Origin of the sequence: Streptomyces mangrovi, from assembly GCF_900114215.1 — a bacterium.
GTDB classification, from domain to species: domain Bacteria; phylum Actinomycetota; class Actinomycetes; order Streptomycetales; family Streptomycetaceae; genus Streptomyces; species Streptomyces barkulensis.
This window is the reverse complement of record NZ_FOSG01000005.1, coordinates 111,321-168,991: the sequence shown is the minus strand read 5'-3', so window position 1 is coordinate 168,991 and position 57,671 is coordinate 111,321. Positions and strand designations below refer to the sequence as shown.

Genomic DNA, 57,671 nt, shown 5'->3' with positions numbered 1-57,671 from the left:
CGCATCCCTCCGGCGCGCGTCCGCCGCGCATCCCCGCCGACCTGGTGCCCAGGCATGTGGCGGTCGTGATGGACGGCAACGGGCGCTGGGCCAAGCAGCGCGGGCTGCCGCGCACCGAGGGGCACAAGGTCGGCGAGGGCGTCGTGATGGACGTGCTCAAGGGCTGTCTGGAGATGGGCGTGAAGAACCTCTCCCTGTACGCCTTCTCCACCGAGAACTGGAAGCGGTCCCCCGAGGAGGTCCGCTTCCTGATGAATTTCAACCGCGACGTCATCCGCCGCCGCCGCGACGAGATGGACGCGCTCGGCATCCGCATCCGCTGGGTCGGCCGGATGCCCAAGCTGTGGAAGTCGGTCGTCCAGGAGCTCCAGGTGGCGCAGGAGCAGACGAAGGACAACGACGCCATGACGCTGTACTTCTGCGTCAACTACGGCGGCCGGGCCGAGATCGCCGACGCGGCGGCGGCCATCGCGGCGGACGTGCGGGCCGGGCGGCTGGACCCGTCGAAGGTGAACGAGAAGACGGTCGCGAAGTACCTGTACTACCCGGACATGCCGGACGTGGACCTCTTCGTGCGGCCCTCGGGCGAGCAGCGCACCTCCAACTACCTGATATGGCAGAGCGCGTACGCCGAGATGGTCTTCCAGGACGTGCTGTGGCCGGACTTCGACCGCCGCAACCTGTGGGACGCGTGCCTGGAGTACGCCCGCCGCGACCGCCGCTTCGGCGGCGCGGAGCCCGTCGCGCCCGCCGCGTCGCAGGCCGCGCCCGCGCGGTCGGAGGGGACCGTACCGCCGCAGGCCTGACGCCGCCGGTCCGGACGTGCGGAGCCCGGACGCGCGGCGCGGCCCTGACGCTCCCGGCGGGAGCGTCAGGGCCGCGCCGGGGTCCTCAGGCCTTGGAGCTCCGGGCGGCGGCGCACTCGCCGCAGGTGCCGAAGATCTCGATGGTGTGGGCCACGTCCACGAAACCGTGCTCCGCGGCGATGGAGTCCGCCCACTTCTCCACCGCGGGTCCCTCCACCTCCACGGCCTTGCCGCAGTTGCGGCAGACCAGGTGGTGGTGGTGGTCGTCGGTGCTGCACCGGCGGTAGACGGCCTCGCCCTCGTCGGTGCGCAGCACGTCCACCTCGCCGGCGTCGGCGAGCGACTGGAGCGTGCGGTAGACGGTGGTCAGACCGACGGAGTCGCCTCGGTGCTTGAGCATGTCGTGCAGCTCCTGGGCGCTGCGGAACTCGTCGACCTCGCCGAGCGCCGCCGCCACAGCGGCGCGCTGCCGGGTCGACCGGCCGCGTACGGGGGGACCTGCGGTCGCCACCATTGCCTCCTAGAGTCGGCGCTACCTCGCGTAGCTGATCGGCCATTGTGCCAGGTGTGCCGTGCGCCGCCGGGCGCACTCCGCACCGGCGGTGTCATCGGCCGCGCCGGCCGCCGACGACCATCGGTCACCGCACGACCGTAACGCCTTCGGCCGCCTGCCGGCCCTCCCCCTCCCGGTCTCCCGCCCGCTCGTCCGGTCCGGTCCCCTCCTCGTCCCGCGCCCGCGCCCTCAGCCGTGCGCGGTTCAGCAGCGGGGCCGCCGCGGACAGGAGGGCGAACAGCGCGATGGCCAGCAGCACGATGGTGGCGCCGGGCGGCACGTCGGCGTAGTACGAGGTGGCGGTGCCGGACACGGACACCAGCACACCCATGCCCACCGCCAGCCCCATGGTGGTCGCGAAGCCGCGCGTGACCTGCTGGGCCGCGGCCACCGGGATCACCATCAGGGCGCTCACCAGCAGCAGGCCCACCACCCGCATGGCCACGGTCACGGTGACGGCGGCGGTGACGGCCAGCAGCAGGTTGAGCAGCCGCACCGGGAGCCCGCTGACCCGGGCGAACTCCTCGTCCTGGCAGACGGCGAAGAGCTGCCGCCGCAGTCCGAAGGAGACCGCCAGGGCGAGGACCGACAGCACCACGATGGCGGTGACGTCCTCGGGCGAGACGGTCATGACCGACCCGAAGAGCGGGGAGAGGAGATCGGCCGTGGTGCCGCCCGGCGCCAGGTTGATGATCAGGACGCCGCCCGCCATGCCGCCGTAGAACAGCATGGCCAGGGCCACGTCGCCGCGCGTTCTGCCGTACCAGCGGATCAGCTCCATCGCGACCGAGCCGAGCGAGGCGACCACCACGGCCGTCCACACCGGGCTGGTGCTCAGCAGGAAGCCCAGCGCCACACCGGTGAGGGCCACGTGCCCGATCCCGTCGCCCATGATCGCCTGGCGGCGCTGGACGAGGTAGATGCCGATGGCGGGGGCCGCGACGCCGACCAGCAGCGCGGCGAGCAGCGCGCGCTGCATGAAGGCGGGCTGGAGGATCTCGATCATGTCAGCAGTCCGGTCCGGGTCGGTTCGGCCAGGGAGTCGGCGTGCGGGTGGCACGCCTGGTCGTGGAGGTGCGCGGTGCCCTCCACGCGCTCCACGCGGCCGTCGTGCAGGACGACCGTGCGGTCGATCAGCGGGGCCAGCGGGCCGAGTTCGTGCAGCACCAGCAGGACGGAGGCGCCCTCGCCGGTCTGCTCGCGCAGCGCCTCGGCCAGGACGCCCTGGCTGAGCAGGTCCACGCCGGCCAGCGGCTCGTCCATGACCAGCAGCTCGGGCTCGCCGGCCAGCGCGCGGGCTATCAGCACGCGCTGGTGCTGGCCGCCGGAGAGCGCGTTCACCGAGTCCCGCGACCGGTCGGCCAGCCCGACCAGCTCCAGGGCCCGCCGTACCGCCGCCCGGTCGCCGCGGCCCAGCGGCCCCAGCCGCCTGCGGGCCAGCCGCCCGGAGGCGACGACCTCGCGCACGGTCGCGGGCACGCCGGCCGCCGCGGTCGAGCGCTGCGGTACGTAGCCCACGCGGTGCCAGTCGCGGAAGCGGCGCAGCGGGGTGCCGAACAGCTCCAGCGCGCCGCCCGAGGTCTGCACCTGGCCCACGGCGGCCCGCACCGTCGTGGACTTGCCCGAGCCGTTCGCGCCGAGCAGGGCGACGACCTCGCCCCGCCCCACGGCCAGGTCGATGCCGCGCAGCACCGGCCGCGCCCCGAGCGAGGCGGTCACGCCCCGCAGGGACAGCACCGGGGGCGCCGCCGGTGCCGTCGCGTCTGCCGCGGCCCGCGCCGCGGCGGTGTGCTCGTCCGTCATGACCGTCCTCCTCACCGGGCGCCGAGCGCCTTCCGCAGGGCCTGGAGATTGGCCCGCATGACCTCGAAGTAGTCGTCGCCCGGGGAGGCGTCGGTGATTCCCTCGACGGGGTCGAGGACGTCGGTGCGCAGCCCGAGGTCGTCGGCGAGGGTCTTCGCGGTGCGCTCGCCGGCCGCCGCCTCGAAGAAGACCGTGTCGACGTCGTCCTCCTCGGCCACCCGGTGCAGCTGCCTCATCCTCGCGCCGCTGGGCTCGGACTCGGGGTCGAGACCGGCGACGGACTCCTCGTGGAGGCCGTAGCGGTCGGCGAGGTAACCGAAGGCCGCGTGGGCGGTGATGAAGGTGTCGGTCCTGCGGTTCTCCAGACCCTCGCGGAAGTCCGCGTCCAGGTCCCTGAGCTTCTCGGCCAGGGCGTCGGCGTTCTTCCGGTAGTCGTCGGCGTGGTCCGGGTCCGCCTCCGCCAGGGCGTCGCCGACGCCCTCGGCCACCTCGGCGTACTTCACCGGGTCGAGCCAGACGTGCGGGTCGGCGGCTCCCTCGCCGCCGTGGTCGTGGCCCTCGTGGCCCTCCTCGGCGGGCTCCTCCCCGTGGCCCTCTTCTCCGTGGCCCTCCTCGTGACCGGAGCCGTGTTCCACCGGCTCGGTGTAGGAGGTGGCCTCGGCGACGTTCTCCACTCCGGACTGCTCGATCGCCTTGTCCACGGCCGGCTGGAATCCCCTGAGGTAGACCACGAGGTCCGCCTCGCCCAGCTCGGCGGTCTGCCGCGGGCTCAGTTCCAGATCGTGCGGCTCGACGCCGGGCTCGACCAGGGAGCTGACCGAGACGTGCTCCCCGCCTATCTCCTCGGCGAGGAACTGCATCGGGTAGAACGAGGCGACGACGTCCACCCCGTCGCCCGCTCCCCCTCCCGTCCCTTCCGTCCCTCCCGAGCCGCAGGCGGTCAGGCCGAGCATGCCCAGGGCGGCGGCTCCGGCCAGTGCGGTGCGGGAGGCGGCGCGGCGGCGGGGGCGGGGTATGAGAGGGCGGCGTCGAGCGTTCATGACACTCATTTTCACCCTAGTTGGAAATGATTGTCAAATGAGATGGAGATCCCGGCAATCGACGGCGACCGGGTTTCCCGCCTCCGGCGTCCGAACCCCGAACCGATTTGATCCCGCCCCCGTCATCGCCGGTAACCTGAGGCATTCCGTCGTCTGTACCGAAGAGAGCACCGTGGCCGCCGACAAGATCGACACCATCGTCAGCCTCAGCAAGCGCCGTGGCTTCGTCTATCCCTGCAGCGAGATCTACGGGGGGCAGAGGGCCGCCTGGGACTACGGTCCGCTGGGCGTGGAGCTGAAGGAGAACATCAAGCGCCAGTGGTGGCGCCACATGGTCACCTCGCGCGACGACGTCGTCGGAATCGACTCGTCGGTCATCCTCGCCTCCGAGGTCTGGGTCGCCTCCGGCCACGTGGCCACCTTCAGCGACCCGCTGACCGAGTGCACCTCGTGCCACAAGCGGTTCCGCGCCGACCACCTCGAGGAGGCGTACGAGGCCAAGCACGGCCGCCTCCCCGCCGCCGGCCTGTCGGACGTCAACTGCCCCCACTGCGGCGTCAAGGGCCAGTTCACCGAGCCCAAGCAGTTCTCCGGCCTGCTGTCCACGCACCTCGGCCCGACCCAGGACTCCGGCTCGGTCGCCTACCTGCGTCCCGAGACCGCGCAGGGCATCTTCACCAACTTCGCCCAGGTGCAGCAGACCTCGCGCCGCAAGCCGCCGTTCGGCATCGCGCAGATGGGCAAGTCCTTCCGGAACGAGATCACTCCGGGCAACTTCATCTTCCGCACCCGCGAGTTCGAGCAGATGGAGATGGAGTTCTTCGTCAAGCCGGGCGAGGACGAGAAGTGGCACGAGTACTGGATGGAGCAGCGCTGGAACTGGTACACCGGGCTGGGCCTGCGCGAGGAGAACATGCGCTGGTACGAGCACCCGGCGGAGAAACTCTCCCACTACTCCAAGCGCACCGCCGACATCGAGTACCGCTTCCAGTTCGGCGGCGGCGAGTGGGGTGAGCTGGAGGGCGTGGCCAACCGCACCGACTACGACCTGACCTCGCACTCCAAGGCCTCCGGCCAGGACCTGTCGTACTTCGACCAGGAGGCCGGCGAGCGCTGGACGCCGTACGTCATCGAGCCCGCGGCCGGTGTCGGCCGCACGATGCTGGCCTTCATGCTGGACGCCTACACCGAGGACGAGGCGCCCAATGCCAAGGGCAAGATGGAGAAGCGCGTCGTGATGCGCCTCGACCCGCGCCTGTCGCCGGTCAAGGTCGCCGTCCTGCCGCTGTCGCGCAACCCGCAGCTCTCCCCCAAGGCCAAGGGCCTGGCGGACACGCTGCGCAAGCACTGGAACATCGAGTTCGACGACGCCGGCGCCATCGGCCGCCGCTACCGCCGCCAGGACGAGATCGGCACGCCGTTCTGCGTCACCGTCGACTTCGACACCCTCGACGACAACGCCGTGACGGTGCGCGAGCGCGACACCATGAAGCAGGAGCGCGTCTCGCTCGACCAGATCGAGTCCTACCTCGCGGCCCGGCTGATCGGCTGCTGAACCCGCCGTGCGCGCGGCGCACGCGGTTTGTGTACGGAGGCCTCCGGACCCGGTGCGGGTGCGGGGGTCTCCGGCCGTTTCCGGGGCCCGCACCGGGGCCGGAAAGCGGGGCGGCCCTGCCGCCGCCCCGCTCGCTTCCCGCTTGCCGGGATCCGGAAACCGGCCGCCGCCGAACACTGCCCCACTCGGCTCTGGCGCCGCCGCGCGCCGCCTTCCAGAATCGGCCGGGCACACACGGGTGGGATCCGGAGGGCGAAAAAAGGGGGGACGAATGCTGACGACGGGCACGGTGACCACGGGCACGGTCAGCGGTTACGGACAGGACGGGCGCATCCACGAGGTGAGGATCACCCGTGAGCTGTGCCTGCGCCGTGGTACGGGGGGCCGCGGCACGGGGGAGGGACGCCATCTGGTCTGCGGTACCTGCGACCGCCGCTTCACGGCCCGCGGCCTCGCACGTGCCGAGGCCGCGCACCATCTGGCCGAGCACGGCGCGCGGTCCGGCGGCGGGCAGCGGCTGAGCCCCGCGCCCTGGATCCTCGGGCTGATCGGGCTGGCCGGCTTCCTCGCGGTCTTCACCCCCGCCTTCCTGGGGCACTGACCCCGCCGGGGGACGGGGGCGGCGCGGGGAAGCGGTCCGGATGGGGGACGGATGGGGGACAATGGATGATCGCCCCCACCACCGAGCGACGACGAGGATGCCCGCCCCCATGTCACAGCAGCTCTCCATCGGCCCGCACACGGTCCGGCCGCCCGTGGTCCTCGCGCCGATGGCCGGGATCACCAACGCGCCGTTCCGGACGCTGTGCCGCGAGTACAGCGGTGGCCGGGGGCTGTTCGTCAGCGAGATGATCACCACCCGGGCACTGGTCGAGCGGGACGCCAAGACCATGCGGCTCGTCCACTTCGCCGAGACCGAGAAGCCGCGCTCCATCCAGCTCTACGGCGTGGACCCGGCGACCGTCGGCAAGGCCGTCCGCATGATCGCCGACGAGGACATGGCCGACCACATCGACCTCAACTTCGGCTGCCCGGTGCCCAAGGTGACCCGCAAGGGCGGCGGCTCGGCGCTGCCGTACAAGCGGAACCTGCTGCGGGCCATCCTGCGCGAGGCCGTCACCGGCGCCGGCGGGCTGCCGGTGACCATGAAGATGCGCAAGGGCATCGACGACGACCACCTCACCTATCTGGACGCCGGGCGCATCGCCGTGGAGGAGGGCGTCACCGCCGTCGCCCTGCACGGCCGCACCGCCGCCCAGCACTACGGCGGCACCGCCGACTGGGACGCCATCGCAGCCCTGAAGGAGGCCGTGCCCGAGATCCCGGTACTGGGCAACGGCGACATCTGGTCGGCCGACGACGCGGTGCGGATGATGCGCGAGACCGGCTGCGACGGCGTCGTGGTCGGACGCGGCTGCCTGGGCCGGCCGTGGCTCTTCGGCGATCTGGTGGCCGCCTGCGAGGGCCGGCCGGAGCGGGCCGAGCCCACCTTGGGCGAGGTCGCCGCGGTGATGCTGCGACACGCCCGGTTGCTGGGGGAGTGGCTGGAGGACGAGTCACGCGGGGTGATCGACTTCCGCAAGCACGTCGCCTGGTACACCAAGGGCTTCCCGGTCGGCTCCGAGCTGCGCCGGAAGCTGGCCGTCGCGTCCTCGCTCGCCGAGCTGGAGGACCTGCTGGGCGAACTCGACCCGGACCGGCCGTGGCCCAAGGGCGCGGACGGCCCGCGCGGGCGCACCTCCGGACGCAACCGGGTGGCCCTGCCCGACGGCTGGCTGGACGACCCGTACGACCGCACGGGCGCCGCGGCCGAGGCCGAGCTGGACACCTCCGGCGGCTGAACGGCCCTCAGGACGCCCCGGGACGGCTCAGGACGCCCGGGGCCCCCGGGACGCACCGGGGGGAGCCCGCTCAGCCCGTCGTGCCGCTGCGCACCAGCGCCCCGACGCGCATCCCGGTGCGCACCGCCGCGCGGTCCGCGGACCGGTCGGCGCTGCGGGAGAGCAGGTCCAGGGCGAGGGCCGCCGTCCAGCTGAACTCCCGGGCGCCCCGGCCCGCTCCGGTGTGCGGGTCGACGTACTCGGCGAAGCCGGAGGCGGCGGCCGACGCCAGCACAGCGGCGCGCAGCGAGTCGGCCCGGTTGGTGTGCCCGTACTGCCTCAGGCCCCGCTCCACCAGCCAGTTGACGTTGAACCAGGCCGGTCCCCGCCAGTAGCGGCACGAGTCGAAGGCGTGTCCCTTCAGGTCGTAGCTGGGCACCAGGCGGACGGTGTCGCCCAGCCCGAAGTGCTCGCCGCCGACGGTGCGCAGCAGTGTGCGGACGATGCGCTGCGGCAGGCCGGGGACGATCAGCGGCACCAGCCCGGCGGCGCTGCGCTCCCGGATCGGCTCGCCGCGGTGCCCGGCGCGTACGTCGCGGCACAGGAACATGCCGCTGTGCTCGTCCCACAGGCGTTTCACCAGGGCGTCGGTCAGCCGCGCGGCCCGCCCGCGGTGCCCGCCGGGGTCGTCCTTCGGGCCTTCCGCCCCGACCTCGGCGGCGATCTGCGCCAGGGCGTGCTCGGAGGCGATCAGCAGGGCGTTGACGCCGGGGTCCTCCACCGCGAACGAGTGGGGGGCGTCGGCGTCCCGGTAGCCGTGGTCGCGGTAGTCGGCGGCCAGCCGCACGTACCGGCCGTAGTCCAGGTCGGTGGGGCGGTCGGCGGCCGAGCCGTGGTCGAGGTCGCAGCGGCGGAAGGAGCAGAGGTCGGCCGGCTCCACCCGGGACAGGGGGGCGTCCCAGGCCGGGCTGTTGTCCATGCCCGGCTCCCACGGGTGGACGGCCGACACCAGTCCGTGCCCGCCCAGGTCGCGGTGGGCGGTCAGATAGCGGTGCCAGGCGACCAGCCGGGGGTAGAGGCGTCTGAGGAAGCCGCGCCGCCGCGAGGTCGCCGGGTCGGCGCGGTGCACCAGCCAGACGGCGAGCGCGTGGACGGGCGGCTGCACGATTCCCGAGGTCTCCACGTGCCCGGGCGCCCCGGCTCCGGCTCCGGCGGCCGAGGAGCGCCAGAAGTCCGGGCTGGGGAAGTACGCGCCGAGCGGGACGGACGGATTGAAGACGATGTGCGGGACGCGGCCGTCGCCCCACTGGGCGGCCATCAGCGTCTCCAGCTCGCGCTGGGCGCGCGGCGCCGACAGATGGCGCAGACCGATCGCGACGAACGCCGAGTCCCAGCTCCACTGGTGCGGGTACAGGCTGCGGGAGGGAACGGTCGAGGCGCCCGTCCAGTTGCGCAGCAGCACCTGGCGCGCGGCCTGACGCAGCTCGGCCGCGGTGACGCCGACGGGCGGCCGCTGGGCGGGGATGAACGGCCGGGCTGTGGTGAGGGGGATCGGGACGGGCTTCATCGGACCGCCGCACCCGTGCCGGAGCGGTCGGTGGAGCATGCCGCGCACGGCCGTGGTCCCCCGGCCCCGGGGACGGGCGTGCATATGGGGGTGTCGGTGGACTGGGCGACGCGCTCCACGAGAACTCCGGTGTCTGTACGACTCCTAGGTTACGCCTCCATAAGCCTAGGGTTCTGTCTTGCGAAAAGGCAGAAGTGATGCTGTGAGACCCGACACAGGAGGGTGCGGGAGGAAGCGCGGGGGTGCGCACGGCCGGCGGGTGGACGGGGGCTGAGCAGGGCGTTCGGCAGGGGCGGGACGGCGGCGTCCGGAAGGGGCGGAGAAGATGGCCGTATGACCGGGAACCAATCCAGCGCGGGACATCTGCTGCGACTGGTCCGCAGCGGGCAGGCGACCACCCGCGGCGAACTCCAGCGCGCCACCGGACTGTCCCGATCCACCGTCGGCCACCGCCTCGACCAGCTCTTCGGGGCGGGCTGGATCCGCGACGGCGCCACCGTGCCCGTGGGCGGCCCGGCGGGCGGGCGCCCGTCGAACCGCCTGGAGTTCGACGGCTCGCACGCCGTGGTCCTCGCCGTGGACGTGGAGACCCGGCACGGGCTGGCCGCCGCGCTGGACCTCAACGGCCGGGTGCTGGCCGAGCACACCGGGCCGCTGAACATCGAGGACGGTCCGGAGAACGTGATCGACCGGGTGGCGAGGTGGTTCCCGCCGCTGCTGGAGCGGGCCGGTGCGGCGCCGGGGGACGTCTGCGGCATCGGGGTGTCGGTGCCGGGGCCGGTGGAGTGGGAGTCGGGGCAGGTGGTGCAGCCGCCGATCATGCCGGGCTGGGACCGCTACCCGGTCCCGGAGCGGATGCGGCGGGCGTATCTGCGGCACACCGGCGCGGAGGGCGAGGGCCCCGTGGTGCTGGTGGAGAACGACGCCAACCTCATGGCGTACGCCGAGCAGCGCACCGGCTGGCGTGACTGCGGCGCCTTCCTGCTGGTCAAGGTCTCCACCGGCATCGGCGCGGGGCTGGTGGTGGACGGCGAGATGTACCGCGGCATCGACGGCGGCGCGGGGGACATCGGCCACATCAGACTGCACGACCGGCCCGACGCGCTGTGCATGTGCGGCTCGTACGGCTGCCTGGCGGCGGTCGCCAGCGGCCGGGCGCTGGCGGCGCGGCTGACCGGCTCCGGCGTTCCGGCCGCCTCCGGAACCGGGGTGCGCGAACTGCTGGCGGCCGGGCAGCCCGACGCGGTGCGGCTGGCCCGGGAGGCGGGGCGCCGGGTGGGGGAGGTGCTGGTCACCGTCGTCACCGTGCTCAATCCCGGAGTGCTGATGATCGCGGGCGATCTGGCCGGCGCCCCGTTCGTCACCGGGGTGCGCGAGCTGCTCTACCAGCGGGCGATGCCCCGCAGCACCGCCCATCTGACCGTGGTCACCTCCCGGCTGGGGGAGCGGGCGGGTCTGGTGGGGGCGGGGGCGATGGTCGTGGAGTACCTGTACGCACCGGAGCGGGCCGATGCCCGGCTGGCCGCCATGGGGTTGTGAGGCGGGGCGCCGGAGGGGCCGGGCGGGGGCACGTCCATCGGGTGCTCATTCGAGCGGCGTAGCTCCCTTATGTGTCCAATGGCTGAGATGGCGGGCCCGTCAAGAGGGTGATGCTCGCCACTCTGATAAGGGTGGCGCTCATGTGAGCGTTCGAAACGGGCCTGCACTTCTCCAAGGAGTGGCACTCGGTGCCACCCCTCTTTCGTTCACCCGTCCGCCGTCGCGCTCGCTCAGGGTGACCAAAACGGGGCGCTCCCGCCACTCACCGCATCGATGACTTCGAGTGGTGAATGAACCAATCCGAACCACTTGAATCAGCCTTTACTTTCGATCCATCGGCGGATGAGCGGTTACGCCCCCATGGACTGCTGGTGGCCGTACTCGAAATCCTTCGATCTGGGTACGCTCCCCGCCGTCAGGGCAGCCTTCCCCCGGCCTCCGCCGAGGGGATCCAGCGAGGAGCGCGATTCTCTTGCCGGAAAACCAAGAGCCTCATGTAACCCAGAAGTTCGTCTACGACTTCACCGAGGGCAACAAGGACCTCAAGGACCTCCTCGGCGGCAAGGGAGCCAACCTCGCCGAGATGACCAACCTCGGTCTCCCGGTCCCTCCCGGGTTCACCATCACCACCGAGGCCTGCAAGGTCTACCTCGACTCCGGCTCCGAGCCGCCGGCCCTCCGCGACGAGGTGAGCGCCCACCTCGACGCCCTCGAGGAGAAAATGGGCAAGAAGCTGGGCCAGGCGGACGACCCCCTGCTGGTGTCCGTCCGCTCCGGCGCCAAGTTCTCCATGCCGGGGATGATGGACACCGTCCTGAACATCGGCCTGTCCGACGCCTCCGTGGCCGGACTCGCCGCCCAGTCCGGGGATGAACGTTTCGCCTGGGACTCCTACCGGCGCCTGATCCAGATGTTCGGCAAGACCGTCCTCGGCGTCGACGGCGATCTGTTCGAGGAGGCGCTGGAGGAGGCCAAGCGGGCCCGGAACGCCTCCACCGACGTCGACCTGGACGCCGGTGACCTCAAGGGCCTGGTCGAGCAGTTCAAGGACATCGTCTCGGAGCAGACCGGCCGCGACTTCCCGCAGGACCCGCGCGAGCAGATGGACCTCGCCATCCGCGCGGTCTTCGACTCCTGGAACGGCGAGCGCGCCAAGCTCTACCGCCGCCAGGAGCGCATACCCCACGACCTGGGCACGGCCGTCAACGTCTGCTCGATGGTCTTCGGCAACCTCGGCCCCGACTCCGGCACCGGCGTCGCCTTCACCCGCGACCCCGCCAGTGGCCAGCAGGGCGTCTACGGCGACTACCTCGCCAACGCCCAGGGCGAGGACGTCGTCGCCGGCATCCGCAACACCGTGCCGCTGGCCGAGCTGGAGACGATCGACAAGAAGTCCTACGACCAGCTCATGCAGATCATGGAGACCCTGGAGAACCACTACAGGGATCTGTGCGACATCGAGTTCACCATCGAGCGCGGCAAGCTGTGGATGCTCCAGACCCGGGTGGGCAAGCGCACCGCCGCCGCCGCCTTCCGCATCGCCACCCAGCTTGCCGACCAGGGCCTGATCGACGAGACCGAGGCGCTGCGCCGCGTCAACGGCGCCCAGCTCGCCCAGCTGATGTTCCCGCGCTTCGACGAGAGCCGGACCGGCGACGGCGCGGTCGAGCGGCTCGGCCGGGGCATCGCCGCCTCGCCCGGCGCCGCCGTCGGCGCGGCCGTCTTCGACTCCGCCACCGCCGTGGCCCGCGCCCGCGCCGGGGAGAAGGTCATCCTGGTGCGCCGCGAGACCAACCCCGACGACCTCGACGGCATGATCGCCGCCGAGGGCATCCTCACCTCCCGCGGCGGCAAGACCTCGCACGCCGCCGTCGTCGCCCGCGGCATGGGCAAGACCTGCGTGTGCGGCGCCGAGGAGCTCCAGGTAGACCTCAAGCGGCGCCGTATGACCGCCCCCGGCGGCCTGGTCGTCGAAGAGGGCGACGTCATCTCCATCGACGGCTCCACCGGCAGCGTCCACCGCGGCGAGGTGCCCGTCGTGCCCTCCCCGGTCGTGGAGTACTTCGAGGGCCGCACCCGGCCCGACGAGCAGGCCGGCGAACTGGTCCGCGCCGTGCACCGGATCATGACCCTGGCCGACGGCGAGCGCCGCCTGCGGGTGCGGGCCAACGCCGACAACGCCGAGGACGCCGCCCGCGCACGCCGCTTCGGCGCCCAGGGCATCGGCCTGTGCCGCACCGAGCACATGTTCCTCGGCGAGCGCCGCGAACTGGTCGAGCGCCTGGTCTTGGCCGAGACCGACGAGGAGTGCGAGGCCGCGCTGGCCGCGCTGCTGCCGCTGCAGAGGGGCGACTTCACCGAGCTGTTCGAAGCCATGGACGGCCTGCCGGTGACGGTACGGCTGCTGGACCCGCCGCTGCACGAGTTCCTGCCCGACCTCACCGAACTGTCGGTGCGGGTCGCGCTCGCCGAGGCCCGCGGCGAGACCGACGAGGGCGACCAGCGGCTGCTGCGGGCCGTCCGCCGGCTGCACGAGCAGAACCCGATGCTGGGCCTGCGCGGTGTGCGTCTGGGCCTGGTCATCCCCGGCCTGTTCACCATGCAGGTGCGGGCCATCGCCGAGGCCGCCGCCGACCGGGCCGCCGCCGGCGGCGACCCCCGTGCGGAGATCATGATCCCGCTGGTGGGCACCGTCCAGGAGCTGGAGTGCGTCCGTGAGGAGGCCGAGAAGGTCATCGCCGAGGTCCAGCAGGCCCGCGGCGTGGACCTGAAGCTGCTGATCGGCACCATGATCGAGCTGCCGCGCGCGGCGGTGACGGCCGGCCAGATCGCCGAGTGCGCCGACTTCTTCTCCTTCGGCACCAACGACCTCACCCAGACCACCTGGGGCTTCAGTCGGGACGACGTGGAGGCGAGCTTCTTCACCGCCTACCTGGAGAAGGGCATCTTCGGGGTCTCGCCGTTCGAGACCATCGACAGGGACGGCGTCGGCGCGCTGGTGCGAGGCGCGGTCGAGGCCGGCCGGGCCGCCCGACCCGACCTCAAGCTGGGCGTGTGCGGAGAGCACGGCGGCGACCCGGAGTCGGTCCACTTCTTCCACGGGATCGGCCTGGACTACGTCTCCTGCTCCCCGTTCCGCATCCCCGTCGCCCGCCTGGAGGCAGGCCGCGCGGCGGCCATGGAGAGCGGGGAGGGCAGCGACAGCCGCTGACCCGCGGATGAGGACCACCTGACACCGGGACCGTCCCGCCGGCCGACCCTCACCGGCGGGAACGGCGGTCCCGGCGCACAAAGGGAAGGGCGGCGCCTGTGCGGAGGCGCCGCCCTTCCGTGTCCGTGCCCCGGCCGGCCGCCGGGTCCGGGCGGACACGGTGGACGTACCGGGGGCAAAGTCATCAACTCCTGAACGCTCACCGGCTTTTCAAGATTGTTTCTGTCGAACATCTTGACGCTCGGTCAGGGGAAACTTACGTTGCCGGGATCTGAGAGCGCTCTCAGAGACCTCCACGCACACCCCCCACAGGAGCCGTTCATGAGATTCCGCAGACGTCCCGCCGCGCTGCTGGCGGCGGTGGCGGCCACGGCGGCCGTCGCCACCGGCCTCGGCGCCGTCGGGGCGGACACCGCCCAGGCAGCCACCGTCCCCGTCGGACAGGGCGGCTACAGCGACACCCGCCCCGCCGGGGCCGCCGGGCCGGAGAACAACGCCGGGGCGCCGGTGAAGCCCAAGGTCACCGCGGCCGTGGCGGACAAGCCGGTGCCCACCAACGACTGGTGGTCCTCCCTGGCCTTCCAGCGCTACCCCGACAACCCGTACTCCGAGAACATGTACGGCCACCCCCTCACCTACCGGGCCGTCTCCGGAGGTCTGGAGGTCGGCCACCCCGCCTCGCACGCCGTCGTGGGCGAGGGCCGCCAGTACGAGTTCACGCACAAGCGCGACCTGACCCTCGGCATCGCGGGCCTGAACTCCCCCGACGCCAGGGCGGACGGTTGGAGCGACTGGACCGTCAGCCCCCACTGGTCCGACGGCTCCCGCACCCTGCGCGCCACCATCGGCCACGGCCTGCCGTACGTGTACGCCCAGGGCAGCGGCGGCGCGGCGCGGATCTCCGCCGCGAGCACCCCGGACGTCTTCGCCGACGACGGCAACGTCCTGGGCATCACCATCGGCGGCCGGCACTACGCGCTGTTCGCCCCCACCGGCAGCGACTGGACCGTCTCGGGCACCGACGTCCGCGCGGACCTGGGCGGCAGGGACTACTTCTCGCTGGCCGTCCTGCCCAGCCGGGATGCGCTGGCCACCTTCCGCAAGTACGCCTTCAGCTTCGTCACCGGCTCCAAGGTGGCCTGGGACTACGACGAGGCCGCCGGCCGGATCAAGGCCACCTACACCCTGACCACAACGGCGAAGGAGGGCGGCGAGCGCGGCACCCTCCAGGCCCTCTACCGCCACCAGTGGCTGCACACCTCCGACGCCCTGACCGGCTGGACCTACGCCTCGCCCCGCGGTGAGATGAAGGTCCGCGAGGGCGCCTCCTTCACCACCTCCCAGAAGGTCACCGGAGTCCTGCCCGGCCTGCCCGTGCCGGACGCCGTGGACAAGGCCAGGCTGAAGGGGTACATCGAACAGGTCGCGAACGCCGCCGACCCGTTCGACGGCGCCACCGACACCTACTGGACGGGCAAGCAGCTGGGCAAGCTCGCCCAGCTGGTGCCGCTCGCCGACCAGATCGGCGAGACGGGCCTGCGCGACAAGCTGCTCGGCCTGATCAAGGGCCGGCTCCAGGAGTGGTTCACCGTCGGCGGGGCCTCGGAGTTCTCCTACGACCGTGACTGGCGCACCCTCATCGGCTATCCCGCCTCCTACGGCAGCGACAAGGAGCTCAACGACCACCACTTCCACTACTCGTACTACGTGATGGCCGCGGCGATCGTGGCCCAGTACGACCGGGCCTGGGCGGCGGACTCCGCCTGGGGCGGGATGGTGAAGACCCTGGTGAGGGACGCCGCCAACCCCAGCCGCACCGACGAGCTGTTCCCCTTCCTGCGCGGTTTCGACGTCTACGCCGGCCACAGCTGGGCCGCCGGGCACGCCGGCTTCGCCGCGGGCAACAACCAGGAGTCCTCCTCGGAGTCGGTCAACCTCAGTGCGGCCCTGGTCCTGTGGGGCTCGGCCACCGGTGACGACTCCCTGCGGGACCTGGGCGTCTACCTGCTGACCACCGAGTCCGAGGCCATCGCCCAGTACTGGTTCGACGCCGACCAGGAGGTCTACCCCGAGAACTTCGACCACGACGTGGTCGGCATGGTCTGGGGCAGCGGCGGCGCCTACTCCACCTGGTGGACGGCCAACCCCGAGGAGATCCACGGGATCAACGTCCTCCCCGTCACCGGTGGTTCGCTGCACCTGGCCCGGAACAAGGACGCCATCCGGCGCAGCATCGCCGAGATGGAGAGGGCCAACGGCGGTCCGGCCGTGGAGTGGCGCGACATCTTCTGGGAGTTCCGGGCACTGGCCGACCCCGCCGAGGGCAAGGCCGCCTGGGACGCGCAGCACAGCGGCTACGAGCCGGAGGCGGGCGAGAGCAGGGCCCACACCTACCACTGGGTCACCACCCTGGACGCGATCGGCGCCCCCGACACCTCCGTCACCGCCGACAGCCCGACCGCCGCGGTCTTCACCAAGGACGGCGCCCGCACCTACGTCGCCCACAACCACTCCGGCTCGGCGGTGACCGTGACGTTCTCCGACGGCGGGAAGCTGACAGTCCCGGCCCGCTCCACGGCCACCGGCACCGGCACGGCGGACCCCACGGACCCGGGCGACCCCGGCGACCCGCAGGATCCGCCCGCCACCGGTGACACCTTCCACCTGCGCTCCGGCGGGGCGCTGAGCACCACCGAGGCCGCCACCGCGTCGGCCGACACCATCGCCTCGGCGGGCGGCGCCAACCACGACGGCACCCCCCACAGGCCGCTGGTGTACGAGATCGGGAACGTCGACGGCTCCTACGAGTCCGGCGGCGCCACCGGCTTCCGTCTGAAGGTGGACGCGGGCACGGCCGTCGGGCTCGGCCAGCAGGCGCGGGTGTCGTACGACCTGACCGGCGACGGCACCTTCGACCGGGTGGAGACCTACCGCTACTTCGCCACCGACCCGGTGGACGGCTGGGAGGAGTACGACGCCTCCCGCGCCGGTCTGAAGTCGGCCTCGGGCACCCTGGGCGACCTGCGGGGCGGAACGATCCGCGTCGAGGTCTGGGGCGCGATCGGCGACGGCGAGGCGAAGCTCCGGGTCGGATCCGGCTCGGTGCTGACCGTCCCCTTCGGCTGACCGTCCCCTTCGGTCGGCCGGCCCCGCCGGGGAACGGACCCCGCCGTGCGCGCACCCCGCCACCCCCGGTGCGCGCACGGCGGCCCGGGTGGCGTGGCGTACGGTCGGAGGGTGGCCCCGGCCGGTGAACTCCTGGGGTCGGCAAGATAGTTGACCGCTGACCGCCTGATCGGAGACCACCCCGTGCGTACTCGCCGTACCCGAGCCGCCGTGCTCGCCGTACCCGTCGTGTTACTGCTGTCCGCCTGCTCCGGGAGTGCGGACCGGGAGGCGGGCGGAGTCCCCTCTCCCTCCCCGTCCGCGGCCTTGGAGACGGCCGCCGGGCCCGCCTCCGAGGAACTGCGCGGCATCGCCTCGGCCTCGGCGGAGGCCGAGGAGTCCGCCGCCTTCTCGTCGCAGAGGCCGAGCCCGGGCCCCGGAGCGGTCCGAGACTCCTTCGCCCGGCTCCAGGCCACTTTGAACGACTCCTGCGGCACCCCGGGGAACTGCGAGTACCTGCTCAACCGGGTCGTCGACGAACTCGGACGTCTCGACGCGGCGATGAAGGCCGACGGCAAGGGCCCGGGCCACTTCCCCGAGCCGATCGAGTGGATCGCGGCGATGCGGGAGCGGATCGGGGAGGACCGCTCCTACGAGCACCTCAAGTCCCACCAGGACCTGATCTTCGGCACCCGCGACCGGATCAACGTCTGGATGCAGGACCACCCCGACGACTACCGCTGACCCCCGCCGCCGGGACCACCGAAGACGCCGGGCACGGCGGGGCGCCGCGCCCCGCCGCACCCGCGCCCGCTCTCAGGAGCGGAACGGGCCGCGCACCTCGTAGGTGATGCCGCCCGAACTGCTGCCGCTGGTGCCGCGCTGGCTGGAGAAGTACAGCCGGGAGCCGTCGGGGGAGAAGGCCGGGCCGGTGATCTCCGAGGAGGACTGGCCGCCGATCCGCAGGAACGGCGCGACCACGTCGTCCGGGGTGATCACGCAGATCTCCATGTTGCCGCCGTCCTCGGCGACGAAGAGGTCGCCGGAGGAGGCGGCGGTGACGTTGTCCACGCCCGTCAGCGGGGCGGTGCCGGAGACCAGGGAGTCGTCGTAGACCAGCTCGATCGTGTCGCTCGCCGCGTCGAGCCGCCACACCCGGCCGTCGCCCTTGGTGGTGAACCAGCAGGTGCCGTCGGCGTAGTGGCAGCCCTCGCCGCCGTTGAAGTGCTTGGCGGCCGAGACCTGGTGGCGGGTGGCGGTGGAGGCGGCCGACGGGTCGGGGACGCGGGCCCAGCCGATGGAGCCGGAGGTGCCGGAGCCGCCCGTCATCACCTCCAGCGTCCCCGAGGACAGGTCGCCCCAGGTGGTGGGGCGGAAGCGGTACAGGCAGCCGTCGGATACGTCCTCGGTCAGGTAGATCACCTTGCGCACCGGGTCGGCGGCGGCGGCCTCGTGCTTGAAGCGGCCCATGGGGTCGCGGCGCACGGCGGGCTTCACGCCCCACGGGTCGGTCTCGAAGACGTAGCCCCGGTCGACCTCCTCGCACGACAGCCAGGTGTTCCACGGGGTCTTGCCGCCCGCGCAGTTCTGCCGGGTGCCCGACAGGATGCGGTGGGCGCCGGTGATGTTCCCGGAGGAGTCGAAGCGCACGGCGCTCGCGCCGCCGCCGGGGGTGATCTCGGAGTTGGAGACGTAGATCCAGCCCCCGCCGTCCGCGTAGCAGGCACCGCCGTCGGGGGCGTTGTGCCAGGTGTAGGAGGTGCCGGGCACCCTCCGCCCGGAGCGGGCGATCACCCGGCTGGTGAAGCCCCGGGGCAGCCGGATGCCGTTGGCGTCGGCCGACTGCAGGGCCCCGTAGGGGCCGGCGCCCGGCTGGGCGGGCGCGGCGTGGGAGGCACCGCGCCACAGGGAGCCGCCGAAGGCGGCCACCGATCCGGTGAGTACGGCTCCGCGCAGGAAGTTACGACGTTCCATGGTCACTCCACCGAAGTCGTCTGGCCCCGCGGCCGGTCGGGCGCGGGGTCGAACGACGTGGAACGGTAGGGAGCCCGATTTGACAGGGCATGAACAAGCGGTCGCGCGGGGCGGCCGGTTGCCCCAACACCGGTCGCCGCACCGGACGCGTGGCTCAGCGCGCGGGGAAGTCGTAGCGCACGCCGGTGAGCCGTTCGGAGGTCTCCCACAGCCGTGCGGAGGCGGTGTCGTCGCGGGTGCGGCGGGCGCGCGGCGACGGACCGGGCGTGCCGCGCACGCCCAGCACACGCGGGCCGGTGAAGGAGTCCGGGAGCACGCCGGGGGCGGTGGCGGCGTACAGGGTGGGGGCCGCGCCCAGCTCCGGGGAGGAGGCGACCAGCCGGTTGAGCAGGTGCGCCCCGCGCTCCATGGTGCGGTTGCCGGCCAGCCGCGGCCCCTTGCCCTGGAGCTCGGTCGCCGAGTAACCGGGGTGGGCGGCGGCGGCCACCAGGCGGTGCTCGACGGTGCGGCGGGCCAGTTCGTGGGTGAACAGCAGGTTCGCGCTCTTGGAACGGGCGTAGGCCGTCCACGGGTTGTACCGCGCACCGCTCGCCGGGTCGTGCGGATCGACGTCCGACATCAGGTGCATCAGGCTGGAGACGGTGACCACCCGGGCGGCGGGGGCGGCCAGCAGCCGCTCCAGCAGCAGTCCGGTCAGCGCGAAGTGGCCCAGGTGGTTCACGCCGAACTGGGTCTCGAAGCCGTCGGCGGTCCTGGAGAACGGGATCGCCATCAGCCCCGCGTTGTTGACCAGCAGGTCCAGCCGGTCGAGGGGGAGCGCTTCGGCGAAGGCGCGCACCGAGGCCAGATCGGCCAGGTCCAGCACCCGCACCTCGGCGCCCGCCCCGGGCGCCTCGGCCCGCAGCCGCTCCAGGGACTCCTCTCCGCGCTCCCGGTCGCGGCAGGCGAGCACCACCCGAGCGCCGTGCCGGGCCAGTTCGCGCGCGGTCACGTAGCCCAGACCGCTGTTGGCGCCGGTCACCACGGCCGTGCGCTCGTCCAGGCGGGGGATGTCCCGTACCGTCCAGCCCATCGGTGTCACAGCTCCTCGCCTCGGCGCCCGTCCGCTCCCACGGTGACGGCGCGATCGTCTCCTTCGCGCGGCACAGCGTAGGCCGGACGGGAGGCCGAGGCGAGGAGGGCGGCGCCCGCCGGGGGGCGGGGCGGGCGCCGGCTCGAAGGGCCCCGGAGCGAGTGCCCCGGCTCAGAGGCCGGATCAGGGCTGCAGGACGCGGACCTCCGCCCCGCAGGTCATCCGGCGGTCGAAGCCGACGGTGCGCTCCGGCCCGGTCAGGGTCAGCGGCACGGTGTGGCGCGTATCGGCGCTGGAGGCGGCCAGCCGCAGCTCCACCGTCCCGGGCTCGACGATCCGCTGCCCGGGCCGCACGGTGTACGAGGCCAGGTCGGCGTGGAAGTCGAAGACGACCTCGGCCGCCTGCCCCGGCTCCAGCGTCACCCGGGTGTAGCCGACCAGCTGGACGACCGGCCGGGCCACCCGCGCCACGGGGTCGTGCAGATAGAGCTGGACGACCTCGGTGCCGGCCCGCTCGCCGGTGTTGCGCACGGTGACGCGGACCTCGGCGGAGCCGTCGGTCGGCAGCGCGTCGGCGCCCGCGCCCGCGGCCTCCCACTCGAAGGAGGTGTACGACAGGCCGTGCCCGAAGGGGTACAGCGGCGTCGGGTCGATGTTGCTGGCGTCGCCCTTGAGACCCAGTGGCGGCACGAGGTAGGTCCACGGCTGGCCGCCGGTGCCGCGCGGCACGCTGACCGGGAGCCGGCCGGAGGGGTTGACCCGCCCGGTGAGGACCCCGGCGACCGCCGGTCCGCCCTCCTCGCCGGGGAAGAACGCCTGCACGACGGCGGCCAGGCGGCCCTCCCACCGGCCGAGCGCGTACGGGCGGCCGGTGAGCAGCACCAGCACCACGGGCTTGTCGGTGCTCTCCAGCAGGGCGTCCAGGAACGCCGCCTGGCCGTCGGGGAGGGTCAGGTCGGCGGCGTCGCAGCCCTCGCCGGAGGTGCCGCGGCCGAAGAGGCCCGAGCGGTCGCCGAGCGCCGCGATAACGATGTCGGCGTCGGCGGGGGAGTCGGTCAGGACCGCTCCGGGCAGTTCGGCGCCCAGGGAGTCCAGCAGCGTGGGTATCTCCACGCCGACGGGCAGTTCGGGGTGCTCGACGCCCACGTGCCGGGGGAAGGTGTAGCAGCCCAGCATGGCGGCCTGCTCCTGCGCGTACGGGCCGACCACGGCGATGCGGGCGGTGGGGTGCAGGGGGAGGGCGCCGCCGGAGTTGTCCAGCAGGACGACGGACTCCTCGGCCACGCGCCGGGCCAGCGCCCGCATCGCGGGCGGGTCCAGGTCCACGGTGTCCGCCGAGGCGGCGGGCGGGGCGGCCGACCAGTCGGGGTCGAGCAGGCCCAGCTCGCATTTCTGCCGCAGCACCCGCAGCGCCGCGCGGTCCACCAGCTCCTCGGGCACCTCGCCGGAGCGCACCGCCTTCAGCAGCGGCTCGCCGTAGCAGCGCAGGCCCGGCAGCTCCACGTCCACGCCCGCGGCCAGCGCCAGGGCGGCGGCGCGGGCGGGGGAGTCGGCGACGCGGTGGGCCATCTCCAGGAAGGAGACGCCGAAGTAGTCGGAGACCACCGTGCCGTCAAAGCCCCACTCCTCGCGCAGCAGATCGGTGAGGAGTTCGGTGTGGGCGGCGGCCGGGACGCCGTCGAGGTCGTTGTAGGCGTGCATGACCGAGCGGGCCCCGCCCTCGCGCAGGGCCATCTCGAACGGCGGCAGGATCACGTCGGCCAGCTCGCGCGGGCCGATCGAGACGGGGCCGTGGTTGCGGGCGCCGCGGGAGGCGGAGTAGCCCGCGAAGTGCTTGAGGGTGGAGACGATGCCGGTGGACTCCAGCCCCGCCACATAGGCGGTGGCCACCGTCGCGACCAGGTAGGGGTCCTCGCCGATGGACTCCTCGGTGCGGCCCCAGCGCGGGTCGCGCACCACGTCCAGGACCGGCGAGAGCCCCTGGTGGATGCCGACCGAGCGCATGGAGTCGCCGATGGCCGCGGCCATCTCGCGCACCAGTGCCGGGTCGAAGGTGGCTCCCCAGGCCAGCGGGGTGGGGAAGACGGTGGCCTGCCAGGCGGTGAAGCCGGTCAGGCACTCCTCGTGGGCGAGGGCGGGGATGTCGAAGCGGTTGGCCGCGGCGACCTTCGTCTGGAAGGCCGCCAGGGCCCGCGCGCCCTCGGCCGGCTCCACGGGGGCGGTGCCGAAGGGGCGGGTGAGCTGGCCCAGGCCGTGGGGCAGCAGGGCGTCCAGGTCGACGGTTTCGGAGACCTCGTGCTGGAGCGGGGCGACGTCCTCGCCGTCGGACTCGGAACCCGGCCAGACGCTGGACAGCTGTGCGAGCTTCTCCTCCAGGGTCATCCGGGACAGCAGATCGGCGGCGCGCTCCTCGACGGGTCGGGAGGTGTCCTGCCAGGGGTGGTGATGCATGAGGCTCCTTGTCAGGCGTCAGCGTGTCTCGCGCGTCCCCGTGGGACTCAGCGCCCGCCGGCGCCCATGAGGCCGTTGATGAGCTGACGGCGCGCGAAGAGGTAAACGACGAAGATCGGCACGATCGACAGCACGACCGCGGCGAGCAGCGCGGGGATGTCCACCCGGAACTGGCCGACGTAGTCGTAGAGGCCGAGGGTGAGGACCCGGCTCTCGCGCGACTGGGTGAGGATCAGCGGGAAGAGGAAGTTGTTCCATGCCTGCAGCGCCGCGTAGACGCCGACGGTGGAGATCCCGCCCCGGGACAGGGGCACGACGAGCTGGAACAGGACGCGGGTCTGGCTCGCCCCCTCCAGGGCCATCGACTCGTACATCTCCTCCTCGATGTCGCGCATCGTGGAGGACAGGATCAGCACGCACACCGGCAGGCAGAACGCCGAGACGGGCAGGATGATCGCCAGCAGGCTGTCGTACAGCCGCATCTCGGTGATCAGCAGGTAGATGGGGATGATCACCGCCTGGGCGGGGATGGCCAGGCCCAGCAGGAAGAACTGGAAGATCCGCTGCGAGGTCCGGCTGAGGGTGCGCACCACGGTGTAGCCGATGCCCACCGAGAGCACGATGACGATCGCCGCGGTGGCGACCGTGACGACCGCGGTGTTGAGCAGGTAGGTGAGGAAGTCGCTCTCCAGCACCGTGCGGTAGTTGTCGAGCGTGAGGTCGCCCGGCAGGCTGAGCGCGCCCTCGTCGAAGTAGGAGTCGCGGTCCCGCAGCGTGGTGAGGACCAGGACGTACAGCGGCAGGCCGACGACGACCAGCCAGAGAACGGAGGCGACGCCCGCGGGCATGTTCCACTTGCGGAGGCGGCGCAGCCTGCCGAGCAGGCCCCGGTCGTTGCGCTTCTGGGGCGCTTCGGCCCGTTCGGCGGCGGGGGAGGGCCGGTGTTCCGGCCGGACGGCGGTCTTCACATCCCCTCCCGGGTGCTGCGCATCTTGCTGAAGCCGGTCACCCGGACCATCAGCAGGGAGATGGCGGTGGCGACGATCACCAAGGTGGTGGCGATGGCGCTGGCGTAGCCCATGTCGTACGCCTGGAAGCCGGTCTCGTACATCAGGTAGGGCACGATCGTGGTGTCCGTTCCCGGCCCGCCCTCGGTCAGGATGAGGACGGTGTCGAAGAAGGTCAGCGCGCCGACGACCATCAGCACCGAGGAGGTGATGATGGTGTTGCGCAGCTGCGGCAGGGTGATGGAGAAGAACTGCCGCACGGTGCTCGCCCCGTCGATGGAGGCGGCCTCGTAGAAGGACTTGGGGATCTGCCGGGCGCCGCCCTGGTAGAGCAGGGTGTGGAACGGGATGAACTGCCAGGCGGCGACGAAGGCGACGGCGGCGAAGGCGCCGTCGCCGGTGCCGAGCAGATTGCCGTCCTCGATCCCCAGCCACGGGCCGATGTCGGAGATCAGGCCGAAGTTGGGGTCCAGCAGCGACTTCCACAGCAGCGCCAGCGCCACCGAGGAGGCCAGCAGCGGAAGGAAGAAGATCGCGCTGAGGACGGCCCGGTTCTTCTGCCGGCCGGCCGACCACACGCCCAGCAGCAGGGCGACGGGCGTCTGGATCAGCCAGCTCACGCCGGTGAGCAGGACGCTCAGCCAGATGGCCTGCCGCATGGTGGGGTCGTTGAACAGCCGTTCCCAGTTGCCCGTGCCGCTGATCGAGGGGAAGTCGCCGAGGCCGTCCCAGTCGGTGAAGGACAGGTAGCCGACCAGCACCATCGGGCCGACGGCGAACAGGACGAAGAACAGCACGCCGGGGACCGCCCAGGCAATGCCCGGGCGGCCCACGCGCGGCGACGCGGTTGGTGCTTGCTTCACTTCAGGGCCTTCATGGCGTCGACGAACTCTTCGGGGCTGAGCTGCTTGTTGAAGAGCTTCTGGATGTTGGTGAGCATCGGCGAGGCCTGCTGCGCCGGCAGCGCCTGGTCCCAGGAGAGGGTGAAGTTCGGGGCGTCGCGCACCAGGTCGTACTGGAAGAGGGCGTAGTCGGGGGCGGGGTGCCCGGTGAGCATGTCCTCGGAACCGGAGTTGGTGGGCACGTCTCCGTTGTCCACCAGGGCCTCGGCGTACCAGTCCTCGGCGGCGGTCTTGACGAACTCCAGGGCCGCCTCGCGCTCGGCGCCCTTCAGCTTGGAGTTGACCGACCAGAAGTTGGTGGGGTTGCCCACGACGTTCTTGGGGTCGCCCTCACCGTCGGGGAGGGCGGGGAAGGTGGTCCAGCCCAGGCCCTTGTCGGCGAACTCCTTCTGGTTGGCCTGCTGGTTGGAGTACTCCCAGCTGCCCATCAGGTGCATGGCGGCCTTGCCCTTGGCGAAGAGCGTGGAGGCGCCGTCGGCGGTGTAGTTGACCGAGGCGTAGTTCTTGCCGAACGCCCCGCGGTCCACCAGGTCGCGGATGGTCTCGGCGGTCTTCAGCACGGCCGGGTCGCCCCAGGCCGAGGAGTCGCCGTCCTGGATGCGCTGGAAGACCTCGGCGCCGCCGGTGCGGTCCAGCAGGTACTCGACCCACATCAGCTCGGTCCAGGCGTCGGTGCCGGCGAGCGCGAAGGGGGTGACGCCCTCCTTCTTGAAGGTGTCGACCAGCTCCAGCAGGTCGTCCCAGGACTCGGGCGGCTGGGCGCCGGCCTTCTCGAAGACGTCCTTGTTGTAGAAGAGGACCACCGGCTGCATGCCCCGCATCGGGACGCCGTAGATCTTGTCGTTCACCTTGCCCGCGTTGAGGATCGAGGGCAGGAAAGCGTCCTTGAGCTTGTCGTCCTTCTGTATCTCGGACGTGAGGTCGACCAGCATGTCCTTCTCGACGAAGCTGCTGATGCTGCCGCCGCCCCAGTTGAAGAAGACGTCCGGTGCGTTGGGCGTGCCCATCGCACTGCGCATCTTGTCCTGGTAGCCCTCGCCGGGCACCTCGACGAGCTCGGCCTTGACGTCGGAGGTCTTGTTGAACCGCTCGACCGCCTCGCGCTGTACCTTGGTCGAGGCGTCCTGGTAGACCCACACCTTCAGGGTCCCGCCGGCCTTCTCCTCGCCCGGCCCGCCGCTGCCGCAGGCGGTGAGCACGGAGGCGGCCAGCACCGCCGCCGTCAGCTTGGCGGCGTGGCGCCGCCCGAATCCCCTGCGGCCTCTCGTGGCCGAACCCTGCACTGCTGTTCGCATCGCGTACCTTCCGGAAGGAATCCGAAAATTATCGGTAGTGGTGGTGGGAAAGTACGTACGCGCTCCAGCGGTGTCAACAGGTCTGACAAAAAAGAGGACCTGAGGCCCGGCAGCGTGATGCGCCCGTTATATGGAGTTGTCCGGTCCGCTGCCCGCGTCAGCCGGGCAGCGGCGCCGTGCTGGCGCGAATGACCAGCTCAGTGGCGAGTTCCACGCGCGGGGAGTCGATCTCCTCGCCCCTGGCCTGGCGCAGTACGGTGCGGGCCGCGACCTTGCCCATCTCCACCAGCGGCTGACGCACCGTCGTCAGCGGCGGAGCGGACCAGCGGACTTCCGGAAGGTCGTCGAACCCGACGATGCTGACGTCCTCCGGCACCCGCATCCCGCGCCGCCGCAGCGCCTCGATCGCGCCCAGCGCCATCTGGTCGCTGGCGGCGAACAGGGCGGTGGGCGGCTCGTCCAGGTCCATCAGCCGGTTGCAGCCGGTGAAGCCGGCCTCGTGGTAGAAGTCGCCCGGCACCATCAGCCGGTCGTCCACTCCGACGCCGGCGGCCTCCAGCGCGGCGCGGTAGCCGTCCAGTCGGGCGCGGCTGCACAGCAGTCTGGGCGGCCCGGCGATGAAGCCGATGCGGCGGTGGCCCAGCTCCAGCAGGTGCTCGGTGGCGGACATGCCGCCGGCCCAGTTGGTGGCGCCCACCGTCGGCGCGTCCAGGGCGGGGGAGCCGGAGGGGTCCACCACCACCAGCGGCACGCCCAGGCGGTGCAGCTCCTCGTGGAGGACCGGTTCCAGGACCGAGGTCACCAGGATCACGCCACCGGAGGCGCGGGCCCGCAGATTGCGCATCCACTGCCGGGCCGAGCCCGCGCGGTCGTGGATAGCCGAGACCACCGTGCCGAAGCCGACCTCGTGCGTGGTCTCCTCCACGCCGCGGATGATCTCCACCGCCCAGGGGCTGTCGAGGTCGTTGAAGACCAGGTCGATCAGGGCCGGCCGGTCGCCGGAGGAGGCCGTGCGGCGGCGGTAGCCGTACTGTCGCAGCAGTTCCTCGACCCTGGCCCGGGTCGCGGGCGCGACGTCCGAGCGGCCGTTGACCACCCGCGAGACGGTGGGGACCGAGACCCCCGCCTCCTGGGCGATCGCCGTGATCGTGACCTTCTGCTCCACCTTGGGTGCCATCCTCTGCTCCGCGACTTTGCCGGCCGCGGCGACCGTGCCGTCCGTCATGCCGTCTCCCAATGCTCTCTCCTCCACACGCGCACACCGTTGACGGGCGTTCCCATCGGCTCTACCGTTCCCGGCGCACCCTCGAAACCTTCCAACAGTCTTCCGGAAAGAGTTCCGGGGAGTCGAGAGAGGGACACCCCAGCATGAGGCAACACCGTGTAAGCACCGTACGCCGCTTAGCGCGGGCGACCGTAGCCGCCTCCGCCGCGGCCGCGGCCCTGACCTTCGGGTTCAGCGCCCCGAGCCAGGCGGCCGACCCCTCCCTGCGCGAGGTCGCCGAATCCACCGGCCGCTTCATCGGCACGGCCGTCAACGACGGCCTGCTGGGCAACGGGACCTACAGCGACATCGTCAGCACCGAGTTCGACAGCGTCACCGCCGAGAACGCCATGAAGTGGGACGCGGTCGAACCCCAGCGCGGCCAGTTCAACTGGGCCGGGGGCGACCGCCTGGTCCAGTTCGCCCAGGCCAACGACCAGCTCGTCTACGGCCACACCCTGGTCTGGCACAGCCAGATGCCGGGCTGGCTGCAGAACGGGTCGTTCTCGAACAACGAGCTGCGCCAGATCATGACCGACCACGTCACCACCCAGGTCAGCCGCTACAAGGGCCAGGTCCAGCGCTGGGACGTGGTCAACGAGGCGTTCAACGAGGACGGCTCGCTGCGGCAGAGCAAGTTCTACCAGCAGCTCGGCGTGTCCTACATCGCCGACTCCTTCCGGGCCGCCCGCGCCGCGGACCCGGACGCCAAGCTGTTCATCAACGACTACAACACCGAGCTCGACAACGCCAAGAGCGACGGCCTGTACCGGCTGGTCAGCGACCTGCTGGCGCAGGGCGTGCCGATCGACGGCGTCGGCTTCCAGAACCACCTCATCGTCGGCAACGTCAACGGTCCGGCCATCCGGCAGAACCTCCAGCGCTTCGCCGACCTGGGCCTGGAGGTCGCGGTCACCGAGCTGGACATCCGGATGCGGATGCCGTCCGACAGCTCCAAGCTCCAGCAGCAGGCCCGCGACTACCGCGCGGTGGCCGACGCCTGCCTGGCGGTCTCCCGCTGCTCCGGCATCACCGTCTGGGGCGTCAGCGACCGGGACTCCTGGGTGCCCGACGTCTTCCCGGGAGAGGGCGCCGCCTGCCCCTGGGACGAGAACTACCGGCCCAAGCCGGCCTACGACGCGCTGCGCGACGCCTTCGTCGCGGCGGGCGGCGACCCCGGTGACCCGGACGACCCGGGCGACCCCGATGACCCGGGCGACCCCGAGCCGGGCGACTGCTCCGCCGTCTTCACCGTCTCCAACCGCTGGGACACCGGCTCGGTCGTCTCCGTGACCGTCCGCACCGGACAGGCCCTCAGCGGCTGGCGCGCACAGTTCGACCTGCCGGCCGGTGTGAGCCTGGCCAACGGCTGGAACGGAGCCTTCTCGCAGAGCGGCAGCACCGTCACCGTCACCAACGCCGCCTACAACGGCACGGTCCCGGCCGGTGGGACGATCTCCTTCGGCTTCCAGACCGGCGGGGGCGCCGCCCAGGACGGCACCCGCGTCAGCCTCGGCGGACAGGAGTGCGCCGAGGGCTGACACCGGCTCCCGTCCGGTACGCCGAACCGCCGGGGCAGGGCGGCCGGCGTGCCGGACGGGGCAGAGCCGGGCCCCGGTCGCGGCCCGCCCCACACGGGCCGCGGCCGGGGTCCTTCCGCTGCTCCCCGGTGTTCTCCGCCGTTCCCCCGCGCTCCTCAGCGGGTGCGGACGGCGTACACCGGCACCGACACCGCGTCGTCGTCCAGGCACCGGCCCGTGACCAGGTCGAAGCGCTGCTTGAGCAGCGGGGAGGCCACGAACGCCCGGCCGCCGGCCGAGCCCAGCAGTCCGCGCGAGAGCACACAGGCGCCGGTGAACGGGTCGCGGTTGGCGACGGCGTACGTCCGGCCCGCCCGGTCCCGGAACACGGCGATCTGCCGGCCGTCGGGCAGCAGCGCCGCCACCCCCCGCCCCGGCACCAGGTCGGACAGGCCGCACACCGCGGCCCAGCCGCTCTCGGCGCGCACCTCCACCCGCGCCCCGGCCGTCACCGCGGTCGCCGTACCGGTCGTCGCTTCGGTCGTAGCTGGGGCCGTGGCCGCAGTCGTCGCTGTGGTCATCGGGTCGCGCTCCCTTCGAGGGCTTCGAGCCTGCGGACGGGGATGTCGGGGCCGGACAGGAGCGCCAGATCGGGCCGGACCTGTTCGCGCTCGGCGACGAACCGCACCGAGGGGTCCGGCGCGTCAGGGGCGTTGACGAAGGACACGAAGCGCCGCAGCCGCTCGGGGTCCTCCAGCGTCGCGGCCCACTCGTCGCGGTAGTTCGCCACATGGCCGGCCATCAGGGCCTCCAGCTCGGCGCACAGCCCCAGCGAGTCGTGCACGACCACGTCGCGCACATGGTCCAGGCCGCCCTCGATCCGCTCCAGCCAGGCGGCGGTGCGCTCCAGACGGTCGGCGGTGCGGATGTAGAACATCAGGAAGCGGTCGATCAGCCGGACCAGCTCGGCGTCCGACAGGTCCTTGGCCAGCAGGTCGGCGTGGCGCGGGGTCGCGCCGCCGTTGCCGCCCACGTACAGGTTCCAGCCGCTCGCCGTGGCGATCACGCCGAAGTCCTTGCCCCGGGCCTCGGCGCACTCGCGCTGGCAGCCGGAGACCGCCCCCTTCAGCTTGTGCGGGGCGCGCAGGCCCCGGTAGCGCAGCTCCAGGTCGATGGCCATGCGCACCGAGTCCTGCACCCCGTAGCGGCACCAGGTCTGCCCCACGCACGACTTCACCGTGCGCAGCGCCTTGCCGTAGGCGTGGCCGGACTCGAAACCGGCCTCCACCAGCCGCGCCCAGATCGCCGGGAGCTGGTCGACGCGGGCGCCGAACAGGTCGATCCGCTGACCGCCGGTGATCTTGGTGTAGAGGCCGAAGTCGCGGGCCACCTCGCCGATCACGATCAGCTTCTCGGGGGTGATCTCACCGCCGGGGATACGCGGCACGACCGAGTAGGAGCCGTTGCGCTGGAGGTTGGCCAGATGGTGGTCGTTGGTGTCCTGCAGGGCCGCCTGCTCGCCGTCCAGGACGTAGCCGCTGGCCCCCAGCGCCGGTGCGAGCGAGGCGATGATCGAGGCGACGGCCGGCTTGCAGACCTCGCAGCCCTCCCCGCCCCGGGCCTCCTCGCGGCCGTGGCCGTCCAGCAGTTCGGCGAAGGTGGACAGCCGCCGGGTGCGGACGATCTCGTACAGCTCGCCGCGGGTGTGGGCGAAGCAGCCGCACAGGCCCTTGTCGACGGTGACGCCGCTCGCCTCCAGTTCGTCGTCGACGAGCTTGGTGAGCACCTTTACACAGCTTCCGCAGCCGGTGCCCGCCTTCGTGCACTTCTTCACCTCGGGCACGGTGGAGCACGCGTGGTCGGTGACGGCCGCGCGGACGGCGCCCTTGGTGACGTTGTGGCAGCTGCACACCACCGCGTCGTCCGGCAGCGCGGACGGCCCCAGCGCCGCCGGCGCCCCGGCCCCGGCCGGCAGGACGAGCTGCTCGGGCGCCACCGGCGGGACGCTGCCGGTCAGCGGGCGCAGCGTGCCGTACGCCTCGGCGTCGCCGACCAGCACACCGCCCAGCAGGGTGCCGTCGGAGGCGACCACCAGCTTCCGGTAGACCCCGGCCCGGGAGTCGGAGTAGACGACGTCCAGACAGCCCTCGGTCCTCCCCAGCGCGTCGCCGAAGGAGGCCACGTCCACGCCCAGCAGCTTGAGCTTGGTGGAGGTGTCGGCGCCGGTGAAGGACGCCCCCGCGTCCCCCGCGTCCCCCGTGGCGTCCATCTCGCCGGCGATCGCGCCGGCCGCCACCCGCGCCATCTCGTAGCCCGGCGCCACCAGGCCGTACACCATGCCGTCCGCGGTCCTGGCGCACTCGCCGACGGCGTACACCGCGGCGTCCGCGGTGCGACAGCGCTCGTCCACGACGATCCCGCCGCGCTCGCCGACCTGAAGGCCGCAGCCGCGGGCCAGCTCGTCGCGGGGGCGCACCCCCGCCGAGAAGACCACCAGATCGGTGGCGATCGCCGAGCCGTCCGACAGCGTCATCCCCGTGACGGCCCCGTCCGGGCCGGCGGTGATCTCCTTGCCGCCCACGCCGGTGTGGACGGTCAGACCCATCCCCTCGACGGTGCGGCGCAGGGCGGCGCCGCCGCCCTCGTCGACCTGGAGGGCCATCAGACGCGGGTTGAACTCCACGATGTGGGTCTCAAGGCCCAGCCCGCTGAGCGCACCGGCCGCCTCCAGGCCCAGCAGGCCGCCGCCGACGACCGTGCCCACCCGGCTTCGGCCCGCGTACTCCTCGACGGCGAGCAGATCCTCCACCGTGCGGTAGACGAAGCAGCCGGTGCTGTCGCTTCCCGGTACGGGCGGCACGAAGGGGTAGGAGCCGGTGGCCAGCACCAGCGTGTCGTAGCCGATCTCCAGCCCGGCGCGCGAGGTCACGGTGCGCGCCTCGCGGTCGATCGCGACCGCCGGGTCGCCCAGGCGCAGCTCGATGCCGTGCCGCTCCATGAAGCCCTCGTCCACCAGGGACAGCTCCTCGGGCGTGCGGCCGGAGAAGTACGAGGTGAGCTGCACGCGGTCGTAGGCGGGCCGCGGCTCCTCGCACAGCACGACCACCCGGGCCCGCCCGGTCACCTCCCGGTTCGCGAGCTCCTCCAGGAACCGCTGGCCGACCATCCCGTGCCCGACGAGCACGATCGTGGGGCGTGGCGTCCGTGGCATGTCTACAGGCCTCCATCGTTGGTGAGCAGGTGGAGCAGCGGGGCGGAGGGCAGCGGCTCGCCGCCCTCCCAGGCGCGGGCGAGGGCGCCGACGGTGCCGAGATCGCCCAGGAGGATGCCGCCCACCAGCCGGTCGCCGCGGACGACGACCTTGCGGTAGACGCTGCGGGTGGCGTCGGCGAGGCGGACGACGTCGTCGCCCGCGCGGGGCACGGTCTCGCCGAAGGCGGCGAGGTCCAGCGCGCTCCCGGGCCCGGAGGGGGACGGGGCCAGCGTCAGCCGGGTCAGCGCCCGGGTGCCGGTGTACGCGGGGGACCGCGCACCGGCCGCCGTGCCCTCCGCCGCGCCGCCCGCGGCGCTGTTGGGGGCGCGGTCCGCCAGTAGGACGCGGGCCAGCGCGTCGGCCTGCTCCTGGGCGGCGCCGGCCAGCCCGTAGACCCTCCCGCCGTGCTCGGCGCAGTCGCCGACGGCGTGGATCCGGGGATCGCCGGTGCGCAGTTCGTCGTCCACGACGATCCCCTCGCGGACCTCCAGCCCGGCCGCCCGGGCCAGCCCGGTCCGCGGGCGCACTCCGCAGGCGAGGACGACCAGTTCGGCCTCCAGCCGGTAGCCGTCGGCCAGTTCCACGCCGCGGGCCACGGCCCCTCCGCCGCTCCCCGCGGTCAGCAGGCCGCGGACGCGGCACTCGTTGTGGACCTCGACGCCCAGCTCCTCCAGATGCCCGCGCAGCAGCGCCGAGGCGCGGGCGTCCAGATGACGCTCCATGAGGTGCTCGCCCTGGTGGGCCAGGACGGTGCGCACCCCGCGCCCGGCCAGCGCGCGGGCGGCCGAGACCCCGAGCAGGCCGCCGCCGACGACGACGGCCCGCACCCCGGGCCGTACCGCCGCCTCCAGCGCCCGGCAGTCGGCCAGGGTGCGGAAGGGGTGCACGCCGCGGGGCGGCTCGTGCCCGCCGCCGGGGAAGAGTCCGCGCAGCGGCGGCAGCACCGGGTTGGAGCCGGTGGCCAGCACCAGGGTGTCGTACGGCAGCGAGGAGCCGTCGTCGCACCGCACCAGCCGCTCGGCCCGGTCCAGCCGCACCGCCCGCACACCGCGCAGCCAGCGGGCGGCGGGCGGGGCGGGCAGGGCGATCACCTCCGGCGCGTACCGCCCGGCCAGCACCCCGGCCAGCAGCACCCGGTTGTACGGCGCGTGGGGCTCCTCGCCGACGACCGTCAGATCCACGGCCGCACCACCGGCACCACCGGCTTTGTCGGTACCGAGGGCGCCGGCGGCGGAGAGCTGCCCGGCGAGCCGGGCGGCGGCCATCCCGCCGCCGATCACCACCACACGCTTCTTCGAGGTCATGCGGAAAGCGTGCGGCGTGGCTGTTTCCCGTCCGCGTCCGCGCTGTTTCCCGGCGGCAACACCGCCCTCAACGCCCCTGGTCCCCGGCTGTGAGCCCTGTCGGGGAGGGGCCCGCGAGGGTCCCGGGAGGGCCCCTGCCGGACGGGGCCCTCAGTGCGCCAGGCGGACGGGCAGCGCCGCAAGGCTCCTGGTCCACGGCGACGACGCCCAGGCCAGACGCTCCTCGGGCACCGCCAGCCGCAGGCCCGGCAGCCGCCGCAGCAGCACCTCCACGGCCGTCCGCGCGATCAGCCGGGCCTGCGGCTGGGCCGGACAGGCGTGCGGTCCCGCGCCGAACGCCACATGCGCGCGGTTGCCCGTCACCGGGCGCCCGCACGCGGGCAGCACCCGCGGGTCGCGGCCCGCGGCGGCCAGCCCCAGCACGAGCATGTCCCCGGACCGCACCTCCTGCCGGCCCAGCCGGACGTCGCGCAGGGCGTAGCGGCCGGGGAGGTTCTGAGTGGGCGGGAACCGCCACAGCACCAGATCCAGCGCCTCGTCCAGGGTCAGGTGCCCGCCGTCCAGCGAGGAGCGCAGGGCCGGATCGGTCAGCAGCAGGCGCAGCGTGGTGGCGATCCAGTTCTTCGTCGTCTGGTGGGCTGCCACCACCGTCACCACCAGGTTGTGCAGCACCTCCTCCTCGCGCAGCGAGGCGGGGTGCGTCAGCAGCCAGGAGGTGACGTCGGGGCCCGGCGCGCGCCGCTTCTCCCGTACCAGGGCCAGCAGGACGCGCTCCAGCCGGTGGCCGGCGTGGACGGAGTCGGCGTTGGCGGCGGCCGTGCCGGCGACGGCCTCCGCCAGCTTGCGGCTGACCAGCTCGTCCGCTCCCAGCAGCCGGGTGACGACCCGCGCCGGCAGGCGGTGCGCGTAGTGCGGTACGAGATCGGCCTCGCGCCGCCCGGCGAAGGCGTCGATCAGCCGGTCGGCGGTGTCCCGTACCAGGTGGCCCAGCTCACCGCCGTCGACCCGGCCCAGCGAGTCGGCGACGGCCGACCGCATCCGCCGGTGCCGCCGCCCGTCGGCGAACATCAGGGCCGGACGCCAGCCGACGAACGCCAGCAGCGGGGAGTCGGCCGGCACCCGTCCGTCGCGCAGCAGGCGCCAGTGCCGCGGATCGTGGCTGAAGTCCTGTTCGCGGCGCGCCACCCGCAGCAGCTCCTCGTAGCCCATGACCAGCCAGGCGCGCACCCCCGGCGCCAGGGCGACGGGCGCGACCGGCCCGTGCTCCGCGCGCAGCCGCTCGTACAGGGCGGGCAGACCGTCGCCGTCGAGGCCCGGACCGTACAGCGGGGTGTGGCGAGTGCGGCCGGGGTGCCCCGGCCTGCCGGGGGCGCCGGGGCGGTCCGGTGGTGTCTCGGCCCGGGGGTGGCGGGGAGCAGCGGTCATGTGGTGGCTCCGTGGGTGGGGGGAGGGGCGGGGGAGCTGTCCGTACCACTGGAGACAATGCGCCGACGGCCGATACGGTCAACCGCCTTGTCTGAAAAGAGACTTGGAATAACACTCAAGAGTGAGCGGATGGCGCGGATCAGTCCGCCAGAGCCCGCTCAAGACCCCGCTCGCGCGGGCCGAGGAAGTGCGGATCGGGGGTGAACGTCGCCTCCAGCCCGGCCTTCGCCGCGCCCGCCACCTCCCGCAGCGCGCCGTAGTACCAGGTGGCGTCGTGCGGTTCGGCGACACCGACGCCGTGCGCGTCGATCCCGGCGGCCCGGCACAGGGCCAGCGCGCGACGTATGTGGAAGCCCTGGCTCACCAGCAGCGCGCGCTCCACGCCGAAGATCCGCCGGGCGCGGGCGCAGGAGTCCCAGGTGTCGAAGCCCGCGTGGTCGCCGACGACGTCCTCGGCGGGGACGCCGCGGCGCACCAGGTAGTCCCGCATGGCGCCCGTCTCGTCGTAGTCGCGGCGGCTGTTGTCGCCGGTGACCAGCACCGCGCGCACCCGGCCCCGGCCGTACAGCTCGGCGGCGGCGTCCAGCCGGTGTGCCAGGTACGGGGACGGCTCCCCGTCCCACAGCCCGGCGCCGAACACGACCACGACCGGGGCGGCGGGCACGTCGCCGAGGGTGCGGACGCGGTCGCCGGCGGAGACCGCGACCCAGGTCGCGGGCAGCAGCCCCAGCACGCACAGCAGCACCGCGCTCTGGAGGACCTGTCTTCTGCCGGGTCTTCTCCCGGACTTCGCGATCTTCCCCATCCCCTTGGCCTTCACTTTGGCCTTTGTCGAGCTGATCGTCACACTGACGGAGACGGTCCGAGCCGTGCCGCGGTTGCCGCGGCTACCGTGGGCGTGCGGGACCGCCAAGACGGCGAGGACCGCCAAGACGGCGAGGAAGAAGGGGAGCGGCGGCCATGGCGGAGACGGGCATCCTGACGGTGCTGACCACCACCGACAGCCCGGAGAAGGCCGAGGCGCTGGCGCGCGGCGCGGTGGAGGCCCGCGTCGCCGCGTGCGCCCAGATCTCCGGCCCGGTGACCTCGGTCTACCGGTGGGAGGGCGAGGTGCGCGCCGAGCCCGAGTGGCAGGTGCTGCTGAAGACGGCGGCGGCCCGCTACGACGCCCTGGAGGCCCATCTGCGCGCGGCGCACGACTACGACACCCCCGAGATCATCGCCACCCCGGTCGTCCGCGGCGGCGCCGACTACCTGGCCTGGGTCGCCGAGGAGACGCGCGGCTCCTGAGTCGTGCGGCGGCCTTACAGGGCCAGATGGCGGCGCAGGGCGGCGTCGAGACCGGCCAGGACGTGCGACGGCAGTACACCGACCCGGTGCAGCAGCCGCTCCACGGCTACGGAGCGCACCTGTTCGCACTGGGCCTTGGAGTCTTTGCGCAGGCCGCAGTCCGCAGCCTTGAGGAGCATCTGGAACGGGTAGACGCGTGAGGTGTTGGACGTCACGGGCACCACGGTCAGCACACCCCGGCCGGCGCGGTCCACCGAACGGTTGGCCGCGTCGTTGGAGACGATGACGGCGGGGCGTGCCTTGTTCGCCTCGCTGCCGCGAGCCGGGTCCAGATCGACCAGATAGATGTCACCGCGCCGCATCGCCGAGCCCGTCCGCAGCGGTCGCGTCCCACAGTTCCGCGTCCTCGTCCTCGTCCCACTCCTGCCAGGCGGCGGTGTAGTCCTGTTCGAGTTCCGAGGCGCGCAGCAATTCGATCGCGGCGTGTATCACGGCCGATCGCGACTCGACCTCGGCCCTGGCGGCGTATGCATCGACGAAGGCGATGTCTTCCTGGGGGAGGCTCACACTTACCTTCATACTCCAGATGGTACAGCGGTGGCTCTATTGGTGCTACTCGGCTTCCTACCCCGAACCCCCCGCGCGCTCCACGCGGACCGCGCAGACCTTGAACTCCGGCATGCGCGAGACCGGGTCCAGGGCCGGATTGGTCAGGGTGTTGGCACGCCCCTCGCCCGGCCAGTGGAACGGCATGAACACCGTGTCCGGGCGGATGCCCGGGGTGATCCGGGCCGGCGCCACCGCCCGCCCCCGGCGCGAGACCACCGCCACCGGCTCCCCCTCGGCCACCCCGATCCGCTCGGCCAGCCGCGGGTGCAGCTCGACGAACGGCCCCGGGGCGGCGTCGTTCAACTCCGCCACCCGCCGGGTCTGGGCGCCCGACTGGTACTGGGCCGGAACCCGGCCCGTGGTCAGCAGCAGCGGGTGGTCGGCGTCCGGTTCCTCGGCCGAGGGGCGGTGGACGACGGGTGCGAAGCGGGCCCGCCCGTCGCCGGTGGCGAAACGGTCCAGGAACAGGCGCGGGGTGCCGGGGTGCGGGGCGGTGGAGCCGTCCACCGCCGGTCCGCCCGCGGTGCCGGCCTCGTCCGCCCCGCCGGCCTCCGGCGCCCCGGGGCACGGCCAGAAGACCCCGTCCTCCTCGGCGATACGGCGGTAGGTGATCCCCGAGTAGTCCGCCGGGCCCCCGGCCGAGGCCCGCCGCAACTCCTCGAAGACCTCCTCCGGATCGGCGGGAAAGCCCTTCTCCCAGCCCAGCCGCGCCGCCAGCGCGTTCAGCACCTCCAGATCGGTGCGCACCCCGGGCGGGGCGTCCAGGGCCCTGCGGCGCAGCAGAACCCGGCCCTCCAGGCTGGTGGTCGTCCCCGTCTCCTCCGCCCACTGCGCCACCGGCAGCACCACGTCCGCCAGCGCGGCCGTCTCCGACAGCACCACGTCGCACACCGCCAGGAAGTCCAGCGACCGCAGCCGCTCCTCCACATGGGCGGCGCGCGGAGCGGAGACGACCGGGTTGGAGCCGGTCAGCAGCAGGGCGCGCACATCGCGGCCGAGCGCGTCCAGCAGTTCGTACGCGCTGCGTCCCGGCCCCGGCAGCACACCGGGGTCCACACCCCACACCCGCGCCACGTGCTCGCGCGCCGCCGGGTCGTCCAGCCTGCGGTAGCCGGGCAGCTGGTCGGCCTTCTGGCCGTGCTCGCGCCCGCCCTGGCCGTTGCCCTGCCCGGTCAGACAGCCGTAGCCGGACAGCGGGCGGCCCGCCCGGCCGGTGGCCAGGCACAGGTTGATCCAGGCGCCGACGGTGTCGGTGCCCTTGGACTGCTGCTCGGGCCCGCGCGCGGTGAGCACCATCGACGACTGCGCGTCGCAGAACAGCGCCACCGCCTCGCGCAGCGCGGGCACCGGCACCCCGGTGATCCGCTCCACCAGCTCCGGCCAGTGCGCCATCGCCGCCGCGCGCGCCTCCTCCCAGCCGCTGGTGCGAGCCGCCACGAAGTCGGTGTCCACCCGCCCCTCGGCCACCACCAGATGCAGCATGCCCAGGGCGAGGGCCAGGTCCGTGCCGGGCCGGGGGGCCAGGTGCAGATCGGCGTGCTCGGCGGTACGGGTGCGGCGGGGGTCGATCACGATCAGCTTCCCGCCCCGTTCGCGCAGCTCGGTGAAGTAGCGCAGGGCGGGCGGCATGGTGTCGGCGGGGTTGGCGCCCACCAGGATCACGCAGCCGGTGCGCGCGACGTCCGCCAGCGGGAAGGGCAGCCCCCGGTCCAGCCCGAACGCCCTGTTCAGGGCGGCGGCCGCCGAGGACATGCAGAACCGGCCGTTGTAGTCGATCTGGGAGGTGCCCAGCACCAGCCGGGCGAACTTGCCCAGCGCGTACGCCTTCTCGTTCGTCAGCCCGCCCCCGCCGAACACCCCCACCGCGTCCGGCCCGTGCGCGGCCCGCGCCGTCGACAGCCCCGCCACGACGCGGTCCAGCGCCTCGTCCCAGCCGGCCGGCTCCAGCGGTCCGCCGGCGCGGCGCCGCACCAGCGGCCCGGTCAGCCGCACCCGGGAGGAGAGCACGGCCGGGGCGGTGCGGCCCTTGCCGCACAGCGCGCCCCGGTTGACGTCGAACGCGGTGCGCTCGATCACCTCGACCCCCTCCTCGCCCGCGGCGGGGCGCAGCCCCATACCGCACTGCAGGGCGCAGTACGGGCAGTGGGTGTCCACGGCCGCCGCGGGAGCCTGGGGGACCTGTCCGGTGGGCTGGGCAGTCGTCGCGCTCATGCCGCCCAGCGTGAGTCGCGCGTGTTACGCCGCGCGCCCCCGCGGGTTACAGACCCGGTACGCCGGCCTCAGCCCGCCCGGTCCGGCGCCGTGAGCCGTGCGCAACCGGACGTCACGACGCCGCAACGGCGGGGCAACCGGGGCCCGCCACACTCGCCCCATGACCTCCCCCTTCCGCGCCCGTTCCCGCTCCGCGCCCCCGCTGGTCGCGGTCGCCCACGGCTCCCGCGACCCCGGGGCGCTGCGCACCGTCACCGCACTGCTCGGCCTCGTGCGCTCCCTGCGGCCCGGCCTGCGGGTGGAACTCGGGCACGTCGAGCTGAACGAGCCGCTGCTGCCGGACACCCTCGACGCGCTCCCGGCCGGCCAGGCGGTCCTCGTCCCCCTGCTTCTGGGCCGCGGCCACCACGTCAAGCACGACCTGCCCGAGGCCGCTGCCGCCGCCGGGCACCTGTCCGTGCGGGCCGCCGCACCGCTGGGCCCGCACCCGCTGCTGGCCGAGGCGCTGGCCGGACGGCTGGCCGAGACGGGCTGGAGCGCCGCCGGCGCGTCTCGCACCGGCGGTGTGGTGCTGGCGGCGGCCGGGTCGCGCGATGCGGACTCGGCCCGGGACGCCGAACGGACGGCGGCCCTGCTCTCCGCCCGCCTCGGCGGGGTCCCGGTGCTGCCCGCCTACGCCTCGGCCGCCGGGCCGACCGTGCCCGCGGCCGTGGCCGCCCTGCGCGCCGCCGGGCGCCACGATGCCGCACTGGCCTCGTACTTCACCGCGCCGGGCCTCTTCGCCGCCCGGTGCGCGCGGGACGCCCCCGGCCTGCCGGCCGCCTCCCCGCTGGGCGCGCACCCGGCGCTGGCCCGCCTCGTCCTGCACCGCTACGACGAGGCGCTCGCCCGGGCGCGTACGGCGGCCCGCGCGCCCGCCCTCCGCCCGGTGCGGGGCGCCCTGGCCCGCGCCCGCTGACCGCCCGGGCGGCCCGTGCCCGCCCGTACCGGCCCCGGTTGTCGCCCGGGGCGGCTAGCGTCGGTGTATGCGCGGCAGGTATGGCGATGCGTACGCCATGGACGACAGTACGGACGGCATGGACGGCACGGTGGACGGCGGCACGGACGGCACGGACGGCACGGTGGGCAGAGCGGCGGAGCACGTCGCCGGCTACGACGGCGCGGCGCTGGAACGCTGGGTGCCCGAGCCCGACAAACGGCCCGGACGCACCGCCTTCCAGCGCGACCGGGCGCGGGTGCTGCACTCCGCCGCGCTGCGGCGGCTCGCGGGCAAGACCCAGGTCGTCACCCCCGACGCGGCCGCCGGCGCGTGGGACGCCACCCCCCGCACCCGCCTGACGCACTCCCTGGAGTGCGCCCAGGTCGGCCGGGAGCTGGGCGCCGCGCTCGGCTGCGACCCGGATCTGGTGGAGACCGCCTGCCTCGCCCACGACCTGGGCCACCCGCCCTTCGGGCACAACGGCGAGCGCGTACTGGACGAGATCGCCGAGCCCTGCGGCGGCTTCGAGGGCAACGCGCAGTCGCTGCGGCTGCTGTCGCGGCTGGAGCCCAAGCGGTTCGCCGGACCGGCCGGCGGAGGCGACGGTCCGCCGGCCTGCGTCGGCCTCAACCTCACCCGCGCCGCGCTGGACGCCGCCACCAAGTACCCCTGGCCGTGCGGCGGCCACCCCGGCGACCCCGCGTCGCGGAAGTTCGGCGTCTACGAGGACGACCTGCCGGTCTTCGAATGGTTCCGGCGCGGTGTCCCCGAACACGCCCGGTGCTTCGAGGCGCAGGTCATGGACTGGTCCGACGACGTGGCCTACTCCGTCCACGACGTCGAGGACGGCCTCCACGCCGGCCACCTCGACCCCAACCTGCTGCTGGCCGAACCCGAGCGCCGGGAGGTCTTCGCCGTCGCCGCCGCCCGCTACGCGCCGCCCGGCACCGAGGAGGCCGAACTCGCCGAGGCCCTGGACCGGTTGCTGGGCCAGGAGTGGTGGCCGCACGGCTACGACGGCACGGCCGTGGCCCAGGCCCGGCTGAAGGACGCCACCAGCCAGCTCATCGGCCGGTTCTGCCTGGCCGCCGAGGGCGCGACCCGGGCGGCGTACGGTTCGGGCCGCCTGACCCGCTACGGCGCCCGCCTGGTGGTCCCGCGCGCCGCCCGACTGGAGTGCGACGTGCTCAAGGCCGTCGCCGACCGGTACGTCATGCAGCGCCCCGACCAGGAGCGGCTGCGCGGCGAACAGCGCGACATCCTGGCCGGGCTGGCCCAGACGCTGGTCGCCCGCGCCCCGGACGGCCTGGACCCGCAGTTCCGCGCGCTGTTCTCACAGGCCGGCGACGACCGGGCCCGGCTGCGCGTGATCGTCGACCAGATCGCCTCCCTCACCGACGCCTCCGCCCGCCGCCTCCACGCCCGCCTCACGGGCCCGGCGGCGTGAGAGCACGGGGCGGCGGCGTGACGGAACGGGCCGGCCGCCGCCCGGCGTCAAGGGTGCGAGCACCGATCACACATGAGTATGAACGGGCCGGCTTCGCGTTCCGGCGATCCGGCTCCCCTCTGTATGGTCAGCGGTATGGCAACGAAGAAGTACACCGTGACTCTGCCGGAGGAGCTGGCCGAGGCCATCCGGGCCGAGGTCGGACCCGGCGGCTTCAGCCGCTACGTCAAGCACGCCATAGAGCGTCAGCGCGAGCAGGACCGGCTGGGCGAACTCGTCGACTGGCTGGAGGAGGAGTACGGTCCGGTCACCGAGGCGGAGATGGCCGAGGCCGAGGCCGAGCGCCGGGAGATCGAGCGCATGCACGCCGAGCTCGCCCGTGCCCGGCGGGCGGAGGCGGAGACGCCCGCGTCCGAGCAGCACCGGGAGGCCGCGTGACCGGGGGCGGGACGGTCTACCTGCTCGACAGCGAGGGTCTGTCCCGGACGGTGCGGGGAACCCCGGACATGAAGCGGCGTCTCAAGGCAGCCAGGGCGTCCGGCACCCGCGTCATGACCACCTCGATGACCCTCATCGAGGCGTACGACCCGACGCGCTACCTCCCCGCCTGGCAGTGGGCGCTGTCCCGCCTCCACGTGGAGCCGGTGACCGAGGAGGTCGCCCGGGACGCGACCGGCCTCCTGAAGGAGACCGGGCTGCACGGCCACAAGTACGCCATCGACGCGGCCCTGGCGGCCGTCGCCCTGCGGCAGCCCGGCGCCGTCACCGTCTTCACCTCCGACGAGGACGACATGCGCAAGCTGTGCGGCGACCGCGTGGTGGTCGCAAGGCTCTGAACGCCCGCCCGGGGCGTGGTAGGAAGACCGGATGAGCCGCTTGCCCGTCCACGGCCCCGAGGGGCCCATCCGCGCCGTGACGGCCCCGCAGGGGCCGCCCGCCGCCGTACGGGCCGTGCTCTTCGACTTCTCCGGCACGCTGTTCCAGATCGGGACGTACGCGGACCGCATACGGGCGGCGCTGGCGCGCCCGGTGGACGAGGCGGAGATGGCGGCCCTGCTGGACGGGCTCGAAGCCGGTCTGTCGGACCCGGCGGTGGCCGGGGCCCAGCGTGCCCGGGACGTGTCCGCCGAGGCTCACCGGCACGCCTTCACCACCTGGTACGACTCCGTCCCGGGGCTGGCGCCGGTGGCCGGGAAGCTCTACGAGCAGCTGCGGACCCCCGGGCACTGGGTGCCGTACGCGGACAGCGCGGCCGTACTGGCCCGGCTGGCCGGCGCGGGCGTGGCCCTGGGCGTGGTCAGTGACGTCGGGTGGGATCTGCGTCCCACCTTCGCCCATCACCGGCTGGACGGCTGGTTCTCCTCCTGGACGCACTCCTTCGAGCACGGCACGGAGAAGCCCGATCCCCGGCTGTTCCTGCATGCCTGCCGGGAGTTGGGCGCCGGTCCGGCCGAGACCCTGATGGTGGGGGACCACCCGGTCAAGGACGGCGGGGCGGCCGGCGCGGGACTGCGCTCCTACGTGCTGCCGGCCGGAGCCGCCCCGGGGCAGGTCCGGGGGCTGGACGCCGTTCTCCGGCTGGCCGGAATCGGCGACGGGTAGGCCCCCGCTCGTACGGCGGGCCTCACCGGGGGCGGACGACGGCCCCTGTCCGGCCGTCGTCCGCCCCGTCCGCCCCGATGGTGAGGAGAGGCGCGGTTCAGCAGGCGCCCAGGTCCCGCCAGACGCCGGAGACGCCCGGTTCCTCGCCGCGCGTCCACCAGGCGGCCCGCCAGGCGTGGTCGCGGTGGGTGACGGTCCGGCCGCCGGTGTAGGCGGTGGAGCGGTCCCAGGCGGGGGAGGAGGCGCACTCGGCCGGCGGGGTGGGGGTCCCGCCGTCATCGCCGCCGCCGTCTCCGCCACCGCTGCCGACCTGGATGTCCACGCAGTTGTAGAACGCGTTGGCGGTGTCCGCGACGTTCCACACGGCGAGGATCTTGTGCTTGCCGGAGGGCAGTCCGCTCAGGGTGTGCGAGATGTTCGACGGCGGGCGGGTGCCGCCCTGGTCGAACCGCTTGAACAGGACGCCGTCGACGTAGTAGTCCCAGGTGCTGGTGCTGTGCGCGGCGGTCAGCCGCCACTGGAAGGTGACGGTGCTGGAGACCTGGGTCACCGGCCAGTTGCGGCTGTCGTCGTCCAGGAAGGTCCACCGGGTGCCGCCGCTGCACAGGCGCGAGCCCTTGGGGGCCTCGACGCTCTGCGGCTCGTACTGCAGGCCGTCGCAGCCGGTGACCCGGCCGGTGGCGCAGTGGTCCTGGCGGCTGGGCGGGGAGGTGATCCAGCCGTGGGCGCCCGCCGAACTTGCTGAGGTCATGACAATCGTGAGGGGCAGTGCCAGCGCGAAGGCGAAGAGGGAGGCCAGCAGCCTCGCGGGACTCCTCCGTGCCGTCCGTGCCGTCCGTGTCCTCCGTGTCGTCCGTGGGATGTGTCCGGTCTGTCGCATGTGGGGGCTCCTCCTCCTTCCGCGCGCGGCCTCCTCGGCCGGCGTGCGGAGCGGTACGGGGGGTGGCGACCTGCCGTGCGCAGGGCCTCGCCGGTGACGATAGATTGGTTCAGACCAATCGTTAAGGGTGACTTCCGGTCCGTTCCCGGCCGGCGCGGCCCGGTGCACGCGGTGCAACGGGGGTCGTCCGTCCGGGTGGAGGGGTCCGGGGAGTGGGTGAAGAGGGTGGAAAAGGGTCGTTCTGTCCGCTGACCGAATCTGGTCTGCACCAATGCCCCCCGTCTCTTCCCCGCCGCGCCGCGCCGCACCACGGCGGGGAAGGGACGGGATGCCCTCAGGCCAGGGCGCGGCCGGTGGTGCTGTCCACGTGGCCGGGGATCTCCCCCTCGTGGCGGTCCCCGGTCGAGGCCGTCCCGGTGGGCTCGAACATCAGGATCGACCCGCCGGCCGACGACGGTTTGTGCTCCGTGCCGCGCGGCACCACGAACACATCGCCCTTGTGCAGTTCGACGGTCCTCTCGCCGCCGTCGGCGTCGCGCAGGGCGATGTCGAAGCGGCCGTCGAGGACGAGGAAGAACTCGTCGGTGTCCTCGTGCACGTGCCAGACGTGCTCGCCCTCGGTGTGGGCGATCCGCACGTCGTAGTCGTTCACCCGGGCCACGATCCGCGGGCTGTAGACGTCGGTGAAGGAGGCCAGGGCCTCGGTCAGGTTCACGGGGTCAGGTACGGGCGTCTCGGTCATGGAGGCGATTCTCGGTGATCTCCGCGCGCCGCTCCCGGTGTTTCGCGGGAGTGTACGGAGAACACGGGGACCGGTTCGGAGGTTTCCCGCAGTTCCGCCGAACCGGCCCGCGGACCGGGGCCCGTCACTAGCCTGCCTGGATGTTCACGGATATGACGGACAGTCTGTGGGACGGGGAGCCCCAGCCACTGCGCGACTGGCTGACGGGCAGAGAGGTGGACGTCGACGGGCTCAAGAGCCTGCCGAACTGGAACGCCGAATCACCCGACGGTGAGCCCGCCGGGGAACCGGAGGGAGAGCCGGAGGGGGAACCGGGCGGCGAGGGGGCCGCCGCCCGCCGCCCGCCGGAGGACCCGCGGTCCACCCTCAGGCGGCCCGGGGACCGCTGGCGCAGGGCGTACGAGAGGACGTCGGCGGCCCTGGGGAAGCTCGGGGACGAGCCGTACGGTGTCCCGCTGCTGCTGAGCTATCTGCTCCACGAGGTCGCGGAGGCGTGGGAGAGCTCCTACCACTTCGGTCTGCTGTGGGACGTCCTCGACGCCGTCCGCGACTGCTTCCCCGATCACCCGACGGCTCTGGACCCCCGCGCCAGGAGACCGGGCCTCCCGGCGGACTGGAGACCCACGCTGCCCGCCGGCTGGGCGCCCGGCCTCCCCGCCGACCGGACGGCTGCCGGCGCGGTGCTCCATTTGATGGACTCCCTGGACGCCATGATCCGGGCCGAGAACGCGATGGTCAGCGGACTGCCGCAGGTGCAGGCGCCGGCGGCGGAGGCGGCCGCGCGCCATGCCGGGCGGGCCGCCGAGCTGGCGGACGGGCTCCCGGCGGAGTACGGGTGGCTGCGGGGGTACGTGCTGCGGGTGGCGGGCCGGAACGATGTCTACTGCACCGCCGCGGCCCGCGCGGTGCGCGCGGCGGAGGCGTTCCTGCGGACCGGCGCCGGGCTGGACGGGGCGATCCGGGAGCTGGCCGAGGCGGAGGGCGATCCGCGTATCGACCCGCGGTACCGCAGCGAGGTGCGGGCGCACCGGTTCAGCCTCACCGCGCTCCGGGAGAGCGCCCGGCGCGAGTGGCTCAGGCTCGACCAGGGATCGGTGGTCTTCCTGTACCCCTTCGCCCTGCGCGGGATCAGGCCCGGACAGGTCGCCGACCGGGTCGCGCGGGAGGCCGGAGGGTGGACCCTGGCGGGGACGGGGGCGGTCCGGGTGGAGGAGACCCTGGAGCTGGACGACGTGTGGGACGGCGCGGACTCGCTGGGCCGCGGCTACGAGGGGGCGTGCGTCCATCTGCCGGACGTACTGGTCCACGGCCTCGACGGCACGGCGGTGCCGGAGGGCGTCGCGCCGACCCGGCTGAGCGCCGAGATCAGGATCTCCAGGCTCGGCAACCACTACATCCGCTTCGAGGCGGAGTGCGAGGACCTCTCCCCGGCCGGTCTGCACGCGCTGATGTTCCGGGCCGCTCCCGAGCACGGGGCCGGGCGGGTGGTCTTCGAGGAGGCACCGGAGGCCCCCTTGGAGCAGTGGCCGCGCCTGTCCGACCTGGCGGTGCAGCTCGCGCTGGACACCGCCGCCCGGCTGAGCCCGGACGACGGCTCCGCGGAGGTGAGATCCGCCGCGCGGCCCGGCATGTTCCACGTGGTGGTCACGGTCGAGCGGGCGTCCGCGACCGCCGGTCCCTGGGCGCCGCCGTCCACCGTGCGGCGGGAGCTGACCGGCGCCGGGGAGGTCATGTCGACGGCCGGGGCACAGGTACTCGCCAACCCGGTCCCCAACGCGCTGGGCGCGGTGGCCGAGTGGAGCCGGTACGCGGTGGACGGTCCCTACTCGTCCCTCTCGTCGGCCGTCGCGGACATCACCGGCAACCCGGCGCTGTGCACCTGCAACACCACCGTGCTGGTGCGGCTCGGGACGGCCGACTTCGTCGTCCAGGGGGACAAGGCCGTGGCCGAGTTCGCCGCTTCCGTCGAAGGGCTTTTCGCGGGATGGTTCGACGAACTGGCCGACCACTACAGGAGGGTGGAGAGGCTGCGGGAGGAGGTGGTCGGGGCCGGGGACGGCCGGTCCCCGGGCAGCGCCGAGGTCCTGCAGGAACTGTCGCGGAGGATGGACGAGGAGAAGATCCTCCTGGACGAGTTCACCGTCCAGGTCAGGTCCACCCTGTCCCTCATACGGTCCCCGTCCCTGCTCTCCTCCCCGGTCATCGCCCGCTTCCTGGCCCTGCTCCTGAGGAGTTCGGGCTACCCGGAGCGGGTGGAGGAGCTCATGAACCGCATCCAGGAGGTCGCGCACGAGCAGCTGGACGTGGTGGTGGATAAGATCACCGCACAGCGCAGAGCCCAGGAGGACCGGGACGAGGCCCGGCAGGAACGCCGCCGCAGGGCCAGGATGGACACCATGCTGGCGGTCGTCGCCGCGATCGGTGTCTCGGGGCTCGGTCAGATCGTCCAGTCCGGCTACGGAGTGGAGGGACTGTGGTCGCTGCTGATCATCGCGGCGGTCGTGGCGGTGTCGGCCCTCTTCGGATGGGGGTTCCGCCGGACCGGAGGAGAGGCCTAGGCGTGGACGGACGGAGGCAGTGATGCGGGTGGTCGACGTGGCGGACGGCGATCCGCTGCTGGAGACGCTCTACGAGGACCTGCTCGTCCCGTCCTTCCCCCCGGACGAACTGGAGACCCTGGAATGGGTCCGCGACGGCCTGGCCGGGGGCAGCGTCGCGGTCAGCGCCGTACTGGACGACGCCGGCGTTCCCGAGGCGGTGGCCGTCGGCGAGTGGGACGCGGCCGGCCGGGTGCTGCTGCTGTCCTACCTGACCGTACGGCCCCGGGCCCGCTCCGGCGGGCTCGGCGGCCTGCTGATGGGCGTGGTCGCGGGAGCCTGGCAGGAGCGTTTCCGGCCGCTGCTGACGCTCGCCGAGGTGGAGCATCCGCTGGCGCACAAGGCGGACGGCGAGCGCGGCGACCCGGCCGCCCGGCTGCGCTTCTACGCCCGGCACGGCGCCCGGGCCCTGGACATCCCCTACTTCCAGCCCGCGCTGCGCCCCGGCGCGGAGCGGGTCCACGGAATGCTGCTGCTGGTGCTCGCCCGGGCCTCCGGCACGGGAGGGGAACGGCCGGACACGGTCGACCCCGGGCCGGTCCGCTCCTTCCTGGAGGACTACCTGCTCTCGGGCGAGGAACACCGGGCCGACGGTCCGGTGCTGCGGATGCGTGACGCACTGGCCCGTCCCGGCGGTGTCCGGCTGCTGCCGCTGGACGACGTCCGCGCGCTGCCGCTGTCCGTCCCGGACGGGGCCGTCCGCCCGTAGGCGGGCGGGGCTTTCAGGAGGCCGGCTCCGGGGCCGGCTCCGGGGCCAGGTCCGCCACGACGGCGGCGTGGTCGGACGGCCAGACGCCGCCGACCGGGCCGTCGCCCGCCCGCCGTACGGCCGTGACGCGGCCGATCCCGCCCGGGCCGGGCGGTCCGACGCGGATGTAGTCGACGCGTGCGCTGGGCCGGAAGGTGGCCGCGACATAGGGGTTGGCCGCGTCCCGGGTCGCGGCCGGGGCGGCCGGATCGGCGTACTCCCAGACGTCCGGCAGCACCTGGCCCTCGACGGCGGGGGCCGTACGCGAGCCGCCCAGCAGCCGGATCTCGTCGGAGTCGGGCGGTGCGTTGAAGTCCCCGGTGACCACGGGCGGGAAGTCGGTTCCGCCGCGGCGCGCCGCGACGAACTCCGCCAGGGCCGCGACCTGCCGGCAGCGCAGGGCCGAGGCGTGGGCGGCGGAGGTCAGGTGCGTGGTGAAGAACGGCACCGGGCGGCCGGGCGCGTCCAGCAGCGCGTACAGCGCCACCCGCTCGTCGCCGCCCCCGGCCGGGGGCAGGGCGGCCCGGGCCCGGGCCGTTATGGGCCAGCGGCTGAGCACGGCGTTGCCGACGCCGACCTCCGGGTCGTCCAGCCGCTCGCGCCACTGCCCGGGAACCTCCCAGGCGGCCCAGGCCCAGTGCATGCCCAGCTCGCGGGCGAGCCGTCCGGCGAGGTTCTCCCCGCCGCGGGACCACACCTCCTGCAGGCCGACCGCGTCGGGCCGCAGTTCGCGCAACGTGGAGAGGATCGCCCCGTACCGCTCCCGCCACGGTCCGAACCGCCACCACACGTTCCACGTCATCACGCGCATCCGCCGCCCCGCTCCCTGCGTCGCCCCCGGTGGGCCATGGGTGTACCCCGTCCACAGCCCCGCTACCCGCCCGATGTGACGCGCAGCGGTCCGCGGGGCGAACGGTTCGGGTACGGCCCGGCGCGCCGCGCACGCCCCGGCCGGTCCGCGCCCCCGGCGCCAGCCGGCGTCAGTCGGCGGACTCCAGGAAGTCCGCTATCGCCGGGGCGAAGGTCGGGTCGCGCACGGCCGTCAGATGGTCGCCGTGCAGGGTCCGGAGCCGGGCGCGGGGGAGCGCGTCGGCGAGCACCCCGGGGCGTGCGGCCAGCGGATCGTCCGCACCCGCGAGCACCAGGGTCGGCACGGTGACGTCCGCCAGCGCGGTCGGGCCCTGGTGCATGGCCCTGCCCTGCGCGGCCAGGGCGCGGCGGTCGGCGCCCACCTCGTCCGCCCAGATCCGCAGGCCCGCCATCCGCAGCGGCACGTCGGCCGGGTCCTCCGCCAGCAGCGCCGCCACCACCAGTTCGGGGGGCAGTTCGCGGGTGTCCACCCCGCCCAGCTCGACCACCCCGGCCCCCACCCCGCCGACGACCAGCCGGGTGACGCGCTCGTCCTGGGCGGCGGCCAGCAGCGCGGTGACCGCGCCCATCGAGTAGCCCACCAGGTGCGCCCGCTCCTCGCCGAGGACGTCCAGCAGGTCCAGCAGATCGCGTGCCATGGCCCTCTCGCCGTAGCGGCGGGCGTCGTGCGGCTTGTCGGAGCGGCCGTGGCCGCGCGCGTCGATGCCGACCACCCGCCGTCCCCGCCGGGTCAGCACCTCGACGACGCCGGGCCGGACCCAGTTGGTGTGGGTGTCGGCGATGAAGCCGTGGTGCAGCACCACGACCGGCATTCCGCTGTCCTTGCCGGGCGCCGGGTCCCAGCGGTGGTAGCGGATGGTCACGTCGTCGAAGGAGGTGAACTCTCGTGTCATGGGCCGACCGTAGGACGGCCGGTCACGCCCCGGCGGTCGCCGGGAGAGCCGTTGTGCGAGCGCACACGCCGCCGGGCCGGCCGCTGGGCTGTGGTCGCGACCTGGCCTTATTGTCATGGACACTGTGTGGTCTCGGTGCTGTCGTGGGAGGACACCCGGGCCACCCGGGAGTCCCTTCCGAGGAGGGATGCGCGGATGCACGGTGCGAACACCGCACGGAAGGCCGTGGCGGAACTGATCGGCGGCGCACGCGCGGGACGGGGCGGCGCGCTGCTGGTACGGGCCGAACCGGGGCTCGGCGCCGGCGCCCTGCTGGACCACGCGGCGGCCTCCTTCGAACGGGCCGGCCCGGACGGCACCGTACTGCGCGCGCGGGGCGTGGCCGCCGAGACCGCCGTCCCCTACAGCGGACTGCACGCCCTGCTGCGGCCGGTGGCCGGCCGGGCGGCACCGGACGACCCGCGCACCGCCGCCCTCGCCCGCGCCCTGGCGCTGGGCGCCGCGCCCGCCGACGAGGGGCCGGTACTGGCCGGTCTGCCGGCGCTGCTGCACGACCTGGCCGCCGAGGGGCCGCTGCTGCTGTGCGTCGACGACGCGCACCACCTCGACGCGCCCAGCCGCCGGGCCCTGGGCTTCGCGGCCCGGCGGCTGGGCCCGCCGCTGCCCGTCGCGATGCTGGTCGCGGCGCACCGCGACGGTGCCGAGGACCCGCTGCTGGCCGGGCTGCCCGTACTCGCGCTGGAGCCGCTGGGCGCCGCGGCCGCCGGCGCGTTCCTGGACGAGCTGCTGCCGGCCGACGCCGACCCGGCCGTACGCGAGGCCCTGCTGCACAGCGGCGGCGGCAACCCCGGCCTCCTCACCGATCTGGCCGCCTCCCTCACCCCCGCCCAGCTCACCGGCGCCGAACCGCTGCCCCATCCGCTTCCCGCCACCGGGCCCCGGCTGCGCTCGGCCGCCGCCGAACTGGCGGAACTGCCCGAACGGACCCGCACCCTGCTGCTGCTGACCGCGGCCGCGTACGAGCTGGGCGGCACGGCGGACTGCTCCACCCTGGCACGCGCCGCGGCCCTGGCCGGACTCGGCCCGGACGAGGCGGACCCGGCCCGAAGCCGCGGCGTCCTGCGGTGCGAGGGCGACCGGCTGCGCTTCGCCAACTCGCTGCTGCGCCACGCCGCCTACTGGGGCGAGCCGCCCGAGCGGCGGCGCACCGCCCACCGGCTGCTCGCCCGCGCCCTGGAAGGCCCCCGCGCCCTGGAAGGCCCCCGCGCCGGGGACGGCCCCCGCCCCGGGGACGGCCGGAGCGGTGAGGACGTGAACGCGGGAGCACCGCACGGGCTGCTCGCCCTGCGCCACCGCGCCGCGGCCGCCCTGCCGCAGGAGGGCGCGGATCCGGAGCTGGCCGACGCGCTGGCCGCCGTCGCCTCCGACACCACGGCGACCGACGAGCACACCCACGCCGAACTGGCCGACGCCCTGTGGCGGTCCGCCGAACTCACCGGCGCCGACGGCGGATTCGGCGGAGCCCAGGGCACCGGCGTGCGCGCGGCCCGGCTGACCGCCGCGGCCGAACACGCCTGGTCGGCCGGACGCCCGTACCGGGCCCTGGCCCTGCTGGACCAGGCCCGCACGCTCCCCGTCCACGACACCGTGCGCGGCCGGACCGAACTCGTGCGCGGAGTGCTGGAGTTGCGCAACGGCGTGGTCACCGACGCCCATGAGCTGCTGTCGTATGCCGCCAGGCTGCTGGGCCCCTACGACCCGCACACCGCCCGCCGGGCGCTGCTGCACGCGACCGAGGCGGCCTGGGCGATCGGCGACATCGCCGGCTTCCGCGCCGACCTCGCCCGTATCGCCGAGCTGAGGACCCCCGCGGAGGATCCGCTGCTCGACGACTACTGCGCGGGCCTGGACGCGGTGCTCTGCGGCGACATCGACCGCGGCGGCCCGATGCTGCTGCGCGTCCTGGAGCACGCGGCCGGCGAGCGGCAGCCCTGGAGGCTGCTGCGGGCCGGGATCGTGGCCCTGGTCGTCGGCGACGTCGCGGCGGCCCACGACCTCAACACCCGCGCCCTGGCCGGGGCCCGGGCGTGCGGGCCGGCCGCCGTCGTGCCCCAGGCGCTGGAGCATCTGGCCTACAGCGAGCTGCGGGCCGGGCGGCACAGCCGGGCCCGCGCCCACGCCGAGGACGGGCTGCGCCGCGCCCGCCGCAGCGGCCAGCGCAACTGCGCCGCCCACCACCACGCGGTGCTGGCGATGGCCGCGGCCGTGGAGGGGGACGCGGCCGCCTGCGCCGGGCACGCCCGCGCGGCGGGCGAGGACGCCGGTCCGCACGGCCTGGGGGTGGCCGCCACCCTGGCCCAGTGGGCGCTGGCCCGCTGCGACATGGGGCACGGCAGACCGCACGAGGCGGCGGCCCGGCTGGAACCGCTGGTGGGCACCGGTCCGGGCGAACTGCCGGGGACCGCCTCCGGGCGCGGGCACTTCGCGCTCCAGGCGCTGGCCGCGCCGTGCCTGGTGGAGGCGGCCGCCCAGGCGGGCGACCGGCGTACCGCACGCGACGCGCTGGCGCACTTCGCCCGGTGGACCGCCGTCACCGCGGACCCGATGGCCCCCGTCCACCTCGCCCGCTGCCGGGCCCTGCTCGCCGGGCCGGAGGAGACGCCGGAGCTGTTCGCGAAGGCGCTGGAGGCGCACGCGCGGATCGACAGCGACTTCGAGTACGGCCGCACCCAGCTGCTGCACGGCAAGGCGCTGCGCCGCGGCCGTCGGCCGGGCGCGGCCCGCGGGGTGCTGCGCGACGCGCTCCTGGCCTTCGAGCGGTGCGGCGCCCGGAGCTGGGCCGACCAGGCCCGCGCCGAGCTGCGGGCCACCGGCGAGGCGGCGGGGCAGGGCGCGCCGCGGGTGCTGGGCAGACTGACCCCGCAGCAGCTGCGCATCGCGCGCTGTGTGGCCGAGGGGGCCACCAACCGGGAGGTCGCGCTGCGGCTGTCGGTCAGCCCCCGCACGGTCGACCACCACCTGCGCAACGTCTTCGCCGCGCTGGGCATCCGCTCCCGGGTGGAGCTCACCCGGGTCCTGGCGGCGGCCGGCGACGGCCGGCACGACGGTTGAGGGCGGGACCGGCGGCGGGACCGGTGGTGAGACCGGCGGCGGGACCGGTGGTGGGGCCGGGTGCCGGCCGCGCCACCGTGCACCTGGGAGACTGAGCGGTCGCTAAGCGATTTCCGCACGCCTCTGGATATCCCGGTCCGGGCCTGCTGACAATGCTGCATCGAGCCGCTCCCGACACCCGCCAGGTGGAGGACCGAGATGCATCCCGTCGTACGCGCCCCCGTGAACGCCGAGGCCGTGGCCGTGCTGCACCGGGCCGCCCGTCCGCTGATGGACGAACTCCCCCGGCTCACCGACCGCGTGGTCGAGCTTCTGTGCAAGGAGGAGCCCGCCTACCGCGCCGCCTCCGTCGACCAGGACGAGCTGTGGCACGAGGTGTACCGCTCCCTGCGGCACAACGTGGGCTCCCTGCTGCGCCCCAAGGAACTGCGCGACGCCGCCCGCCGCTGCTCGTGGCGGATCGGCGCCGACCGCGCCGAGCAGGGACTGCCGCTGGACGCCCTGATGCGGGCCTTCCGGCTCGGCGGCGCGGTGGTCTGGCAGTCCCTGGTGGACCGGGTCACCCGGTACGACCCCGACGGCGCGCGGCTGCTGGTCCACGTCGCGGCCGAGGTGTGGGACTTCGTCGACGAGCACTGCGCGGTGGTCGCCGAGGCGTACCGGCAGACCGAGCGCCGGCTGGCCTGGCGCCACGACAACCGCCAGCGGCTGATGGCCGACGCCCTGCTGGAGGGCACCATGCGCGTCGCGGACCTCGCGGAGACCTCCGAGGCGCTGGGGCTGCCCGAGCGGGGACGGTACGCGGTGGTGGCCGTCGCGGGCCCCGGTCGGGATGCCCACCGCGGGCTGATCCGCTCCCGTGTCCCCGCGGCCGTACGGATCCTGTGGCACCCCCGGTCCGACGCCGACCTGGGCATCGCCACGCTCGGCGGCGATCACGGCAGTCACGGCAGTCACGGCAGTCCCGGCAGTCACGGCGATCACGGCGATCACGGCACCGCCGACGGCCTGCTGGCGGAGCTGGCGGGAGCCCTGCCCGCGCTGCCCGGGCTGCGCACCGGCATCAGCTTCGCCGTGGAGGGACTGGCCCGGATCGGCGAAGCCCGCCGGCTCGCCGAGACCGCGCTGCGCTCGGCCGCCCCGGGCGGGGCGCCGGTCCTGCTCCACGAGCATCTGCCCGCCGCCCTGCTGGTCTCCTCGCCCGGCCTGGCCGCGGCGCTGGCCGACCGGGTGCTGGGACCGGTACTGAGGCTGGAGGGCGCCGACCGGGACCTGCTGCTGGACACCCTCACCGCCTGGCTGGAGTGCGACGGATCGGCGCGGCGGGCCGGGAGCAGGCTGTTCTGCCACCGCAACACCGTCCTCAACCGGCTGCGCCGCTTCGAGCAGCTCACCGGCAGATCGCTCGGCCGCCCCCACGAGGTGGCCGAGCTCTCCCTCGCCCTGACCGCCCGCCGTGTCCTCCACGGTCAGGCGGGCGGCCAGGGCCCCAAGGCGCGGGGCGAACCCGGTCGGGCCCGCCCCGCGGTCTGAGCGCGCGGACGGGCGAAGGCGGGGGCGCGTACCCGATGGTTCCAGACAAACGAGGACGCTGCGCGCGAAGAGGGATAGAGCGGCCCGGAGGGTGGGGAGGATCTGTGGGAGACGTCCGCGGAACCGGCCGCGGGCCTTCCCCGGACCCCTGCCGCCCCGTCGGCCGCGCCGCCTCTCACGGCGGCGCGGCCGGCGGGGCACACTCCCGGGGAACCCACCGCAGGGGGGCAGCGCAACGAGGAGGAAGCACGTGGTCGACGCACATCGCACGTTCGTCATCGTCGGCGGCGGCCTGGCCGGGGCGAAGGCGGCCGAGACCCTCCGGGCGGAGGGCTTCACCGGCCGCGTCATCCTGATCGGCGACGAACGCGACCACCCCTACGAGCGGCCTCCCCTCTCCAAGGGCTACCTCGGCGGCACCGCCGAACGCGACGGCGTCTTCGTCCACGAGCCCGCCTGGTACGCCGGGGCCGCCGTCGAGCTCCACCTCGGCCAGCCCGCCGTCCGCCTCGACCGGGAGGCGATGACGGTGGAGCTCGGCGACGGCACCCGGATCCACTACGACAAGCTGCTGCTGGCCACCGGCGCCGAGCCGCGCCGCCTGAACGTCCCCGGCACCGAGCTGGCCGGGGTGCACCACCTGCGCCGCCTGGCGCACGCCGACCGGCTGCGCGGCACCCTGGCCGGACTCGGCCGCGACAACGGGCACCTGGTCGTCGCGGGCGCGGGCTGGATCGGCCTGGAGGTGGCGGCCGCCGCCCGCTCATGGGGGGCCGAGGTCACCGTCATCGAGCCGAACCCCACCCCCCTGCACCCCGTCCTCGGTCCCGAGCTGGGCGCCGTCCTCGCCGACCTGCACCGCGAACACGGCGTGCGCCTGTACTTCGGCACCTCCCTCACCGAGATCGTCGGCCAGGACAGCCAGGTCCTGGCCGTCCGCACGGGGGACGGCGAGGAGCACCCGGCGCACGCCGTGCTCGCCGCCATCGGCGCCGCCCCCCGCGTCTCCCTGGCCCGGGCCGCCGGGCTGGAACTGGCCGGGGAGCCCGTGGGCGGCATCGCGGTGGACGCCTCGCTGCGCACCAGCGACCCCGACATCCACGCGGCCGGCGACGTCGCCGCCCTCCACCACCCGCTGTTCGCCACCCGGCTGCGCGTCGAGCACTGGGCCAACGCCCTGAACGGCGGACCGGCCGCCGCCCGGGCGATGCTCGGCCAGAAGGTCTCCTACGACCGGGTGCCGTACTTCTTCTCCGACCAGTACGACATGAGCATGGAGTACTCCGGCTGGGCGCCGCCCGGCTCGTACGACCAGGTGGTCGTCCGCGGCGACCTCGGCAAGCGGGAGTTCACCGCGTTCTGGCTGAGCGAGGGGCGGGTGCTGGCCGGGCTGGGCATGAACACCGAAGGCGTCACCGGGCCGGTCCAGCGGCTCGTCCGCTCCGGCCGGCAGACCGATCCGGAGAAGCTGGCCGACCCCTCGCTGCCGCTGGAGGAGCTGGCCGGAAACTGACCCGTCGGCCCCGCCCGGACCCGCCTCGATTCCGCCCCGGCCGCGGGCCGCCGCCCGCGAAGCCGTAGCGTGGCGGCATGACCGCCCCCGTCATCCGTACCGCGCTGGTGCCCGCGTCCGAGATCCTCGGCCTGCGCCGGGAGGTGCTGCGCCCGGGGCTGCCGCGCGAGGCGGCGGTCTTCCCCGAGGACGGCGACCCCGCCGCGTTCCACATCGCCTCCTACGAGGGCTTCCACGAGGGGGACGCGCCGGAGGTCCTCGGATGCGGCACGTTCTTTCCCGAGCCGTTCCCCGGCCCGTTCCCCGAACCCCGCTCCGGCCCGCGGCCGGACTCCGCCGCGACCGCGTACCGCTTCCGGGGCATGGCCAGCGCCCCCGCCGCCCGCGGCCGGGGCCACGGCGCCGCCGTGCTGCGCGCGGGCACCGCCGAGGCCGCCGCCCGCGGCGCCGCACTGCTGTGGTGCAACGGACGCACCACGGCCCGGGGCTTCTACGAGCACCAGGGTTTCCGGGCGCACGGCGAGGAGTTCGTCGTCGAGGGCGTCGGCCCGCACCTCGTGTTCGTCCGGGAGATCCGGCCCCGGACCCGCCGTACCGGGGACGCCGCGGCGCGGCCGTAGACTTTCCGCCGTGGCGGGACGGATCAACGACGACGACGTGAAGGCGGTACGGGACGCGGTCCCGATCGACGCCGTCGTCTCCGAGTACCTCCAGCTGCGCCCGGCCGGCGGCGGCAACCTCAAGGGCCTGTGCCCCTTCCACGACGAGAAGTCCCCCTCCTTCCACGTCAGCCCGAGCAAGGGCCTGTACCACTGCTTCGGCTGCCAGGCCGGCGGGGACACCCTCGACTTCGTGATGAAGGTGGACCACCTCTCCTTCTCCGAGGCCGTCGAGCGGCTCGCCTCCCAGGCGGGGGTCACCCTGCGCTACGAGGAGGGCGGCTACGCCCCAGGCCGCCAGCAGGGCGAGCGCATCCGGCTGGTCCAGGCGCACAAGGCCGCCGCCGCCTTCTACACCGAGCAGCTCGACTCGCCGGAGGCCGAGACCGGCCGCCGCTTCCTGGCCGAGCGCGGCTTCGGACAGGAGGCCGCCGCGCACTTCGGCGTCGGCTACTCCCCGGCCGGCTGGGACCACCTCACCCGCTTCCTGCGCGGCAAGGGCTTCAGCGACAAGGAGCTGATCCTGGCCGGCCTCGCCCAGGAGAGCCGCAACGGCCGCCCCATCGACCGCTTCCGCGGCCGGCTGATGTGGCCCATCCGCGACATCACCGGCGAGGTCGTCGGCTTCGGCGCCCGCAAGCTGCGCGAGGACGACAACGGGCCGAAGTACCTCAACACCCCCGAGACGGCGATCTACCACAAGTCCCAGGTGCTCTACGGCATCGACCTGGCCAAGCGCGAGATCGCGAAGACCGGCCGGGCCGTGGTCGTCGAGGGCTACACGGACGTGATGGCCTGCCACCTCGCCGGGGTCACCGGCGCCATCGCCACCTGCGGCACCGCCTTCGGCGGCGAGCACATCAAGATCCTGCGGCGGCTGCTGATGGACAACTCCCGCTCGGAGGTCGTCTTCACCTTCGACGGCGACGCGGCCGGGCAGAAGGCCGCGCTGCGCGCTTTCGAGGACGACCAGAAGTTCGCCGCCCGCACCTCCATCGCCATCACCCCCGGCGGCATGGACCCGTGCGAACTGCGGCTGGCCGAGGGCGACGAGGCGGTGGCGGCCCTGGTCCAGGGGCGCTCGCCGCTGTTCGAGTTCGCCATCCGCTCGGTCACCGGGCAGCACAACCTGGACACCGCCGAGGGCCGGGCCGCCGCCCTGGAGGAGGCCGCGCCGATCGTCGCGCGGATCAAGGACGGCTCGATCCAGCACCAGTACGCCGTACGCCTGGCCGGGCTGCTGGGCATCCTCGACACCGAGTTCGTGGTGCGGCGGGTGGGGCAGCTGGCCCGCTGGGAGCGCGAGCGGCGGGCCGGCGGTCCGGGAGGCCAGGGAGGCCAGGGAGGCCAGGGAGGTCCGCGGCAGCGCCGCCCCGCCTCGCCGCCCGCACCGCAGGTGAGGCCCGGCCCCGCGCCCGGCGGCCCCCGGCTGGACCTGCGCAGCCCCCAGCGGCTGGCCGAGCGCGAACTGCTCAAGCTGGCACTGCAGTTCCCGGCGCTGGTCTCCCCGCTCTTCGACGC

Annotated in this window: 46 protein-coding genes (2 of these 46 cut by a window edge); 22 read left to right on the top strand and 24 right to left on the bottom strand. The window is 73.9% G+C overall.

Translation table 11 applies throughout. The annotated features are described in order from the left end of the window. Positions 1-806, top strand: the 3' portion of a protein-coding gene (locus BM237_RS09205; protein ID WP_093849055.1) for an isoprenyl transferase. The gene continues 55 nt to the left of window position 1, outside the view; 806 of the gene's 861 nt are visible here — the last part of the coding sequence; its start codon lies beyond the left edge, outside the window; it ends in the stop codon at positions 804-806. Positions 807-891: 85 nt separating this feature from the next. Here the strand turns inward: BM237_RS09205 and BM237_RS09200 are convergent, their stop codons facing one another. The 4 genes from BM237_RS09200 to BM237_RS09185 form a co-directional block, all read right to left on the bottom strand. After that, positions 892-1,317 carry a Fur family transcriptional regulator gene (locus BM237_RS09200; RefSeq protein WP_093849227.1) on the bottom strand — a complete coding sequence of 142 codons (426 nt, stop codon included), beginning with the start codon at positions 1,315-1,317 and terminating at the stop codon, positions 892-894. A gap of 127 nt (positions 1,318-1,444) precedes the next feature. Beyond that, positions 1,445-2,365: a metal ABC transporter permease gene (locus BM237_RS09195; protein ID WP_093849054.1), complete on the bottom strand. Its 921-nt coding sequence runs from the start codon at positions 2,363-2,365 to the stop codon at positions 1,445-1,447. Further along, entirely contained in the window at positions 2,362-3,162 is an 801-nt protein-coding gene (locus BM237_RS09190) for a metal ABC transporter ATP-binding protein (protein WP_093849053.1), read from the bottom strand. The genes BM237_RS09195 and BM237_RS09190 overlap by 4 nt, the downstream gene beginning before the upstream one ends. 11 nt (positions 3,163-3,173) lie before the next feature. After that, positions 3,174-4,211, bottom strand: coding sequence for a metal ABC transporter substrate-binding protein (locus BM237_RS09185; protein WP_093849052.1), 1,038 nt, complete (start codon positions 4,209-4,211; stop codon positions 3,174-3,176). A 163-nt stretch (positions 4,212-4,374) separates the two neighbouring features. Here BM237_RS09185 and BM237_RS09180 point away from each other — a divergent pair, with 163 nt between their 5' ends. From BM237_RS09180 to dusB, 3 genes are all read left to right on the top strand, one after another. Next, positions 4,375-5,757 carry a glycine--tRNA ligase gene (locus BM237_RS09180; RefSeq protein WP_093849051.1) on the top strand — a complete coding sequence of 461 codons (1,383 nt, stop codon included), beginning with the start codon at positions 4,375-4,377 and terminating at the stop codon, positions 5,755-5,757. Positions 5,758-6,028: 271 nt separating this feature from the next. Then, positions 6,029-6,358, top strand: coding sequence for a hypothetical protein (locus BM237_RS09175; protein ID WP_093849050.1), 330 nt, complete (start codon positions 6,029-6,031; stop codon positions 6,356-6,358). Between the two features lie 97 nt (positions 6,359-6,455). Beyond that, positions 6,456-7,598 carry a tRNA dihydrouridine synthase DusB gene (gene dusB / locus BM237_RS09170; protein ID WP_425443674.1) on the top strand — a complete coding sequence of 381 codons (1,143 nt, stop codon included), beginning with the start codon at positions 6,456-6,458 and terminating at the stop codon, positions 7,596-7,598. Between the two features lie 70 nt (positions 7,599-7,668). On the opposite strand, the gene BM237_RS09165 is transcribed toward dusB, so the two are convergent. Next, complete coding sequence (locus tag BM237_RS09165) at positions 7,669-9,144, bottom strand: MGH1-like glycoside hydrolase domain-containing protein (RefSeq protein WP_107415219.1); 1,476 nt, start codon at positions 9,142-9,144, stop codon at positions 7,669-7,671. A gap of 333 nt (positions 9,145-9,477) precedes the next feature. Between BM237_RS09165 and BM237_RS09160 the strand changes: the two genes are divergently transcribed. From BM237_RS09160 to BM237_RS09145, 4 genes are all read left to right on the top strand, one after another. After that, complete coding sequence (locus BM237_RS09160) at positions 9,478-10,683, top strand: ROK family transcriptional regulator (protein WP_093849048.1); 1,206 nt, start codon at positions 9,478-9,480, stop codon at positions 10,681-10,683. A gap of 472 nt (positions 10,684-11,155) precedes the next feature. Next, positions 11,156-13,894, top strand: coding sequence for a pyruvate, phosphate dikinase (gene ppdK / locus BM237_RS09155; protein ID WP_093849047.1), 2,739 nt, complete (start codon positions 11,156-11,158; stop codon positions 13,892-13,894). 321 nt (positions 13,895-14,215) lie between these two features. Further along, complete coding sequence (locus BM237_RS09150; protein ID WP_093849046.1) at positions 14,216-17,020, top strand: glycosyl hydrolase; 2,805 nt, start codon at positions 14,216-14,218, stop codon at positions 17,018-17,020. A 210-nt stretch (positions 17,021-17,230) separates the two neighbouring features. Then, on the top strand, positions 17,231-17,743 hold the full coding sequence (locus BM237_RS09145; RefSeq protein WP_093849045.1) for a hypothetical protein: 513 nt from the start codon (positions 17,231-17,233) through the stop codon (positions 17,741-17,743). A gap of 72 nt (positions 17,744-17,815) precedes the next feature. Here BM237_RS09145 and BM237_RS09140 read toward each other — a convergent pair whose 3' ends face one another. The 7 genes from BM237_RS09140 to BM237_RS09110 form a co-directional block, all read right to left on the bottom strand. Next, positions 17,816-18,973, bottom strand: coding sequence for an alkaline phosphatase PhoX (locus BM237_RS09140; RefSeq protein ID WP_093849044.1), 1,158 nt, complete (start codon positions 18,971-18,973; stop codon positions 17,816-17,818). A 154-nt stretch (positions 18,974-19,127) separates the two neighbouring features. Beyond that, complete coding sequence (locus BM237_RS09135; protein WP_093849043.1) at positions 19,128-20,045, bottom strand: oxidoreductase; 918 nt, start codon at positions 20,043-20,045, stop codon at positions 19,128-19,130. A gap of 183 nt (positions 20,046-20,228) precedes the next feature. Then, positions 20,229-22,496: a beta-xylosidase/alpha-l-arabinosidase gene (locus BM237_RS09130; protein WP_093849042.1), complete on the bottom strand. Its 2,268-nt coding sequence runs from the start codon at positions 22,494-22,496 to the stop codon at positions 20,229-20,231. Between the two features lie 47 nt (positions 22,497-22,543). Beyond that, a complete protein-coding gene (locus BM237_RS09125; protein WP_425443669.1) occupies positions 22,544-23,464 on the bottom strand; it encodes a carbohydrate ABC transporter permease in 921 nt (306 codons plus the stop codon). Then, on the bottom strand, positions 23,461-24,366 hold the full coding sequence (locus BM237_RS09120; RefSeq protein ID WP_245793508.1) for a carbohydrate ABC transporter permease: 906 nt from the start codon (positions 24,364-24,366) through the stop codon (positions 23,461-23,463). The genes BM237_RS09125 and BM237_RS09120 overlap by 4 nt, the downstream gene beginning before the upstream one ends. Continuing rightward, a complete protein-coding gene (locus tag BM237_RS09115; protein WP_093849041.1) occupies positions 24,363-25,700 on the bottom strand; it encodes an ABC transporter substrate-binding protein in 1,338 nt (445 codons plus the stop codon). The genes BM237_RS09120 and BM237_RS09115 overlap by 4 nt, the downstream gene beginning before the upstream one ends. Positions 25,701-25,857: 157 nt before the next feature. Then, positions 25,858-26,877: a LacI family DNA-binding transcriptional regulator gene (locus BM237_RS09110; protein ID WP_093849224.1), complete on the bottom strand. Its 1,020-nt coding sequence runs from the start codon at positions 26,875-26,877 to the stop codon at positions 25,858-25,860. A gap of 191 nt (positions 26,878-27,068) precedes the next feature. On the opposite strand from BM237_RS09110, the gene BM237_RS09105 reads away from it, so the two are divergent. Further along, the gene (locus tag BM237_RS09105; protein WP_093849040.1) at positions 27,069-28,505 is read left to right on the top strand and encodes an endo-1,4-beta-xylanase; all 1,437 of its coding nucleotides are present in this window, start codon (positions 27,069-27,071) and stop codon (positions 28,503-28,505) included. A 155-nt stretch (positions 28,506-28,660) separates the two neighbouring features. Here BM237_RS09105 and nirD read toward each other — a convergent pair whose 3' ends face one another. From nirD to BM237_RS09080, 5 genes are all read right to left on the bottom strand, one after another. Next, on the bottom strand, positions 28,661-29,065 hold the full coding sequence (gene nirD / locus BM237_RS09100; RefSeq protein ID WP_093849039.1) for a nitrite reductase small subunit NirD: 405 nt from the start codon (positions 29,063-29,065) through the stop codon (positions 28,661-28,663). Then, complete coding sequence (gene nirB, locus BM237_RS09095) at positions 29,062-31,695, bottom strand: nitrite reductase large subunit NirB (RefSeq protein WP_093849038.1); 2,634 nt, start codon at positions 31,693-31,695, stop codon at positions 29,062-29,064. The genes nirD and nirB overlap by 4 nt, the downstream gene beginning before the upstream one ends. Positions 31,696-31,697: 2 nt before the next feature. Beyond that, positions 31,698-33,041, bottom strand: a complete 1,344-nt coding sequence (locus tag BM237_RS09090) for an NAD(P)/FAD-dependent oxidoreductase (RefSeq protein ID WP_093849037.1) — start codon at positions 33,039-33,041, stop codon at positions 31,698-31,700. Between the two features lie 150 nt (positions 33,042-33,191). After that, positions 33,192-34,466, bottom strand: coding sequence for a cytochrome P450 family protein (locus BM237_RS09085; RefSeq protein WP_093849036.1), 1,275 nt, complete (start codon positions 34,464-34,466; stop codon positions 33,192-33,194). Positions 34,467-34,605: 139 nt separating this feature from the next. Beyond that, entirely contained in the window at positions 34,606-35,271 is a 666-nt protein-coding gene (locus tag BM237_RS09080) for a SanA/YdcF family protein (protein ID WP_093849035.1), read from the bottom strand. A 155-nt stretch (positions 35,272-35,426) separates the two neighbouring features. Between BM237_RS09080 and cutA the strand changes: the two genes are divergently transcribed. Further along, positions 35,427-35,756, top strand: coding sequence for a divalent-cation tolerance protein CutA (gene cutA / locus BM237_RS09075; protein WP_093849034.1), 330 nt, complete (start codon positions 35,427-35,429; stop codon positions 35,754-35,756). Positions 35,757-35,770: 14 nt separating this feature from the next. Here cutA and BM237_RS09070 read toward each other — a convergent pair whose 3' ends face one another. The 3 genes from BM237_RS09070 to BM237_RS09060 are packed head-to-tail and all read right to left on the bottom strand — an operon-like array spanning position 35,771 to position 38,576. Beyond that, positions 35,771-36,118, bottom strand: a complete 348-nt coding sequence (locus BM237_RS09070) for a type II toxin-antitoxin system PemK/MazF family toxin (RefSeq protein ID WP_093849033.1) — start codon at positions 36,116-36,118, stop codon at positions 35,771-35,773. Continuing rightward, entirely contained in the window at positions 36,105-36,335 is a 231-nt protein-coding gene (locus BM237_RS09065; protein WP_093849032.1) for a ribbon-helix-helix domain-containing protein, read from the bottom strand. Before BM237_RS09065 ends, BM237_RS09070 begins: the two co-directional genes overlap by 14 nt. 45 nt (positions 36,336-36,380) lie before the next feature. After that, on the bottom strand, positions 36,381-38,576 hold the full coding sequence (locus tag BM237_RS09060) for a molybdopterin oxidoreductase family protein (RefSeq protein ID WP_093849031.1): 2,196 nt from the start codon (positions 38,574-38,576) through the stop codon (positions 36,381-36,383). 160 nt (positions 38,577-38,736) lie between these two features. On the opposite strand from BM237_RS09060, the gene BM237_RS09055 reads away from it, so the two are divergent. The 5 genes from BM237_RS09055 (at position 38,737) to BM237_RS09035 (ending at position 42,604) form a co-directional block, all read left to right on the top strand. Further along, positions 38,737-39,534 (top strand): sirohydrochlorin chelatase, encoded by a 798-nt coding sequence (locus BM237_RS09055; protein ID WP_093849030.1) that lies wholly within the window; start codon positions 38,737-38,739, stop codon positions 39,532-39,534. A 118-nt stretch (positions 39,535-39,652) separates the two neighbouring features. Then, on the top strand, positions 39,653-41,002 hold the full coding sequence (locus tag BM237_RS09050) for a deoxyguanosinetriphosphate triphosphohydrolase (protein ID WP_093849223.1): 1,350 nt from the start codon (positions 39,653-39,655) through the stop codon (positions 41,000-41,002). Between the two features lie 135 nt (positions 41,003-41,137). Beyond that, positions 41,138-41,440 carry a hypothetical protein gene (locus BM237_RS09045; protein WP_093849029.1) on the top strand — a complete coding sequence of 101 codons (303 nt, stop codon included), beginning with the start codon at positions 41,138-41,140 and terminating at the stop codon, positions 41,438-41,440. Next, positions 41,437-41,838, top strand: a complete 402-nt coding sequence (locus BM237_RS09040; RefSeq protein ID WP_093849028.1) for a PIN domain-containing protein — start codon at positions 41,437-41,439, stop codon at positions 41,836-41,838. Before BM237_RS09045 ends, BM237_RS09040 begins: the two co-directional genes overlap by 4 nt. Positions 41,839-41,869: 31 nt before the next feature. After that, positions 41,870-42,604, top strand: a complete 735-nt coding sequence (locus BM237_RS09035; RefSeq protein ID WP_093849027.1) for an HAD family hydrolase — start codon at positions 41,870-41,872, stop codon at positions 42,602-42,604. A gap of 97 nt (positions 42,605-42,701) precedes the next feature. Here the strand turns inward: BM237_RS09035 and BM237_RS09030 are convergent, their stop codons facing one another. Both BM237_RS09030 and BM237_RS09025 read right to left on the bottom strand, forming a co-directional pair. Next, entirely contained in the window at positions 42,702-43,355 is a 654-nt protein-coding gene (locus BM237_RS09030; protein WP_093849026.1) for a lytic polysaccharide monooxygenase, read from the bottom strand. A 463-nt stretch (positions 43,356-43,818) separates the two neighbouring features. Beyond that, positions 43,819-44,226, bottom strand: coding sequence for a cupin domain-containing protein (locus BM237_RS09025; protein ID WP_093849025.1), 408 nt, complete (start codon positions 44,224-44,226; stop codon positions 43,819-43,821). 152 nt (positions 44,227-44,378) lie between these two features. On the opposite strand from BM237_RS09025, the gene BM237_RS09020 reads away from it, so the two are divergent. Both BM237_RS09020 and BM237_RS09015 read left to right on the top strand, forming a co-directional pair. Then, a complete protein-coding gene (locus tag BM237_RS09020) occupies positions 44,379-46,784 on the top strand; it encodes a hypothetical protein (RefSeq protein ID WP_093849024.1) in 2,406 nt (801 codons plus the stop codon). Between the two features lie 22 nt (positions 46,785-46,806). Then, positions 46,807-47,532: an N-acetyltransferase gene (locus BM237_RS09015; protein WP_245793507.1), complete on the top strand. Its 726-nt coding sequence runs from the start codon at positions 46,807-46,809 to the stop codon at positions 47,530-47,532. Between the two features lie 13 nt (positions 47,533-47,545). On the opposite strand, the gene BM237_RS09010 is transcribed toward BM237_RS09015, so the two are convergent. Then, positions 47,546-48,382, bottom strand: a complete 837-nt coding sequence (locus tag BM237_RS09010; RefSeq protein WP_093849023.1) for an endonuclease/exonuclease/phosphatase family protein — start codon at positions 48,380-48,382, stop codon at positions 47,546-47,548. 169 nt (positions 48,383-48,551) lie between these two features. Beyond that, the gene (locus BM237_RS09005) at positions 48,552-49,334 is read right to left on the bottom strand and encodes an alpha/beta fold hydrolase (protein ID WP_093849022.1); all 783 of its coding nucleotides are present in this window, start codon (positions 49,332-49,334) and stop codon (positions 48,552-48,554) included. A gap of 195 nt (positions 49,335-49,529) precedes the next feature. Here BM237_RS09005 and BM237_RS09000 point away from each other — a divergent pair, with 195 nt between their 5' ends. From BM237_RS09000 to dnaG, 5 genes are all read left to right on the top strand, one after another. Further along, on the top strand, positions 49,530-52,445 hold the full coding sequence (locus tag BM237_RS09000; RefSeq protein ID WP_093849021.1) for a helix-turn-helix transcriptional regulator: 2,916 nt from the start codon (positions 49,530-49,532) through the stop codon (positions 52,443-52,445). A gap of 198 nt (positions 52,446-52,643) precedes the next feature. Further along, positions 52,644-53,978, top strand: a complete 1,335-nt coding sequence (locus tag BM237_RS08995; protein ID WP_093849020.1) for a PucR family transcriptional regulator — start codon at positions 52,644-52,646, stop codon at positions 53,976-53,978. A gap of 250 nt (positions 53,979-54,228) precedes the next feature. After that, positions 54,229-55,491, top strand: a complete 1,263-nt coding sequence (locus BM237_RS08990) for an NAD(P)/FAD-dependent oxidoreductase (RefSeq protein ID WP_093849019.1) — start codon at positions 54,229-54,231, stop codon at positions 55,489-55,491. Positions 55,492-55,568: 77 nt separating this feature from the next. Beyond that, the gene (locus BM237_RS08985) at positions 55,569-56,111 is read left to right on the top strand and encodes a GNAT family N-acetyltransferase (RefSeq protein ID WP_093849018.1); all 543 of its coding nucleotides are present in this window, start codon (positions 55,569-55,571) and stop codon (positions 56,109-56,111) included. Positions 56,112-56,121: 10 nt separating this feature from the next. Then, positions 56,122-57,671: the 5' portion of a DNA primase gene (gene dnaG / locus BM237_RS08980; protein WP_093849017.1), read on the top strand. Its footprint extends 388 nt past the window's final position; the window shows 1,550 of its 1,938 coding nt (coding positions 1-1,550); its start codon is at positions 56,122-56,124; its stop codon lies beyond the right edge, outside the window.

Excerpts from the sequence above, each read along its gene's own strand:
- BM237_RS09000 (WP_093849021.1), top strand. The coding sequence starts at position 49,530 with ATGCACGGTGCGAACACCGCACGGAAGGCCGTGGCGGAACTGATCGGC.
- BM237_RS09005 (WP_093849022.1), bottom strand. The coding sequence starts at position 49,334 with ATGACACGAGAGTTCACCTCCTTCGACGACGTGACCATCCGCTACCAC.
- BM237_RS09015 (WP_245793507.1), top strand. The coding sequence starts at position 46,807 with ATGCGGGTGGTCGACGTGGCGGACGGCGATCCGCTGCTGGAGACGCTC.
- BM237_RS09110 (WP_093849224.1), bottom strand. The coding sequence starts at position 26,877 with ATGGCACCCAAGGTGGAGCAGAAGGTCACGATCACGGCGATCGCCCAG.
- BM237_RS09050 (WP_093849223.1), top strand. The coding sequence starts at position 39,653 with ATGGACGGCACGGTGGACGGCGGCACGGACGGCACGGACGGCACGGTG.
- BM237_RS09195 (WP_093849054.1), bottom strand. The coding sequence starts at position 2,365 with ATGATCGAGATCCTCCAGCCCGCCTTCATGCAGCGCGCGCTGCTCGCC.
- cutA (WP_093849034.1), top strand. The coding sequence starts at position 35,427 with ATGGCGGAGACGGGCATCCTGACGGTGCTGACCACCACCGACAGCCCG.
- BM237_RS09025 (WP_093849025.1), bottom strand. The coding sequence starts at position 44,226 with ATGACCGAGACGCCCGTACCTGACCCCGTGAACCTGACCGAGGCCCTG.
- BM237_RS09105 (WP_093849040.1), top strand. The coding sequence starts at position 27,069 with ATGAGGCAACACCGTGTAAGCACCGTACGCCGCTTAGCGCGGGCGACC.
- BM237_RS09165 (WP_107415219.1), bottom strand. The coding sequence starts at position 9,144 with ATGAAGCCCGTCCCGATCCCCCTCACCACAGCCCGGCCGTTCATCCCC.
- BM237_RS09175 (WP_093849050.1), top strand. The coding sequence starts at position 6,029 with ATGCTGACGACGGGCACGGTGACCACGGGCACGGTCAGCGGTTACGGA.
- BM237_RS09010 (WP_093849023.1), bottom strand. The coding sequence starts at position 48,382 with ATGCGCGTGATGACGTGGAACGTGTGGTGGCGGTTCGGACCGTGGCGG.
- dusB (WP_425443674.1), top strand. The coding sequence starts at position 6,456 with ATGCCCGCCCCCATGTCACAGCAGCTCTCCATCGGCCCGCACACGGTC.
- BM237_RS09060 (WP_093849031.1), bottom strand. The coding sequence starts at position 38,576 with ATGAGCGCGACGACTGCCCAGCCCACCGGACAGGTCCCCCAGGCTCCC.
- BM237_RS09150 (WP_093849046.1), top strand. The coding sequence starts at position 14,216 with ATGAGATTCCGCAGACGTCCCGCCGCGCTGCTGGCGGCGGTGGCGGCC.
- BM237_RS09115 (WP_093849041.1), bottom strand. The coding sequence starts at position 25,700 with ATGCGAACAGCAGTGCAGGGTTCGGCCACGAGAGGCCGCAGGGGATTC.
- BM237_RS09065 (WP_093849032.1), bottom strand. The coding sequence starts at position 36,335 with ATGAAGGTAAGTGTGAGCCTCCCCCAGGAAGACATCGCCTTCGTCGAT.
- BM237_RS09190 (WP_093849053.1), bottom strand. The coding sequence starts at position 3,162 with ATGACGGACGAGCACACCGCCGCGGCGCGGGCCGCGGCAGACGCGACG.
- BM237_RS09090 (WP_093849037.1), bottom strand. The coding sequence starts at position 33,041 with ATGACCTCGAAGAAGCGTGTGGTGGTGATCGGCGGCGGGATGGCCGCC.
- BM237_RS09130 (WP_093849042.1), bottom strand. The coding sequence starts at position 22,496 with ATGCATCACCACCCCTGGCAGGACACCTCCCGACCCGTCGAGGAGCGC.
- nirB (WP_093849038.1), bottom strand. The coding sequence starts at position 31,695 with ATGCCACGGACGCCACGCCCCACGATCGTGCTCGTCGGGCACGGGATG.
- BM237_RS09185 (WP_093849052.1), bottom strand. The coding sequence starts at position 4,211 with ATGAGTGTCATGAACGCTCGACGCCGCCCTCTCATACCCCGCCCCCGC.
- BM237_RS08995 (WP_093849020.1), top strand. The coding sequence starts at position 52,644 with ATGCATCCCGTCGTACGCGCCCCCGTGAACGCCGAGGCCGTGGCCGTG.
- nirD (WP_093849039.1), bottom strand. The coding sequence starts at position 29,065 with ATGACCACAGCGACGACTGCGGCCACGGCCCCAGCTACGACCGAAGCG.
- BM237_RS09070 (WP_093849033.1), bottom strand. The coding sequence starts at position 36,118 with ATGCGGCGCGGTGACATCTATCTGGTCGATCTGGACCCGGCTCGCGGC.
- BM237_RS09085 (WP_093849036.1), bottom strand. The coding sequence starts at position 34,466 with ATGACCGCTGCTCCCCGCCACCCCCGGGCCGAGACACCACCGGACCGC.
- BM237_RS09035 (WP_093849027.1), top strand. The coding sequence starts at position 41,870 with ATGAGCCGCTTGCCCGTCCACGGCCCCGAGGGGCCCATCCGCGCCGTG.
- BM237_RS09140 (WP_093849044.1), bottom strand. The coding sequence starts at position 18,973 with ATGGAACGTCGTAACTTCCTGCGCGGAGCCGTACTCACCGGATCGGTG.
- BM237_RS09160 (WP_093849048.1), top strand. The coding sequence starts at position 9,478 with ATGACCGGGAACCAATCCAGCGCGGGACATCTGCTGCGACTGGTCCGC.
- BM237_RS08985 (WP_093849018.1), top strand. The coding sequence starts at position 55,569 with ATGACCGCCCCCGTCATCCGTACCGCGCTGGTGCCCGCGTCCGAGATC.
- BM237_RS09045 (WP_093849029.1), top strand. The coding sequence starts at position 41,138 with ATGGCAACGAAGAAGTACACCGTGACTCTGCCGGAGGAGCTGGCCGAG.
- BM237_RS09030 (WP_093849026.1), bottom strand. The coding sequence starts at position 43,355 with ATGACCTCAGCAAGTTCGGCGGGCGCCCACGGCTGGATCACCTCCCCG.
- BM237_RS09020 (WP_093849024.1), top strand. The coding sequence starts at position 44,379 with ATGACGGACAGTCTGTGGGACGGGGAGCCCCAGCCACTGCGCGACTGG.
- BM237_RS09080 (WP_093849035.1), bottom strand. The coding sequence starts at position 35,271 with ATGGGGAAGATCGCGAAGTCCGGGAGAAGACCCGGCAGAAGACAGGTC.
- BM237_RS09055 (WP_093849030.1), top strand. The coding sequence starts at position 38,737 with ATGACCTCCCCCTTCCGCGCCCGTTCCCGCTCCGCGCCCCCGCTGGTC.
- BM237_RS09135 (WP_093849043.1), bottom strand. The coding sequence starts at position 20,045 with ATGGGCTGGACGGTACGGGACATCCCCCGCCTGGACGAGCGCACGGCC.